Genomic DNA, 57248 nt, shown 5'->3' on the forward strand with positions numbered 1-57248 from the left:
CGACAGCGGCATTCCCTACTGCGCCTTCCACGCGCGGGTCGCCTATCAGCCGTCGAACGAGCGCAAGCGCGAGCGGCGCGCGGTCGCGGCGGGCTGAAGGACGGGCGATGTCGACGGCGGACCGGCCCGATCCTCAGGCGGGTCCGCGCCCGGTGCGCCTTCGCGGCCACCATCTCCTCTGCATCCTGACCTATGTGGGCAAGGGCTATTCGGCCGGGTTCGTCGCCGCCATGGACGCCGTGGTGGACCGGATCAGGGCCGGCGCGCCGGTCGAACTTGTCGACGGTCCGGACGACATCTGCGCCGCCCTAATGGACGAGGCCGCCGAGCCCCATTGCGTGCTGGCGTCCGCGGCGGACCGCGATGTAAAGGCGATTGCCGCGATGGCGGCGGTCCTCCACGTCCGCCCGGCGCCGGGGGGACGGCTCGGCCCCTTCCCCCTGGAGGCGGCGCGCGTCGCGTTTCGCACCGGCGCCACGCGGGAGGCTTGTCGGGGCTGTCCCTGGTCGGACCTCTGCACGGCGGTGGCCGAGACCGGCTTCGCCGGAACCCGGCTGGCTGCCACGACCGGTGCTCTGAGACCGCGCTGAGCGGTTCGGGCCCCTCGGCCGTTCGAAACGGTCATGCCCCGGTCAACACCACGTCGATCAGGTACCGCCCGTAGGTGCTCTTGCCCAAGGCCTTGCCGAGCGCCTCCAACTGGGCCTGGTCGATGAAGCCCTTCTTGTAGGCGATTTCCTCGGGGCAGGCGATCTTGAATCCCTGGCGCTTTTCCAGGGTTCGGACGAACTCGGCGGCCTCGATCAGGCTGTCGGGGGTGCCGGTGTCGAGCCAGGCGAAGCCGCGGCCCATGATCTCCACGGTGAGGCTGCCGCGCTCCAGATAGGCGCGGTTGACGTCGGTGATCTCCAACTCCCCGCGCGGCGAGGGCTTCAGGTCGGCGGCGATGTCGACCACGTCGGCGTCGTAGAGATAGAGGCCGGTGACGGCCCAGTTGGACTTCGGCTTGGCCGGCTTCTCCTCGATAGAGACGGCCCGCATGGCGGCGTCGAACTCCACCACGCCGTACCGTTCCGGGTCGGTCACGTGGTAGGCGAACACGGAGGCGCCGGAGACTCGGGCGCGGGCGCCGGCCAGAAGGTCCGGCAGGCCGTGGCCGTAGAAGATGTTGTCGCCGAGGATGAGGCAGGACGGTCCGCCCTCCACGAAGCGGGCGCCGATGCGGTAGGCCTCCGCAAGGCCGTTCGGCTGCGGCTGCTCGGCATAGGTGAAGGCCATGCCCCACTGGGTGCCGTCGCCGAGGAGCGCCTGGAAGGACGGCAGGTCGCGCGGGGTGGAGATGATCAGCACCTCGCGGATGCCCATCAGCATCAGCGCCGACAGCGGGTAGTAGATCATCGGCTTGTCGTAGACCGGCATGAGCTGCTTGGAGGTCACCAGCGTCATGGGGTGCAGCCGCGTGCCGCTGCCGCCGGCCAGGATGATGCCCTTCATCGGGTGTGCTCTCTCAGCGTTGGCGAAGGCCGGGGCCGGGGAGGAGGAGCGGCCAGGTCTTCGGGGTTCCGGATCCGGGGCCGGAGCCGGCCCTCGGGTGAGGTCTCTCGTCCCGCGGGCCGGCGGGCCGGCGCGCGCGGAGATCGGCTGGCCCGCCCGCCTCAGGCGAGGAGGCGGTCGAGCACGGTGTCGAGCGAGGCGCGCCAGTCCGGCAGCGTCACGCCGTGGCGGGCGGCGAGCCGGCTGCCGTCGAGGCGCGAGTTGGCGGGCCGGCGCGCCGGGGTCGGGTAGTCGGCGGTGGTGATGCGCTCCACGGCCGGCACGGTTCGGCCGCGGGCCTTGGCGCCGGCGAAGACGGCCTCGGCGAAGTCCGCCCAACTGGCCTCGCCGGCGGCGGCAAGGTGGAAGACGCCGCGGAGCGCCGGCTCGTCCGGCCGCGCCGCCAGCGTGCGGCCGACCGCGATCACCGCGTCGGCGATGTCGAGGGCGCTGGTCGGCCGGCCGACCTGGTCGGCGACCACGCGCACCACCGGCCGGCCTTCGCCGATCCGCAGCATAGTCTTGACGAAGTTGGCGCCGAACGGGCTGTAGACCCAGGCGGTTCTGAGGATGACGTGGTCCGCCGCATGGGCGGCGACGGCCGCCTCGCCGGCAAGCTTGGAGGCGCCGTAGACGCTGAGCGGGCCGGTGGGGTCGTCCTCGCCGTAAGGGGTCGGCTTGGCGCCGTCGAACACATAGTCGGTGGACAGGTGCACCACCGGCACCTTGAAGGCGGCGGCGGCCGCCGCCACGGCGCCCGCGCCGGCCCCGTTCACCGCATGGGCGAGGACCGGCTCGCTCTCGGCCTTGTCGACGGCCGTGTAGGCGGCGGCGGAGACGACGAGATCGGGCGCGGCGGCCTTGAGGGCGGCGAAAACGCTGTCCGGATCGGCGAGGTCGAGGTCGGGCCGGCCGACCGCCACCACGGTGACGCCCGCGACGGGCCCGCGCTCCAGGAGCGATTGGACGACCTGGCCTTCGCGGCCGGTGACGGCGATGCGCATGGGTTCAGCCTCCCGTCGTGGCCGAAGCGGCGGCGTTGACGGCCGGGTCCGCCGGCAGCACGCCGAGGCGCTCGCCGCCGTAGACGCCCTGGCGCAGCGGCCCCCACCACCAGTCGTTCTCCAGGTACCAGCGCACGGTGCGCTCGATGCCGGTCTCGAAGGTCTCCTCGGCGCGCCAGCCGAGTTCGGCCTCCAGCTTGCTGGCGTCGATGGCGTAGCGGTGGTCATGGCCGGGCCGGTCGGTGACGAAGCGGATCAGGCTCTCGCGCGGAGCGGCGGCCGGGCGGAGCGCGTCGAGGGTGCGGCAGATGCGGCGCACCACGTCGATGTTGGCCCGCTCGTTGCGCCCGCCCACATTGTACTTCTCGCCGAGCCGGCCTTGGCTGGCGATCAGGTGCAGGGCCTTGGCGTGGTCCTCTACATAGAGCCAGTCGCGCACGTTGGAGCCGTCGCCGTAGACCGGCAGCGGCTTGCCGTCGAGGGCGTTGAGGATGATGAGCGGGATGAGCTTTTCCGGGAAGTGGTAGGGCCCGTAGTTGTTGGAGCAGTTGGAGACGACCACCGGCAGCCCGTAGGTGCGGTGCCAGGCGATGGCGAGGTGATCCGACGCCGCCTTGGAGGCCGAGTAGGGCGAGGACGGGTCGTAGGGCGTCTCCTCGGTGAAGAGCCCGTCCGGCCCGAGCGAGCCGTAGACCTCGTCGGTGGAGACGTGGAGGAAGCGGAAGGCCTCCTTCTCCGGCTGGGGAAGGCCCGACCAGTAGGCCCGGGCGGCCTCCAGGAGGGTGAAGGTGCCGTTGATGTTGGTGGTGATGAAGTCGCCGGCGCCGGTGATGGAGCGGTCCACGTGGCTTTCCGCGGCCAGATGCATGATCCGGGTCGGCCGGAAGCTCTCGATCGCCTCCGCCATGGCGGCCCGGTCGCAGATGTCGAGGCGGGCGAAGCGGTGGTTGGGGGCGTTCTCGATCGTCTTCAGCGAGGCGAGGTTGCCCGCATAGGTGAGCTTGTCGACGGTGAGCACCTCCGCGCCCACGCTGCCGACCAGATGGCGGACGAGCGCCGATCCGATGAAGCCGGCGCCGCCGGTGACCAGAATGCGCATGGGGTGACCTCTAGAGCTTCAGTAGAAAAGGACAAATCGGCAGAAGACGGACCGGCGGGGCCAGGCGGAACCGCCGCTCACGCCGGCGCATAGGTGAACACCGGGGCAAGGTCGGCGAGGCGCGGCTGGCGGCGGTCCTTGTCGGACAGGAGGGCCGTCTCGCCCGTCACCGGCCAGGCGATGCCAAGCGCGGGATCGTCCCACAGGATGCCGCCGTCGTCGGCGGCGCTATAAGGGGCGGTCACCTTGTAGACGACCTCCGTGTCGGGAACGAGGGTGCAGAAGCCGTGGGCGAAACCCACCGGCACCCACAGCTGGCGCCCGGTTTCGGCCGAAAGCTCCACCGCCACGTGCCGGCCGAAGGTGGGCGAGCCGACCCGGATGTCCACCGCCACGTCGAGGACGGCGCCCGCCACGCAGCGGATCAGCTTGCCCTGGGCGGTCGGGTGCCGCTGGAAGTGCAGGCCGCGCACGGTGCCGACCGGCCGCGACAGCGAGTGATTGTCCTGCACGAACCCCACATCCCCGGCCGCCGCCCGGAACAGGTCGTCCCGGAACACCTCCGAAAACCACCCCCGCTCATCCCCGAACCGCTTCGGCGTGAACACAAGAACGCCAGGGAGGGAGGTCTCTTCGATTTGCATGGGCCCTTGTCCTTGTAGCGTGCGGTCCGCGTTTGTAGCCCTTGGTAGCGCCGAATGTAGCCCGTTTGTAGCCTTCAGTCGGACAACGAAGCGCCCGGTGTAGCGTCTTGTCGCGCAAAGGTCAGGTAGGCCGGCTTGCGCCCCTCGCGCAAGGCCTTTGCCTCGTAGCGGGTGCCGGGCCATCCGGCCCAGGGAAGGCTCCAGTCCGCCGGCCGTTCGGCCGTCCAGCGGAAGGCCGGGTGGCGGCGGGTCTCGAACAGGGTCCAGTCCACGTAGCTCTCGATGTCGGAGGCGAAGTGGAAGGCGCCGCCGGGTTTGAGGACGCGGGCGAAGCGGTCGAGGGTGTCGGGGCCGACGAAGCGCCGCTTCCAGTGCCGCTTCTTCGGCCAGGGGTCCGGGTAGAGAAGCACCACCCGGTCGAGCGATCCGGCGGGCAGCCAGTCGAGCACCTCGATGGCGTCCCGGTCGCTGAAACGGATGTTGGAGAGCGCATGCGCCTCCACGGCGACGAGGGCCTTGGCCATGCCGTTGACGAAGGGCTCCACGCCGATGAAGCCGACGTCCGGACGCTCCAGCGCCCGGTGGACCAGATGCTCGCCGCCGCCGAAGCCGATCTCCAGGCGGATCTCGGACGGGGCGTGCGCAAAGAGGGCGGAAAGGGGGTCGGTGTGGGGCCGGTGCAGCGGCAGGGCGAGCCGGGGCAGGAGGGCGGACAGTCGTTCGGCCTGCAGCGCGCGGAGGGGCTTGCCCTTGCGGCGGCCGAAGAAGGCGGCCTCGCGCGCGTCGTCGGAAGGCGTCATGGGTCTCTCGATGCGCTTGGTTCCCAGGTGCCGGAGCCTGTCCGGCTCCGGTGGGGGTCCCAGGTGCCGGCGCCGATCCGGCTCCGGCGGGGGTCCAAGGTGCCGGAGCCTGTCCGGCTCCGGTGGGGGTCCCAGGTGCCGGCGCCGATCCGGCTCCGGCAGGGTTCCCGGGCGCCGGAGCCTGTCCGGCCCCGGCGGGGAGGCGCGGGCGGCGCGCTGCCGCCCGCGCAGGGGCGGTCAGAGGAGAGCGGACCGCAGGGTGTCGACGAGGTCGAGCTTCTCCCAGGAGAAGCCGCCGTCGGCGTCCGGCTCGCGGCCGAAGTGGCCGTAGGCGGACGTGCGGGCGTAGATCGGCCGGTTGAGGCCGAGGCGCTCGCGGATGCCGCGCGGGCTCAGGCGGACGATGTCCGTGTCGGCGAGAACCGCCTCCAGCCTGGCCGGATCCACGACGCCGGTGTCGTGCAGGTCGACGTAGATGGAGAGGGGCTCGGAGACGCCGATGGCGTAGGACACCTGGATGGTGGCCCGCTCGGCGAGACCGGCGGCCACCACGTTCTTGGCGAGCCAGCGCGCCGCGTAGGCGGCCGACCGGTCCACCTTGGTGGGATCCTTGCCGGAGAAGGCCCCGCCGCCGTGCGGGGCCGCGCCGCCGTAGGTGTCCACGATGATCTTGCGGCCGGTGAGGCCGGCGTCGCCGTCCGGCCCGCCGATCACGAACTTGCCGGTCGGGTTCACGTGCCAGACCGTGCCGTCGGTGATCCAGCCCTCCGGCAGGGTCTCGCGGATGTAGGGGGTGACGATGGCCTTCACGTCGTCGGAGGTGAGGCTCTCGTCCAGGTGCTGGGTGGACAGGACGATGGAGGCGGCCTCCACGGGCTTGCCGTCCACGTAGCGCAGGGTCACCTGGCTCTTGGCGTCGGGGCCGAGCCGCGGCTCCTCTCCGGATTTGCGGGCGTCCGCCAGCCGCTTCAGGATGCGGTGGGCGTAGAAGATCGGCGCCGGCATGAGCGCCGGGGTCTCCCGGCAGGCGTAGCCGAACATGATGCCCTGGTCGCCGGCGCCCTCGTCCTTGTTGGCGGCCGCGTCGACGCCCTGGGCGATGTCGGACGACTGGGCATGGAGGAGAACGTCGATCTTGGCGGTCTCCCAGTGGAAGCCGTCCTGCTCGTAGCCGATGTCGCGAATGGCCGCGCGGGCCATGTGCTCGATCATGTCCGGCGTGATGCTCGCCGGGCCGCGGACCTCGCCCGCGATGACCACCCGGTTGGTGGTGGCGAGGGTCTCGGCGGCGACGCGGGCATCGGGCTGCGCCGACAAGTAAGCATCCACGATGGTGTCGGAGATCCGATCGCACACCTTGTCGGGATGGCCTTCGGATACGGATTCGCTGGTGAAGAGATAGTCTTGACGAGCCATTAGGGAGATACCCCTCAAAGTAAAGATTGATCGCCGCGCACGGCGCTCGGCGCGCGCGGCGAACCGTTTTCGCAAGGCGACTCTGAAATAGCAAGCGAAGGCGCGCGGCGAGATTAATGCCGCACGGGGCCGCGACCGGTTCGAAGGCCCCGTGGCCCGACCCGGATCCGGCCGGCTTCTCCCCTGCTGGCTGCGCCCCGCCGCCTGTCTTCGACCGCCTAGAGTGCCTTCCGACCGGACGGACTCGTCAGGTCGACAAGCAATCGCTCCAGATTCAATGACCTGGAGCATTCTCTCTTCGATCAAGTCGTGCAACTTGATCGGAGACTGCTCTCGCCCATGGACGGCCATGCCTGACGCCGCCTGTCCTGGGCGGCCTCGTTCCGGCAAACGCACGCTCAGGCGCCGGCTTCCTCCTCGCCGGCGAGCGACTGGACGAGATCGACCAGGCGGCGGCGAACGCGCGCGTCCTTGATCCGCACGAAGGCCTTGTTCAGCGACAGGCCCTCGGAGCTGGACAGGAAATCCACCACGTAGGAATGGGACTGCTCGCCGAAGCCCACCGCCTCATCGGGAGAGCCCGGCGCGTCCTCGAAGAAGAACGAGACCGGCACCTTGAGGACGGTGGCGATGTGCTGCAGGCGGCTGGCGCCGACCCGGTTCGTGCCCTTTTCGTACTTCTGAATCTGCTGGAACGTGATCCCGAGCGCTTCGCCAAGCTTCTCCTGGCTCATACCCAACATCATACGCCGAAGACGGACGCGGCTTCCAACATGTATGTCGATTGGATTCGGTGACTTTTTGCTGGCCATGTGTTTCTCGTTAGCGGTTAGACTTCTGAAGAAGTCTTTTTTGTTATCGCGGTTATCGAGGCGGTTGTTCTATTTTGGTCCCGCCCATATCGCCGCTGCGGTATCTAACACTTACTCGTAGCGACAGTAGTGATTGTCCGCCTAGGTTTAGAGCGTGTCAACGCTTCCCCGCATACTTGCGCGCGCCGAGCCCGATCAAAATGACCGAAATTACGTAGAACGTTAATAAAAAATGTGCGCCGGAGTTGGAAAAAAACGATGGGGGCAGCGCCCGCGGGAGGTCGGAGTCGAGCACTCCGCGCTCACCGAGGCCGAGCAGCGCCCAGGGGCGGCCATAGGGGTCGAACACCGCTGAAATGCCCGTGTTGGCGGCCCTGACGACCGGCAGGCCCTCCTCGATGGCGCGCAGCCGGGCCATGTCCAGGTGCTGGTAGGGACCGAAGGTCTGGCCGAACCAGGCGTCGTTCGTCACGTTGAGAAGAAGGTCCGGCCGCTCGGCGGCCACCACGTCGGCGGAGAAGATGATCTCGTAGCAGACGAGGATGCCGGCGCGGAGCGATCCGAGCGGCAAGGTCCTGAGGCCGGGACCGGCCGAGAAGCCGCCGATCACCTTGGTGATCTGGCGAAGGCCGATGGCTTCCAGGAGCGGCTGCAGCGGCAGGTATTCGCCGAACGGGACGAGGTGCACCTTGTCGTAGGCGCCGACGATGCGGCCCGCGTCGTCGAGGGCGTAGACGCTGTTGTAGAAGCGGCGCCGGTCGGCCCCGACCTCCAGCCGCGGCGCCCCGGTGACCAGCATGGTGCCGGTCGGCAGCACCTCGGCGATCCTTGAAAGGGCGTCCGGCTCCTCGGTGAGGAAGAAGGGGAGGGCTGTCTCCGGCCAGATGATGTGGCTGAAGCTGATGGCGCCGAGCGTTTCCGGCCCCGCGCGGGCGTCCGAGAGGGCGAGATAGTCGTCGAGGGTGCGCCGGCGGAGGTCCGGGTCCCATTTCTGCGCCTGGTTCACCGCCGGCTGCACGATCCGGATCCGGACGTCCGGCACCGGATCCGCGCCGACCGCGGGCGCCTCCGCCAGCCGGTGGAGGCCGAAGCCGACCGTGCCGGCGGCGATCAGCACCGCGGCGCCGCCGACGAGGCGGCCGGCAAGCGGATGGCGGCGATCGTCGAGAAGGAGGACGGGCGCGGCGAAGACCAGGATGCCGAGCGCCGTCAGGCCGTAGACCCCGACGAGGCTCGCCGCCTGGGACGTCTGGTCCGTGAAGGCCACCGCCTGGCCGAGGAGGTTCCAGGGAAAGCCCGTGAGCACATGGCCGCGCAGCCATTCGGTGGCCGAGAGGCCGACCGCAAGGGAGAGCACCCGGACGGGACTGTCGACCCACAGAAGCCGCGCCAGCATGGCGCCGGCCGCGAAGAAGAGCGCCAGCCCCGCCGGCAGCGCCAGGACGGCGAAGGGCATCAGCCAGCCGAACGTCTCCGCCTCCACCAGGAAGGCGGCGCCGATCCACCAGAGGCCGCCGAGGAAATAGCCGAAGCCGAACCACCAGCCGACGGCCGCGGCCGGCCGGAGCCGCCGGATGCCGTGCCGGCCGGGCGCCACCGCGCCGTCGAGGAGAAGGACGAGAAGCGGGAGGGTGACGAAGAGCAGCGGCGCGGCATGCACCGGCGCCTGCGCCAGGGAGGACAGCGCCCCCGCGCCGAATGCCAAGGCGACGCGGCTCCAGCCCCACGACAGGACCGCCGCCCGTGCGATCGACCTCATAGACGCTCCTTCGGTCCTGGGGCGCTGTCCGACCGGACGCAATCGTCCGGTCGACAAGACATCGCTCCAGATACAAAAGCCTGGAGCATTCTCTCGTCGATCCAGTCGAGCGACGCGATCGGAGAACGCTCTGGCGAATCACCCGCCGACGACCGGAGGGTGTTCGCGCCGCCGGACGCAGGTCAAGCGTCCGGCGAGCCGAAGGGCTCTCTCAGCACGGCCGATCAGGCCGAAGCCGGTGTCGGGGCCTGACCCGGATCAGGCCGGAGCGGCGCCGTCGTCGGTGCCGTCGCGGCCGTCCGCCGGCGGCACGGGGACGATGCGCAGCTTGCCGATGCGCCGGCCGTCCGCCTCCAGCACCTCGATGCGGAACCCGGGCAGATCGTCGGCCGCCACGATCTCGCCGCGGGCCGGAATGCGGCCGAGGAGCGCGTAGACGAGGCCGCCGAGGGTGTCGGCCTCGTCGTCGTAGGCCTCCGGCACGAAGTCCGGGATGGCCTCCTCCACGGTCTCCAGGTCGGCCCGGGCGTCGGCGAGGAAGCTGCCGTCGTCGCTGCGGACGATCAGCGGCCCGTCGCTCTCGTCGTGCTCGTCGTCGATCTCGCCGACGATGGTCTCCACCAGGTCCTCGATGGAGACGAGGCCGTCGGTGCCGCCGTATTCGTCGATGACGAGGGCCATCTGGGTGCGGGTCGCCTGCATCTTGGCGAGGAGATCGGTCGCCGGCATGGACGGCGGCACGAAGAGCACCGGGCGCAGCAGCTCCGTGGTGCTGAGGGCGCGGGCGAGGTCGATGGCGCCGATCGCCAGCGGGCCGGTGCCGTCCGTGGTGGCGGCGCGGGCGGCGGTGACCATGTAGGCCATCAGGTCCTTGATGTGGACCATGCCGAGGGCGTCGTCGAGCGTCTCCCGAAAGACCGGCATCCGCGAATGGCCGGACGTCTCGAAGGTCGAGAGAAGGTCGTTGAGGCTGACGTCGTGCGGCACGGCCAGGATGTCGGCCCGCGGCACCATGACGTCGTCGACGCGCGTTTCGCGCAGGCGGAGGATGTTGCGGATCATCGCCCGCTCTTCGGGCGAGAAGGCCGCGCCCAGCGCGTTGTCGCGGCTGAGGGCCTCTTCCAGGTTCTGCCTCAGGGAGACCGCCCGGAAGCCGAAGGCCTCGCGGAGCCGGTCGAGCCAACCGGAATGCTGGAGCGGCGTTCCGTTCTGGTCTGCCGGGGGCGCGAAGCTCTGGGCAGGGTGCAGCACGGTCGCCGCGGACGTACTCTGGGTATCGGGGTCGCTCATGGGTCCTTCGCTCTTGGGGCCGTGTCCGTCTCGCCGGATCCCTGGCGGCCCTGCCCGCCTGCCCCGTCCACCGGCGGCTCGGCATAGGGATCCGGTATTCCAAGGTCCGCCAGGATCGCTGTCTCCAGCGCCTCCATTTCGGCGGCCTCGTGGTCCTGCACATGGTCGTAGCCCACCAGATGGAGGAGACCATGCACAATCATGTGGGTCAGATGATGACTGAAAGGAAGCCCTTCGTCCAACGCCTCGCGTTCCAGCGTCTCGCGTGCGACCACGATGTCGCCGAGTAGCGGGCCGTAGGCGTCCGCGTCCGGGTCGTCCTGGGGGAAGGAGAGGACGTTGGTGGGCTTGTCGAAACCCCGGTGGTCGCGGTTGAGCACGCGGATGTGGGCGTCGTCGGTGAGGAGGATCGAAACCTCCGACCCGTCGAGGATTTCCGCATCCGCCAGGGCCGCCGCCGCCGAAAGGGCGCGGTCCACCAGACGCTGCAGGATGGCCGCGTCGCCCCAGGCGCCCGCCTCGACGCGGATGTCGGCGACGAGCGCCGGGACGGCCGGCGGAGGGCGGCTCACGAGGCCCCCTTGCGCTGGGCGATCTTCTCGCGTCCGTCGTCGTCGTAGGCCTTGACGATGCGGGCGACCAGCTCGTGGCGCACCACGTCCTCATGGCTGAAGGTGACCTGCACCACGCCCGGCACGTCGCGGAGGATCCGGGTGGATTCGGCAAGGCCGGAGACCTGGCCGGGCGGCAGGTCCACCTGGGTCGGGTCGCCGGTGACGATCATCTTGGAACCGTCGCCGAGGCGGGTGAGGAACATCTTCATCTGCATGGACGTGGTGTTCTGCGCCTCGTCGAGGATCACCGCCGCGTTGGCGAGGGTGCGGCCGCGCATGAAGGCCAGCGGCGCCACTTCGATGGCGCCGGAGGTGAGGGCGCGCTCCACCTTCTCCGGCGCCATCATGTCGTAGAGGGCGTCGTAGAGGGGCCTGAGATAGGGGTCGATCTTCTCGCGCATGTCGCCGGGCAGGAAGCCGAGGCGCTCGCCGGCCTCCACGGCCGGGCGGGAGAGGATCAGGCGGGCGACGTCGCCGCGCTCCAGGAGGGCGGCCGCGTAGGCGACCGCCAGATAGGTCTTGCCGGTGCCGGCCGGGCCGAGGCCGAACACAAGCGAGGCCCGGTCCATCGCCCGGATGTAGGCGTCCTGGGCCGGGTTGCGGGCGACCACGGTCTTCCGCCTGGTGGCGATCTGGGCGAGCTTCAGCCGCGTCTTCGGCTCCAGCGTCGGCAGGGCGAGCTGGCCGTCGAGGGTGATGGCCATGCGGATGGCGCCCTCCACGTCGCCGCCGGTGACCTCCTGGCCGCTCTGCAGGCGGGCGTAGAGCGCCTCCAGCACGTCGCGGGCGCGGGCGCAGGCTTCGTGCGGGCCGCGGATGGTCACCTGGTTGCCGCGCGCGGTGGTGTCGACGCCGAGCCGCTGCTCGATGAGGGCCAGATGCTGGTCGAACTGCCCATAGAGATCGCCGATCAGACGGTTGTCGTCGAAGACGAGAACCACATGGGTCATGTCCGAGGCGTGGGTCATGCACTCTCCGGGATGGAGGAGGAAACGGCCGGCCGGGGCCGGGGGGAACGGGCGGGCGCGGGTCTCATGCCGACAGCCGAACCGCCGACGCCCCCGCCGGTTCCCGCGCCTCGGCGAGCGTGCCGTTGAGGCTGTGGCGGCCGAGGCTCTCCACGGTGACGGGCACGATGGCGCCGATCCGCTCCGGCGGGGCCATCACGTGGACCGGCTGCAGGTAGGGCGAGCGGCCGACGAGCTGGCCCTGTTGGCGGCCGGCCTTTTCCAGGAGCACCGGCAGGGTGCGGCCGACGAGGCTTTCGGCGAAGGCGCGCTCGCCGGCATCGATCAACGCCTGGAGCCGGTGGAGCCGCTCCGTCGCCACCGCCTCCGGCACCGCGTCGGCGAGGTCGGCGGCGGGCGTGCCGGGGCGGGGCGAATACTTGAAGGTGTAGGCGCCGACGTAGTCTATCGCGCGGACGAGATCGAGGGTCGCCTCGAAGTCCGCGTCGGTCTCGCCGGGAAAGCCCACGATGAAGTCGCCGGAGAGCGCGATGTCCGGCCGGGCAGCGCGGATCCGGTCCACGAGGCGGCGGTAGTCGTCGGCCGTGTGGCGCCGGTTCATGGCGGCGAGGATGCGGTCGGAGCCGGACTGCACGGGCAGATGCAGGTAGGGCATCAGGGCGCCGAGGTCCCGGTGGGCGGCGATCAGGTCGTCGTCCATGTCGCGCGGGTGGCTGGTGGTGTAGCGCAGCCGGGCAAGGCCCGGGATAGCGGCGAGCGCGCGCAGGAGCCGGGCGAGCGTCCAGGCGCCGCCGTCCGGTCCGTCGCCGTGGTAGGCGTTGACGTTCTGGCCGAGGAGGGTGATCTCGCGCACGCCGGCGGCGGCAAGGGCCCGCGCCTCGGCGAGGATCTTTTCGGCGGGCCGGGAGACTTCCGCGCCGCGGGTGTAGGGCACCACGCAGAAGGTGCAGAACTTGTCGCAGCCCTCCTGGACGGTGAGGAAGGCGGTGACGCCGCGCCCGCGCGCCCGGGCGCCGTCCACCGGCGGCAGGTGGTCGAACTTGTCCTCGGCCGGGAACTCGGTCTCCACCACGCGGGTCCGCCGGGCCGGGGCGGCGGGCGCGTCCGGCTCGGTCGCGCTCGGCCGCTCGCCGCGCGTCACCCGGTCGATGAGATCCGGCAGGCGGTGATAGGTCTGCGGCCCGAACACCATGTCGACCACCGGCGCGCGGCGGATGATCTCCTCGCCCTCGGCCTGGGCGACGCAGCCGGCGACCGCCACCATCAGGCCGCGGCCCTCCCGGTCGCGCTCGGCCTTGAGGACGCGGATGCGGCCAAGCTCGGAATAGACCTTCTCGGCCGCCTTCTCGCGGATGTGGCAGGTGTTCAGGATGACGAGGTCGGCCGCTTCGAGGGTATCGGTCTGGGCGTACCCGAGCGGCACCAGGGTGTCCGACATGCGCTCGCTGTCGTACACGTTCATCTGGCAGCCATAGGTCTTGATGAAGACGGTCTTGTCGGCGGTCACGGGTCTCGATCTGCTCTTCGGCGGCGGAGGAAGCGGCCGGGGCCGGTCGGTCCGGACGGCCGCCTCGCCTCCCTGAAGGAAGACCTCTACCGCTTTTCGGCGGGGATGAGAATAGGAGCGGCGGAGCGCCGGCGCCGGACCGCTCAACCGCCGCGCCGGAGCGCCTCCACGAGGAGGGTGCGCACGCTCGCCTCCGCGCCGGCCGTCACCCGCTTGCGGTCGCCGTCCCGGTCGTAGGCGATCGGCGTGCCGAACGACACGGTGACGTCGATGCCGCCCTCCCGGGCGATGGCGAGGAGGTGCGGCGGCAGTTCGAGGTCGCCGATCCAGGCCACGTGCGGGCGCCACAGCCGGCCCATGGGCAGCCCGTGCAGGCGGGTGTAGGCGATGGCGACCGGCTGCACCAGCACGTGGGAATGGCCGCCGGCGTCGAGCGCCGCCCGGGCGGCGCCGACGAGGGCGGAGCGGAACGGCAGGATCTGGTTGCCGTCGCCGGTGGTGCCCTCGGCAAAGAGCACCATGGCGTCGCCGTTCGACAGCCGCGCCGCGATGGCGGCCGCCTGGTCGCCCGTGCGGGCGCGCCGTTCGCGCTCCACGAACACGGTCCGCTGCAGCCGCGCCAGCATGCCGAACAGCGGCCAGGCCGCGATTTCGCTCTTGGCGATGAAGGAGAGCGGCAGAATTCCGCCGAGCACCACGATGTCGAGCCAGGAGACGTGGTTGGCGGCAAAGAGCAGCGGGCGCGCCGTCTCGGGCCGGCCGTGGACCGTGACGCGCACGCCGAGCGCCCGGCAGGCCGCCCGGTGGAAGATCAGCGGGATCCGGTGGGCGATCCGCCAGTCGAGGCGCACCGCCAGCATCTGCACCGGCAAGAGCGCGAGCGTCAGGAGCACGAGCGGCGCGAGGGCGAGGAACGGACGAAGACGCGCCATCGACCGGTCAGCGTCGCTTCGGGTCGTCGATCGGCACCGCGTAGAGCTCCAGGCGATGGTCGACGAGGCGGTAGCCGAGCCGCTCGGCGATCACCTCCTGCAAAGCCTCGATGTCCTCGCTGCGGAATTCGATCACCCGGCCGGAGCGCAGGTCGATCAGGTGGTCGTGATGCTCGTCCGGCACCGTCTCGTAGCGCGAGCGGCCGTCGCGGAAGTCGTGCCGGGCGATGATGCCGGCGTCCTCGAACAGCTTCACCGTGCGGTAGACCGTGGAGATGGAGATGTTGTCGTCGATCGCCACGGCGCGCCGGTAGACCTCCTCCACGTCCGGATGGTCGGACGAGGCCTCCAGCACGCGGGCGATCACCCGGCGCTGTTCGGTCATGCGCATGCCCTTGGCGACGCAGATGTCCTCCAGGGGCGTGGCTTTCGGGTCGTCGGTCACCGCTGGTCCGTCCTCGGATGTCGGCCCGCCGTCCGCCAGGGAAAACCGGCCGGGTCTTCTGCGCTTAAGAGAGATCCGCACGCATGACAAGGGCCGTCGCCGGCCGGGCGTCCGGTCCGGCGTAGTAGTTCGGCCGCGAGGCCACGGTCTTGAAGCCGAGCCGCTTGTAGAGCCGGCGCGCCGCCTCGTTGGTCTCGTCCACCTCCAGGAAGAGATGCCGGACCCGGTCGCGGTAGAGGCGGCGGATCGCCTCGTCCAGGAGGCGCCGGCCGAGGCCCTTGCCCCGGTGCCGCGGGCTGACCGCGATGGTCAGCACTTCCGCCTCGTCGGCGGCCGCGCGCACCATCACGAAGCCGACCGGCCGGCGCGTGCCGAACGGGGTGCCGCGCCGTGCCACCAGGGTGATGACGCCGTCCTGGACGAGGAGCGCCTCCACCTCCGCCGCGTGCCAGCCCCGGTGGAAGCCGGCGGCGTGGATCTCGGCGAGATCGTCCACGTCGGTGAGGCGGGCCTCGTCGAGGAAGGCCGGAAAGGGATCGTACCAGAGGATCACGGCCGCACCTCCGCGGACCCGGCCGCCCCGACGAGAAGGCCGGCGATGCGGGCCTGCGGCTTGGCGTCCGGCGGACGCAGGTAGGCCGGCACCGGCGTGTCTTCGGCCGGATCGAGCGCCGCGCCGATCGCCGCCACCCGGCGCGGGTCCGGCCCGGCGAGGGTTACGCTCTGCGGCCTCTGCCGGCCGTCGATTGCCGCCTGATGGGCAAGGAGGGGGGCGCCGGAGCCGACCATCACCGTGGCGGCATCGCCCAGGCGGGCGAGCACCGTGGCGGCGTCGGCCGCGAAGGGGGCGTGGAGTTCCGTGCCGTCCGGGGCGAAGAGGGCGGCGTAGAGCTCGCCCCGCCGGGCGTCGATGGCGGCGAGCACCGGGCCGGTCGGCCGCTCGGGCAGGGAGGCGGCGAGCGCCCTGAGGCTGCCGACGCCGACCACCGGCCGGTCGAGCGCGAGGCCGAGGCCGCGGGCGGCCGCGATGGCGATCCGGATGCCGGTGAAGCTGCCCGGCCCGACGGTGACGGCGATCCGGTCGATCGCCGCGAGCGGCACGCCGGCCTCGGCGATCACCGCGTCGACAAGAGGGAAGAGGCGCTCCGCGTGGCCCCGGTCCATGCTCTCCACCCGCGCCACAAAGAGGCGGCGGCCATCGGCGAGGGCGACGGCGGTCTGGTCGAGAGCGGTGTCGAGGGCAAGGACGAGCATGACGACGCTTTAGTGAGAGGGATCCCTTCTGTCGAGCCCGGCTTCATTCCGGCGCCCCCCAGTGTATAACGGCCGTTCGTATAACGACCGTTTGCGCGGTTCACCGCAACCCGTGCCTTTGGAGTGATCCCCCTTGCCGAAGCCTCGTCCCCCCGGCCGTCCGGCGCCCGCCGGAGCGAAGCGGGATGACCGGTCCGGCCGGCCGAAGCCGCGGCCGGAGGCCGACGGTGCCAAGCGGCAGGCCGGCGCCGCCAAGCGGCACGACGGCGCCGCCAAGCGGCCGGATGGGGCGCGCGCGGATCCGCCGCGCGGCGAGGCCCGGTCCGGCGGGGCTCGCACGAAGGCCGCCGCGCCCGACCGACGGTCGGGGTCCGCGGCGATGCTGCCGGAGACCGCGAAGGCCGGACCGTCGCGGCCGGCTGGCGATCGGGCGGCGGCACGGCCCATGGTCGACAAGGGGGTGGCGAAGCCGGCTTTTGAAAGAGGACCGGCGAAGCCGTCTGTCGAGCGCGGACCGGCGAAGCCGGCGGGGGTGGCGCGCGAGAGCCGTCCGACGCCCGGGCCGCTCGGACCGCGAATCGTTCAGGAACGGATCGGCGTTCTCCTGGAGACGCCCGGCTGGGACGATTACCAGCTGCTCGACAGCGGCGAGGGCGCCAAGCTGGAGCGCTATGGCGCGCTGACGGTGGTGCGGCCGGAGCCGCAGGCCATGGTGCCGCGCCGCCTGTCCGCCGACCGCTGGACCGAGGCCGGCGCCGCCTTCACGGGCGACGTGGAGGAGGAGGGGCCGGGGCGCTGGCGCACGGCGGCGGGCATCGGCGAGACCTGGGAGATGGCCGTGCTCGGCGTGCCCTTCGTCTGCCGCCTGACCGCCTTCCGGCACGTGGGCGTCTTCCCCGAGCAGATCGCCCACTGGTCCTTCATGGCGGAGCGCTTGCGCGCCATGGCGGCCGGCGGCGAGAGGCCGCGGCTTCTGAACCTCTTCGGCTACACGGGGATCGCCTCGCTGGTGGCCGCCGCGGCGGGCGCCGAGGTGACGCACGTGGACGCCTCCAAGAAGGCGATCGCCTGGGGCCGCGAGAACCAGGCCCTCGCCGGGCTCGAGGCAGCGCCGATCCGCTGGATCGTCGACGACGCGGTGGCCTTCGCCGAGCGCGAGGTGCGCCGCGGCCGGCTCTACGACGGCATCCTGCTCGACCCGCCGCGCTTCGGCCGCGGCCCGGACGGCGAAGTGTGGAGCCTGGAGGCGGACCTGCCGCACCTGGTCGACCTGATGCGCCAGGTGCTGGCGCCGGGGCCGTCCTTCCTGATCCTGACGGCCTACGCGATCCGGGCCTCCTTCCTCTCCATCCATGAGCTTGCCGCCGATCTCCTCGGCCACCGGTCGGGCGTGCTCACCTCCGGCGAGCTGGTGCTCCTGGAGACCGGCGCGACCGGCCGGCCGGGACGGCGCCTCTCCACCTCGCTCTACACCCGCTTTGAAGGCGCGCAAGAATGACCGACCGCCCAGCCATCGCGGCGCCCGGCGCGGTGAAGCAGATCACCTCGCTCACCAACCCGATCGTCAAGGACATCCGCGGCCTTGCCATGAAGAAGCACCGGGACGAGACCGGGCTCTTTCTCGGCGAGGGGTTGAAGCTTGTCACCGACGCCCTGGAGGAATCCTGGCCGGTGCACACCATCTGCTTTGCCGCCGCCGTGCGGACGAACGAGGCGGTGACCCGCGCCGCCGCCACGGTGCACGCCCGCGGCGGCATGGTGCTGGACGTCTCCGAGCAGGTGCTCGGCAAGATCACCCGGCGCGACAACCCGCAGATGGTCGTGGGCGTGTTCCGCCAGCGCTTGACCCCGCTGGCCGAGGTGCGGCCGAAGGCCGGCGACATCTTCGTGGCGCTCGAACAGGTGCGCGACCCGGGCAACCTCGGCACCATCGCGCGCACCGCCGATTCGGTGGGCGCCAAGGGCGTGATCCTGGTGGGCGAGACCTGCGACCCCTTCTCCATGGAGGCGGTGCGCGCCACCATGGGCTCGCTCTTCCACGTGCCGCTGGTGCGCACGCCCCGCGACGCCTTCCTGGCGTGGGCGCGCACCTCCGGCGCCCGGCTGGTCGGCACCCACCTGAAGGCGACCGCCGACTACCGCGCCGTGGCAAGCCCCGCGCCGACCGTGCTCGTGATGGGCAACGAGCAGCAGGGCCTCACCGACGCGCTCGCCGAGGCGTGCCAGGTGCGGGTGAAGATTCCCATGTGGGGCAAGGCGGACAGCCTCAATCTGGCGGTGGCGACGGGCGTGATGCTCTACGAACTGCGGCGGGGGGAGAGGTGAGGGCGGACGGGGGTGGGCGGGCGGCCGACGGGCCTGACGCGCAGGCGGCCGGTTCGGCGTCCTTCTCCGCCGAAGCGCTCGCGGGCCGGCTGGTGCGGGCGACCTTGCGCGGCGGACAGGCTGGCCTCCTGCCCATGCTGGACCCCGGTCCGGACCGGGGCCGCGACCCGGTGCCGATGCGCCCCGTCAAGGACGGCTGGGCGCACCGCCTCTTCCTGCCGGCGGACACGCGGTCGGTCGCGGTGGTCGATGCCCGCGACGGCCGATCGGTGCCGGCGGCCGGTCCGGCGCTGCGGCCGGTCGGGTGGCCGGGCATGATGCTCGCGGCCCTGGTGCAGGATCCGGCGATGGCGCTGACGGCGGTCGCCGACGGGCTTCGCGGGCGCCGGCGGGCGGCCCGGGCCAAGGCGCTCGCAGCCCTTCTCGATCCGCCGACGTCGCCGGCCGTGCATGCCCGGTGGGCGGACGCGGGCGGACGCTCCGGGTCCGGGTCGCCGGAGGCGGCGGACGTCGCCGACCTGGTGCTCGACAAAGGCGTCGGGCACGACGACCTCATGGCGGCGCTGCGGGCCGGCGAGACGACCGCGGTTCTCCTCAGGACGGCCGACGCGCGCGTGGCGGCCGGGGCGGTGGAGCATCTTCGTCGGCGGCTCGCGGCAGATGATCGGCTCTCCGGCGCATATGGCGACGTGGTGGTGCTCGACGGTGCCGGCCGGGTGGCGGCGGTGCGGGCGCTGCCGGCCTGGTCACCGACGCTCGCCCGGGCGGGCGGTCTGCCGGTGTCGATCGCGCTCGTGCGCCGCGACCGGCTGCTTGTGGCGCTTGACCATCGGCGCCTCGATCCCGGCGGGGCGGATCCGGTGACGCGGTGCCTGCTCGCGCTCTCCGACGGGGTCGACGGCCGCATCGCGCATGATCCGGTGCTGACCGGGCAGGCGTCCGCCTGCCCACCGCCGGTGCGGTCCGGCGGCGCGGTGCAGGCCGGCTCGCGCACGGTCGCGGCGCTGATCCCGACGCGGGACCAGCCGGGGCTCCTCGACCGGTGTCTGAAGAGCCTCCTCCGCGAGACGGACCATCCGCCGGCGGAGGTGGTCGTCGGCGACAACGACAGTTGCGAGCCTGCGACCTTCCGGGTGTTCGCGCGCTGGCTCGACGGGGCGACGGCCCGGCGGATCGCCGCGCCCGGGCCGTTCAACTACGCGGCGCTCTGCAACCGGCTCGCCGGCGAGAGCCGGTCGGAGCTTCTCCTCTTCCTCAACGACGACGTGGAGGCCCTCCACCCGGACTGGCTGGACCGGATGGTGGCCGTGCTGGACGATCCGGCGGTCGGCGCCGTCGGCGCGCGGCTTCTCTATCCGGACGGGTCGCTGCAGCATCTCGGCATCGTGCTCGGCCTCGGACCGGTGGCCGGCCACGCCTTCCAGTTCCTGCGGCCGGCGGCCGTCGCTCGCTCGGCCGCGCCGCACGCCGATCTGCCGCGCGAGGTGAGCGCCGTCACCGGCGCCTGCCTCCTGGTGCGCCGCTCCGTGTTCGAGGCGGTCGGCGGCTTCGACGCGGCGCGGCTGCCGGTCGCCTACAACGACGTGGACCTCTGCCTGCGGATCTGGGAGGCGGGCCATCGGGTGGTGTGCACGCCGGATGCGACGCTGGTCCACCACGAGTCCGTCTCCCGCCGCCGCCTGCCGTCGCCGGAGCGGGCCGCCGCCCATCGGGCCGAGGTGGCGCACATGCAGGCGCGGTGGGGACATCTGATCGGGGCGGATCCCTTCTACAGCCCGCGCCTCTCGCGCCTGTCGCGGGCGGTGCGGCTGGCGCCCTTCTGCACCGACCCGCGGCTCCGCCGGCCGCCGGTGCGGTTGGAGCCGCCATGCTAGACGCGCTGCTGCGGGCGGTCCTGCCCTATCCGCGCCGGCGCGCCGGCCCGCCGCACGACGGGTCGGCGACACGGGTGCCGGTGACACGGGTCCTGGTGACGGGCAGTTTTCCGAACCCGACCTTCGACTATTTCCTGAAAGCCCGCCTCGCGGGCCTCGGCCTGCCGGTGATCCTCGCCGACCGGCGGGCGCCCTGGCCGGCGGCGGCGGGCGACGGCGCGGGCACCGCTGTGATCGTCTGCCGCTATCCGCACCCGGCGCTCGCCGCCTACGTCCGGCAGAACCGGCCCCGCCTCGCCGGCTGCGCGCTCCTCATCGACGACGACGTGCACGCGATCGTCGCCGACGGCACCGCCCGGGCCAGGTACCGCGTCCGGATGCTCCGGCAGGCGCTCCTGCCGTGGCAGGCGCTCTCCGGCGAATTCGACCGCCTCTTTGCCGCGAACGCCGTGCTGAGGGCCCGGATCGGCGCCGACGCGGAGGTGCTCGGTCCCTTGCCGGATCCGGCGGATGCGACGCCGCGACCTCGCGCGCCGGGCGGCGCGGTGCGGATGGTGTTCCATGCCACCGACATCCACGCGGGGGAGCACGCCTTCCTGATCCCGGTGGTGGACCGGGTCCTCAGGGCCTTGCCGGCGCTTTCCATGGAGGTGGTCGCAGGGGACGCGGTGGCGAAGGCCTGGGCGGGGCTGCCGCGGACGACCGTGGTGCCGCCCCTGTCCTGGCCGGCCTTCCGGGACCACACCTACGAGACGGGCGCCGACATCGCCTTGGTGCCGCTGCTGCCGACGGCGGTCAACCGGGCCCGGACGGCGACGAAGAAGATCGACGTGGCCCGTCTCGGCGCCGCCGGCCTGTTCGCCCGGTCGGACGCCTACGGCGACGGCACGGACACCGGCGAATGGATGCTCGGCCCGTCCGCCGACGCCTGGCACGACGCCATCCTCGCCCTTGCGTCGGATCCGGCGCGGCGCACGGCGCTCGCGGCGGCGACACGGCGCGCCGTGGCGCGGTTCGGCGAGGGCGGCCCGTCCCTGCTGCTGTCCGGCTGATCAGGCGCGGAGCGCGCGCGTCATCCGGGCGACGGCGGTCTCCGCGTCGATCCGGCCGCCGGTCGTCGGATCGCGGTAGCGCGCATAAAGAAGAAGGGCGCCGGCGACGAGGTCCGGGAGCGTGAGGCTGCGGACGGCGGACCGCCGGGCCCGCGCCGCGTCGGCGACCGGGGTTGTCGCCCGGTCGTCGGTCAGGCCCCATCCGGCGTAGAAGGGCGTTCCGTAGCACACCACCTGGACCCCGCGCAGGAGCGCGTCGAAGCCGAACTGGCTCGACACGGTCCAGACCTCGTCGACCGCGTCCAGGATGGCGTGCGGCGACGTGACCGCGTCGAGCACCTGGACGTGGCCGTCGGCGGTGCGGCGCTCCAGGCCGAGGAAGCCCTTGCGATAGCCGGCCGCCACGTCCGGATGGACGCGGACGACGACGGTCGCCCCGCCGACCGCGCAGGCCTCCCGGAACATGCGCTCGAACACCGCCGCGTCGGCGCCGGCGGCCGGAACCGACCAGTCGCCCCAGACCTGGTCGACGAGCAGGATGCGCCGGCCGCGCCCGGCGATGGAGACGGGGGTGTCGGGCGCATGATTGTACTTGGAGAGCCGGCCCGCCACGATCGCCTGGCCGAGCGCCTCCGCACGGCCCCGCAGCGGTTCAAGATCCGCGCCGGCGAGGATCCGCTCCAGCCGGGAGGGCCGGCGCGCGTCGATGAAGAGGCCGAGATCGTCGACGACGATGGACCAGGCGGCCGCGCCGGCCTTGCCGAGGCCGAGCGAGCGCAGGAAGCCGTCCTCCAGGCACCAGTAGGGCAGGCCGCGGGCGGCGGCCACCAGACGGCCGAGGCGGCCGCCGATCTTCAGGCCCCAGCCGATCACGCCGTCGATGTCGGCGCGCCCGGACCAGAGCGACACGAAGGCGGCCTCGTCGAGGAACGGCGCGACGCGGTCGAAGTCCACTTGCTTCCAGGTGGCGGCGCCGAGGCGCGCGCCAGGGGACGGGATCCACGACGCGGCGGCGCGGGCGACCGGATCGAGGTCATCGGCCAAAGGGCCGCTGCGGGCGATCATCGCGCCCTCTCGCCGGGCGGCCTCGCCGGGAGGCACGTCGCCGCGGGCGCCGTCACGCCGGTCTGCCGCCTGTCGCACCCGTGTTCCTCCGGCCGAAGCCGGGGCCGCTGCGCCCGGCGCGGCGCCCGACCCTTTCGCGGTGCACACGCAAACGACATAAATCCTGCCACAGTGATAGGAGACGATGGGTCGTCGAGAGCGACGCCGGCGGGCGGCGTCGATCCGGCATGATCGGTCGTCCCCTGGATGTCAACCATGAGCGAAGCGTGATGGGTCTCCCCCCGATGACAGCGACCGGTCGGTTGCGCGAGGCGTTCGCCGTGCAGATCCGCGTGATCGGCGCGATCCTCCTTCGCGACATGCGCACCCGGTTCGGCCGTACCCACTTCGGCTATCTGATCGCCGTCGCCTGGCCGCTGGCGCATCTGACCATCCTGACGGCCGCCAACGTGCTGATGCAGCGGGTCACCCCGATGGGGACCAACATGACGATCTTCGTCGGCACCGGCTTGCTTCCCTACATCCTCTGCCTCTATCCCTCGCGCATGACCACCTCGGCCGTCACGGAGAACAGGGCGCTCCTCCTGTTCCCGATCGTGAAATCCATCGACCTCATCCTCGCCCGGACCGTGCTGTCGCTGACCATCGCGGCGAACGTGACCGTCGCCTTCATCATCATCGTGACCCTGGCGGGGGTGGACTTCTGGCCCAACTCGCCCGTACGCGCCATCGAAGGCGTGCTGGCGACGGTCTATCTCGGGGCGGCGTTCGGCATGCTGAACGCCGTGATGGTGACCTTCGTCCCGGGCTGGACGGTGATCTCCATCGTCGTCATGATCCTGATGTACCTGACGTCCGGCGCCATCATGCCGATCACCCGGCTGCCGCAATCCGTGCAGGACGTGCTCGCCTACAATCCGATGCTGCACTGCGTGGACTGGCTGAGATCGGCCTACTACGAGGGCTACGGCTCCGATCATCTGGACGAGATCTATCTCCTGCAGGTCTCCACCTGCATTCTCCTGGTGGCGCTCGCCAGCGAGCGCTTCCTGCGCGGGAGGATCATCCAGGGATGATCACGCTGGACAACGTCTTCAAGTTCTACCGGACGCACGCGACGCTGAAGATCGTGCTCGACCACGTGTCGATCAACTTCGAAGCCGGCTACAACTACGCCATCCTGGGGATCAACGGCGCCGGCAAGTCCACCACCATGCGGGTGATCGCCGGAACCGAACTGCCGAACGGCGGCAAGATCCGGCGGAACTGCCGGGTGTCCTGGCCGCTCGGCTTCGCCGGATCGCTGCACAGCAAGATGACCGGGCGCGAGAACGTGCAGTTCGTGGCGCGCATCTACGGCCAGAACGCCCGCCAGGTGGTGGACTTCGTGGAGGACTTCGCCGAACTGGGCTCCTATCTGGACGCGCCGGTCGGGACCTATTCGTCCGGCATGCTGCAGCGCCTCGCCTTCGGCCTCAGCATGGCGGTCGATTTCGACTGCTATCTGATCGACGAGGTGATCGCGGTCGGCGACGCGCGCTTCCGCTCGCGCTGCGACGCGGAGTTCGCCAAGCGGCGCGAGCGGGCCAGCATCATCATGGCGTCCCATGACATGGCGTCGATCCGGAGCTATTGTCATCGGGCTGTGGTTCTCGCCGACGGCCAGATGATGCAGTTCCATAACCTGGACGAGGCGATCGAAACCTACCGACGCCTGAACATGTGACCGATGAAGAAACTGTCTCTCGAAGTCGCGGACGATGCCTTCGATCTCGATCTGGTCGAGGATCGCAGCCGGAACCGCAAGAACAACGCACGCGCCATCTCCGAGGCGTTGAGCCGGGCGGCCCGCACGGCCCGCGCCAAGTCGATGCGGATGGGCGGCGGCGGTTTCTCCGCGCGCCAGGGCAACAAGATCTTCCGGATCTTCGTCGCCGTCACCTTCGCGGCGATCGTGTTGACGCCGCTGGCCTTCGCCATCCCCTACTTCCTGTTCTTCGCCTCGTCCCAGTATGTGGTGGAATCGCAGCTCTCGATCCGCTCGCCCGAGAAGGGCGGCTTCGACATCCTGGAGAACCTGACCGGGATCAGCGGGTCTGCCAGCCAGGAGATCGAGATCGTCGAGGAATTCATCGTCAGCCGGGCGATGGTGCAGATCATCGACCGGGAGATCGGCATGGAGACGCTGTTCTCCGGCGAGGAGATCGATGCCCTCTCCCGGCTGGAGCCCGGCGTGCCGATCGAGGACGTGGTCCGCTACTGGCGGCATCAGGTCTCGGTGGACCGGGATTCCATGTCCAAGATCCTGACCGTGAAGGTGTGGGCGTTCGATCCGCAGCAGGCGGTCGCGGTGTCGAAGATCATCCTCGCCGAGGCCGAGCGCGTCATCAACGAACTCTCCGACCGCAGCAAGCACGACGCCATCGCCTATGCAGAGGCCGACCTGAAGGCGAGCCAGGACCGCCTGCGGGCGGTGCTCGACGAGGTGCGCACCCTGCGCAACGATCGCGGCGTTCTCGACCCGACCGCGACGGCGGGCGCGATCTCGTCGGTGGTCGGGCAGCTGAAGTCGGAACTGACGACACTCCGGCGCGACTTCGACACGCGAAAGGAGTATCTCTCCTCCGATTCGCCGACGATGCGTTATCTCAGCGTCAGCATCGAGAGCCTGGAAGCGCAGATCGGGCAGCTGGAAACGCAACTCACGTCTTCGGGCGGGCAAGCCGGCTCCTCGGTGATTTCGGAGGCCATGCGGTCCTTCGACGAACTCGCCCTCAACCAGAAGATCGCCCAGACGGACTACCAGCGGTCCGTGGTCACCTACGAGCGGGCACGCATCGACGCCGAGCAGAAGAAATTCTATCTGATGTCCTTCATCGAGCCGATGCTTCCCGACATGGCGCTCTATCCCAACCGCGCCCTCGCCATCTTCTACGCCGTGCTCGCCTGCCTCGGGGCGTGGGGCGCCGTGGTCGGCATCGGTGTCCTCGTGCGCAACCACGTAGCAGTCTGAGGCGCCGCAGCATGTCGACCGCAACCAAGACCCCCGAGCGGGGCGCGACGGCAAGGCTGGAGGCCGACGAGCGGGCCGGAACGTCGGTCGCCAAGGCGCCGTCCGGGCGCGCCGTTCCCGGACCGGGCAAGACGGATCCGGGCAAGACGGATCCGGGCAGGACGGATCCGGGCAGGACGGATCCGGCCGAGACCGATCCGGCCCCCCGCACGCCCGGCCCGGCCGGCCGGCTGAAGGGCCGGATGCGGGTGCCGCGGCCGCAGTCCTTCGGCGACTTCCTGAAGATCAGCTTCGGGCTGTTCGTCATCCTGCCGACCTTCATGTCCGTGCTCTACCTGGCGTTCGTGGCAAGCCCGCTCTACGAGGCGGAATCCCGCTTCACGGTGCGGTCCGCGACCGAGTCCTCGGCCGCCTCCCGCGTCTTCGGCGAGGCGCTCTCCACGCTGGCGGGCGGCAATCGCGGCGGCTCGCAGTCCGCGCAGGACGTGTTCATCGCCCTCAACTACATCCGCAGCCGCAACATCATCGCCGACCTCGGCGGCGTGCCCATGCTGGTGCGCGCCTTCGACCCGGCGACGGCGGACTATTTCTCGCGCCTGGACGTGAACGGTCCGTCGGAGAAGGTCTGGGACTATTGGAAGAGCCGCATCCGGACCGAGTACAACACGACCTCGGGCATCGCCACGCTGCGCGTGCAATCGAGCGACCCGGCGGCCGCCCTCTGGCTGTCCGAGGAGATCCTGCGGGCGACGGAGGGCATGATCAACCGCATCTCCGAAGAGGCCCGACGCGACGCCCTCCTCAGGGCCGAGGCGGAACTGCAGCTTCACCGCGACCGCCTGACCGCCGCCATGCTGGCGGTGAACGCGTTCCGGGACCGGATGAAGATCATCGACCCGGTGATCGAGGCCAAGTCGGTGGGCACGGTGGTGGCGGAGCTGATGCTGCAGAAGGTGTCCGCCGAGACCCAGCTCGCCACCTCCTCGCGCGACCTGGCCGAGGACGCGCCGTCGCGCCGCATGCTGGAGGGGCAGATCGCCGAACTCGACAAGCAGATTGACGAGTTGCGCGGCCAGATCGCCGGTGAGCAGGGCGGGAACGTGCTCTCCGAGCAGATCCGCACCTACGAGGCCCTGCAGATCGAAAGCGTGTTCGCCTCCCAGCTCTACACCGCCGCCCAGGCGGCGTACTCGGAGGCGAAGGCGCGCAGCGACCGCAAGAGCCTCTACGTGATCCGGGTGATCGAGCCGGAACAGCCGGAACGGGCGTCCTACCCGGACATCCCGTCGGGCGCCTTCCTGGTGTTCGCGACCGCCGGGGTGCTGTGGAGCATCGCCGCCCTGATGGTGGCGGCCGTGCGCGACCACAGCAACTGATTCCAACCCTCTCGAAGCGCGGACGGGGTCCGCGCTTCCCGCGCAGAGGATGCGTGCCGACGCGCGGACATCATGCTATGCGACCACGGTCATGCGCCCTGCCGTTCGGACCGGCGCAGGGCGCGCATCTCGTCAGGCGAAAGGCGACAGTGGCACGATGACGGACACCGGGGCTTTGCTGGAACGCCTGCCGGCGGAATACGACACGGACGCCATCCGGCGCCGCTATCCGGGGCTCTGGCCGCTCGCCGACAAGGAGATCGCCGGCTATCTGGAGAGCGAGAAGGATCCGGCGCTGCGGCGCGCCATGGTCCGGGAGGACGTGCTGGCGCTGATCCCCGAGGGCGCGTCCTGCCTGGAGATCGGGCCGTTCGGCAAGCCGGTGCTCCGCGGGCCGCACGTGAAATACTTCGACGTGCTGTCGACCGAGGCCCTGGTCGCCCGGGCGGCGAAGGTCGGCGACAGCCACACGGACGTGCCGCACGTCCACTATGTGGAGCCGACCGGGCGGCTGGACGTGGTGGACGCGGTGTTCGACATCGCCATCAGCAGCCACTGCCTGGAACACCAGCCGAACCTGGTGGGGCACCTGCGCGGCGTCTCCGGCGTTCTCGCCCCCGGCGGGCTCTACGTGGCGCTCATCCCGGACAAGCGCTACTGCTTCGACCACTTCATCCCGGAGAGCTCGATCGCCGCCATCCTGGACGCCCACTACACGAACCGGCGGGTGCATTCCCTGGCGAGCATCATCGAGCACCGCGCCCTGACGTGCCACAACGACACGCCGCGCCACTGGGCGGGGGATTCCGGTCCCCACGAGATCACGGCGGCGCGGGTCAAGCACGCCATCAAGGAATGGAAGGCCGCACAGGGCGGCTATGTGGACGTGCACGCCTGGCAGTTCACGCCGGAATCCTTCCGCCAGAACCTCAACCTGTTGCGTGCGCTGAATCTCATAGATCTGACGATCGAACGGGTTTACCAGACGGCATCGGGCCGCAACGAGTTCTGCGCCGTGCTGCGCAAGCCGACCTGACGCGGTTTCAGGGTTCGAGACGGGGTGCTCCATGGCTTCAGCGAAGACCGGGCTGGATCGGCTGCTCGGGCGTGCGGTCCGCGTCTGGTCGTCGGTGGGCGGTGGTCGCCGCAAGGGGCGCGCGGCCGACCGCACGCGGGTGCTCGCGTCCGGTCTGTTCGACGCGGACGTCTACCGCGCCGCCTATCCGGACGTGGCGCGCGCGGGGCTCGACCCGCTCGACCACTATCTCGGCCACGGCGGCCTGGAGGGGCGCGCCGCCGGCCCCGCCTTCCACGGCGCCGCCTACCTTGTGCTCAACCCGGACGTGGCGCGCGCGGGCTTGAATCCGCTGCTGCATTATCTCGACCACGGACGGGCCGAGGGGCGGCCCGTGCCGACCGGCGAAGCGCTCGACCGGCTGGGCTTCTCCTCCCTTGACGGCGAGGAGATCGGTCTCGTGGTGCGCGTCGCGGCGAGCCCGCTGTTCGACGCGGCCTGGTATGCGGACCGCCATCCGGACGTCGCGGCCTCCGGCGTCGCCCCGGCCGTGCACTATGTGCGCAGGCGGGGGAACGGGGTCCGGCATCCCGGCCCGCTGTTCGACGCGAGGCGCTACGCGGCCGACAACCCGGACGTGGCGGCGGGGGGGGGCGATCCCTTTCTCCACTACCTGACCCACGGGGCCGCGGAGGGGCGCGCCCACCACCCGGTCGACCCCTTGGAGGCGGAGACCACGCCGGAGGACGACCTGACCGCGCTGGTGGCCGCGAGCGGCCTCTTCGACGCGGCCTGGTACACCAACGCCTATCCGGACGTCGGCCGGTCGGGGCTGCCGCCGATCGCGCACTTCGTCCGGCACGGACTGCCGCGCGGCTACGACCCCGGCCCGGGCTTCGACGTCGCCCACTATGGCGCCCTCTACCCGGACGTGGAGGCGGCCGGCCTCCATCCGCTCGTCCACTATGTGCAGCACGGCAGGGCCGAGGGCCGCGCGCCGCTGCCGACGCCGACGCCGCCGCCCGCCGTGGAGGCGACGCCCCGGACGTGGCTCGGCCGGGTCGGCCTTTCGGAGGACCAGGCCGCCGCCCTCGTCCGCTCCAGCCCGCTCTTCAACGCGGACTGGTACATGACCCGGCACCTGGACGTGGCGCGGAGCGACCTTCAGCCGGACCTCCACTATGTGCGCCACGGCGGGCCGGAAGGCCGGCCGCCGAGCCTCCAGTTCGACCCGGCCTTCTATCGCGCGCAGGTGCCGGAGGCCGCCGAAGCGGATGTGGATCCGCTCATCCATTTCCTGCTGTTCGGCCGGGCGACCGGCGCACGGCCCCATCCGCTCCTCGACGCGCCGCCGCGGCTTTCGCCGCTGCACCGGGACGCCTATCCGATCGTCGCCCCCGCGGACCCGGTCGAGGACGCGGACGCCGTCCCGCCTGCCGCGCCGCCGGCGGACGGGGATCTCTGGCTGACGCTTTCCGGCGCGCCGCTGGTGCCGGCCGGCGATGCCGCGGCCCTTCGCGGGAACGCCGCCGCCGCGCTGGCCTTCTGGCGCCTGTCCGGCGGCACGGGAACCGCCCCGCTCGCCGTCGGCGGCGGGGACGACCCGACGCCGCCCGACGGCGCCCTCGCGCGCGCCGTGACGGATCTTGCCCGGCTGGCCGTCAGCGACCTCTGGTTCGCGGACGCCGGCACGCTGCGGATCCGGCGGGACGGGCCAGCGGGGGGCGGCGGTCAGGCCCTCGCCGTCCACCAGTGGGACGCGGAGGGCGGTCGGCCGGTCGCGGCGCACGTCACGGTCCGCCGCGACGGCGGCTTCCAGATCGTCGACGCGAAGCTGCCGGCGCCGCTTCATCCGGTGCTCCTCGTCGGGACGGACATGGCGGGGCAGCCCGTCGCGGTGCTCCTGCCCTTCCCGTCGCTCTGCCGCGGCGGCCTGCACCATGTGGAACTGGTCGCCGGCGCGCTCGCCGCCTCGCCCATCGACGAGATCGCCCGGCGGTCGCTGCGGCTGGCGACCGCGCGGCTTGGCGCAAAGCCCGGCGACCGCTGGATCGGCCGGCTGGCGGTGGACCGACGCGCCGCCCTTCTGTCGGAACCGCTCCTCTCCGCCGAGATGGGCCGGTGGCTGCGCCAGGTGTTCGATCTCGTGTCGGACGCGGCAGAAGCCGGGGCGGACACGTCCGCCGGCACGCTGCTGCTGCCGCCGGACTGCGTGCCCACCCTGGACGCCCTCACGGCAAGAGAAGGGCCGATGCTCCGGTCCGACACGGCGCCGCTCGGCTCCTTCCTGGTCGCGGAGGCGATCACCAACACGCCCGTCGCCAGCGTGGCGGTTCCGCCGCTCGATGCGATCTGGAGCGCCCTGCAGCCGCGGCGGCAGACGGCGGGTTTCCCGCAGAGACTGCCGGCCGGCCAGTGCGCCTCCGGCGCCCGGCCGTTTCCGTGGGCGATCCGTCTGCGGCCCGCGGGTCGGCCGATGGACGCAAGCCTCCTCATGCCCCACGCGCCGGACAACCCGGACCCGATCCTGGTCGCGACACCGTCGGAACCGGTCCCGTTCCGGATCGCCGTGGTGATCAAGGCGACGGACCCGGCCCGCCTGCCGGCGCTCCTCGACAGCCTCGGCGACCAGGCGAACACGGAGATCGCCCAGGTCCTCGTCCTCGTCGAGACGCCGGAGACGGCGGACTGGGCCGCCCTCGTCGGCGGGCGGATCGATGCCCCGCTGCGGATCGTCGGGGGCACCGGCGAGGACTGGCCCGACCTTGCCGGTCTCGCGGCTCTCGTCACCGCGCCCCTGACGCTCTTCCTCGACGACACCATGGTCCTCCACGATCGGCGGACCGTGTCGGTGCTCGGCACCATCGCCCGGGCGGAGGGCGTCGCCAGCGCCGCGGCGGCGACGGTCCACGAGCGCTTCTCCAAGCACGGCAGTGCGCTTTCCGTGGAGACGGGCGGCTATTTTCCAAGCCACGTGGGACTGGGCGGCAGCCCCGGCCTGATCCTGTCGCTGCCGGAGACGGCCGGCGCCCTGCCGGACGCCACCTATCCGGTGGTGGCGAACCGGTTCGCCTGCTGCATGGTGCGGACCGCCGTCCTCGGCGACCTCGACCTTGCGGCCGTCGGGTCGCCGGGCTCGATCCCGGAGCCCGTCCGCTTCGCGCTGGCGGCCCTTGCGGCCGGTCACCGCCACGCCTGCACCACGGTCGTCCGGGTGGGGGACCGTCACCCGGACGGCCTTTCCGAGGTGGTGGACCCGATCGGCCTCGCCGCCCTCGGGCCGCGCGGTCTCGACGGGCTCCTCGGCGCGGTGACCCTCCTCAAGGAGGTGCGATGATGCGCCTGACGGTGGTGGTGCCGGACGACGCCCACCGGCGAAGCGCCGGGGTGCGGATCCGCTACGGACGCCTTGCGGCGCCGCTGGCCGCAAAAGGCGTCTCCCTTGCGGTGGAGACGATCGATCAGGTGGTCTTCGGCGCGGCCGAGGGCGCGCACGCCTTCCTCTTCTCCAAATGCCTGGACGCGCGCGCACTTGCGGCCGCGCACGGCCTTCGGCGCGCCGGGGTGCCCGTCGGCCTCGACGTCTTCGACGACTACATCAGCCAGGACGACGACAGCCGCCTCGTTCCGAGCCGGACGTGGACCCGGGCCATGCTGCCGCTCGCCACCTTCGCGGTCTGCTCCACGGCGGCGATCCGAACGGCGCTCCATGCCCATCGCCCGGATCTTCCGGCGGTGCTGGTCGCCGATCCGGCTCCGGAACGGACCGACCCGGCTCCGGAACCGACCGATCCGGCGCCGGCCGCGTCCGGTCGGCCGGCGTCGGCCATCGGCGATGGCGCCATCGACCTCTGCTGGTTCGGGATCGGCGACAATCCCTTCTTTCCCGTGGGGGTGCACGATCTGGCGGCCTTCGGCCCGGTCCTCGCCGGCTTTCGCGCCCGCGGCCTGGAGCCCGCCCTCACCGTCCTCACCAACCGGCGGGCGCTCACCGGCCCCGCGCTCGCCGCGCTCGTGCGGCTGCCGTTCGCCATCCGGCTGGAAGACTGGAGCGAGGACCGGCAGGCCCGGGTGCTGTCGCGCGTCGATGCCGTCTTCCTGCCGGTGAACGGCCAGCCGTTCAGCCGCGCCAAGTCGCTCAACCGCGCCCTCACCGCCCTTGCGGCCGGCGCCCAGGTGCTGACGACAGGCCATCCGCTCTACGCGGACCTGTCGGACCTTCTCTACACCGACGTGGGTCGACTGGCGGCGGATCTCCGCGCCGGGACCCCCCGCAACACGGCGGAGCGGCGCGCGCGTGTGCTCGGATCCCTGGCGCATCTGGCCGACCCGGACACCATCGCGGCGGACCTCGCCCGTTTCCTCGCCTCCCTCCCGCCGGCGGACGCGGCGGGCGACCTGCCGGATCTCGTGGGCGTGGTGCACGGTCACGGCTCCACGGGACAGGTCCACAAGTTCGTCCGCAAGCTCGGCTACCTGTCGATCGGCGGTCCGTTCGCCCACCTGCCGCTGGCCTTCGACGTCACCTGGCCCGCACCGGGCGCCGACCCCGATCTTCGGCTCTCCGAACGGGCCCGCGCGGCCGCCCGGGCGGATTTCAGGGCGAGGCTGATGCCGGTGGAGGGCGACGGCGGGAAGCGCCTCTATCGGATCGCGCTGGCGGACGTCCTCGGCGACGCGGCGGCGGACCTGCCGTCGGCGGTCGGTCCGGAGCAGAGCGTGCGGCTTGCCGCCTACGGGCGCGGGCAGGGCGCGGTGGCGGACGCGGTGCGGCGTCTGTTCGGGCCGATCGCCCTCTACGCGGCCGAGACCACCGCGCCGGCGTGGATCGGACCCGGCGGGCTCGACGGGCCGGGAGCCGCCCCATGATGCGACCGGCCATCGTCTTCCTGTTCAACCTCCTGCAGGACGTCAACATCCTCAGGCCGCTGGTCTTTCTCGCCGCGCGGGACTGCGACGCGGACATCGTCCTCCTCGTCAGCCACACCTTCACGAGCCGCGACCGCACCGCCCTGTGGCAGCGCGAACTGGCGCGTCTGGCCGTGGACGTGGACGCCGCCACCCACGTGTTCGAGACGAGCCTCGACGTCTACGCGGTGCTGGAAGGCCGCCGGGGCCTCCTGCTCGCGGGGAGCGAATCCGATCTCTTCGGCCACCACGAGACGCACAGCGCCATGCAGGTGGCGCCGTCCGGCTTCCTCAAGGTCACGCTGCAGCACGGCTACGAATGCGTCGGTTTCCTGCAGAACCAGGAGCACGTGCTGTCGCACGGCCGCACCGTGACGTTCGCCGCCGACGTGATCTGCGGCTGGTCCGCGCCGCACCGGCTGACGGCCCTGGTGGCGTCGCAGCGGCCGAAGCTCTACGTGACCGGGCCGACCGCCGTTCTCAACCGGCCGCGTCCGGGAGCGGTGCCGCCGCCGGTGGTCGGCGGCATCGTCTGCGAAAACCTCCATTCCGTGCGGTTCCGGGCGGCCGGCGCGTTCGGGCCGCCGTTCATGGACACGTTCAATGCCTTCTGCGCCACCCTGGCGTCGGCGGGCCAGGGCGTGACGCTGCGCCCGCACCCCGGCGGCCAGTATGTGATCAAGAACAAGATCGCCCTGCCGCCGAACGTGACCCTCAACAACCTGCCGATCTACGACGTCGATCTCAGAGCCTATGCCTACGGCATCTCGGCGCCCTCGACCGTCGTCCTCGACATGGTGTTCGCCGGCATCCCGACCGCCGTCTGGCGGGACGAGGCCGGGGTGATGGACACCACCAACTACGAGGGATTGACCCCGATCAGCCGGCTCGCCGACTGGCTCGCCTTCGTGCGGGACGCGGTGATCCGGCCCGACGCTCTCCTGGAGCGGCAACGGGCGTTCGTGGCGTCGTGCGGCATCGTGGCCGATCCCGCCGAGGTCCACCGGCGGTTCGCGCGCCTCATTGCCTGCGGCGTCGACGGGCCGTCCGTCGGTGCGGTGCGCGCCGGTCCGCGGGACGACGCGCCCGCCTCGTTCCGCCCGCCGTCGCTTCAGGCGGCCGCCCGTGATGCCGACGGACGGGGAGCACCGCCGCCATGACGCAGGCCGCCCCCCCCGAACGCCTCCTGGTCGTGACCGACCAGGTGAGCGCGACCCAGGTCATCAGCTTCCTCAACCCGCTCGCCCGCCGCCCGGGCACCCCCGTCGCCTTCCTGGCGCTCGCCGGCCGGCCGGATCTTCTGCGCGACCTCCGGGACTTCCGCCCGACGGCGGCGGTCCTCTCGCGGGTGACGCGGCCGGAGGGGCGCGACGTCGCCCTCCGCCTGCGGGACGCGGGACTTCCGGTGGTCTTCCACATCGACGACGACCTGCTGGCCGTCCCACTGTCGCTCGGCCGGTCCAAGTACGACTTCTACAACGCGCCGGAACGGCTGGCGGCGCTGAGGGCGACGATGGAGGAATGCGACCTCGTCTACGCCTCCACGGGGCCGCTCGCGGAGGCTCTCGTCGCCCACGGCATCGGCCGGCCGGTGGTCGCCGGTTCGGTCTATTGCACGGTCGACCCGGACAGGCTGCCGCAGCCTCTGCCGGCCACCCGGCCGGTGATCGGCTACATGGGGACCGGCGGCCACTCGGCGGACCTGGAGATGATCGTGCCGGTGCTCGACCGTCTGCTGAGGGACTATCCGAGCCTCCGGTTCGAGACCTTCGGCACCATCGCCTCCCCGCGCGGGCTCGCCGCCCATGGCGCGCGCGTGGCGCACCACGGGCCGGTGGACAATTACGCCGGGTTTCTCGACCGGCTTTCGGCCCTCGGCTGGTGGATCGGCCTCGCGCCCCTGGAGGACAACCCCTTCAACCGCTGCAAGGCGGACACGAAGTGGGTGGAGTACAGCGTCGCGGGCGCCGCGGTGGTCGCCTCGGACCTGCCGGTCTATCATCGCGCCTGCGCGGGCGATGCCGGGCGTCTTGCCCGCGGTCCGGAGGATTGGTACCCCATCCTCCGCCACCTGATCGACCATGCGCCGGAACGGCAGCGCCTCGTCGCCGCCGCCCGCGCCAAACTTGCCGCCACCTATCCGCACGCCGCGCTCCGGGCCCAGATCGCCGACGTCCTGGCGGCGGCCCGGCGGCTGGCAGAGGGTGCCCACCGCCCCCACGAGGAGGTCCGGTCATGAGCTCCGCCCCCGATTTCAGCGCCCACCGCGTCTTCATCACCGGCGGTGCCGGCTTCATCGGCCGGCGCCTCGCGAAGGCGCTCGCCGATCGCGGCGCCGCGGTGACGCTCTACGACAACCTTCTGGCGCAGGTGCACGGGCCGACCCCGCCGACCGACCTGCCGGGACGGCTGATCGTCGGCGACGTGCGCGACGGCGCCCAACTCGCCGACGCCGTCCGCCAGTGCGAACCGACCGTGGTGGTCCACCTCGCCGCCGAGACCGGCACCGGCCAGTCGGCGGACGAGCCCACGCGCTATGTGGACGTCAACGCCGGCGGCACGGCCCGCCTGATCGAGGCGCTGCGGGGCTTGAAGACCGGCCCGGAGCGGGTGGTGCTGGCCGGGACGCGCGCGGTCTACGGCGAAGGCGCCTACCGGGATCCGGCGGGCCAGCTGGTGGTTCCGCCGCCGCGGCTCCACGCGGACCTTGCGGCCGGCCGGTTCGACATCCACGACGCGTCCGGCGCCCGGCTGGAGCCGGTGGCGACGCCGGAAACCCTGCCGCCCAACCCGGGGTCGGTCTACGGCTCCACCAAGCTGATGCAGGAGTATCTCCTGAAGCAGGTCTCCGCGTCCTGGCAGCCCGTCATCCTCAGGCTGCAGAACGTCTACGGGCCGGGCCAGTCCCTGCGCAACCCCTACACCGGCGTGCTGTCGATCTTCTGCCAGCAGGCGCTCGCCGGACAGCGGCTGAACATCTTCGAGGACGGCGACATCTTCCGGGATTTCGTGTTCGTGGACGACGTGGTCCGGGCCTTCGTGGCCGCCTGCCACGTGCCCGCCGCGCTGGACCGCACCATCAACATCGGAACCGGCCGGCGCATCTCCATCCATGCGGCCGCCGCCGAGATCCTGCGGGCGCTCGGCCGGCCGGACGACGGGCTCGCCGTGACGGGCGCGTTCCGGCTGGGGGATGTCCGCCACGCGCTCGCCGACACCGGACGGGCGCGCGACCTCCTCGGCTTTACCGCCGAGACCTCGTTCCAGACCGGCGCGGCGCGGCTGGCGGAATGGTCGCGGGAGAGTGCCGGCGCCTGATCGAGGCCGCCGCCGTCTGCACGGACGCCCTGCCCGCCTAAAGGGGGGCAGGGGCCGGGTGACATCCGCCGTCCCTCCGGCCGAGCGCTGTCGCGGGCCGCGAGAGACCCCTGCCGACGCCCCCGGCGTTCAGCCCTGTCGCGGCGAATCGATCCGGCCGGCGGCGTCGCCGGACCCTCACCGCCGTTGATCCGCCCCTCCTCCGCTCATGACGACGCACGGCTTTGCGCGCCGGCGTCCCCCGCCGCGATCGCGCCAACGATCGGCGGAGCCGCCTCACCATCCGACCTTTCACCGTGCGGGCTGCCGTCCGCGGCACTTGCCCGCCTGTTGCGGTCGCAGCCCGCGTGAGACGGGTTGTTGAAATATTGCATATCCGTTATCTGTTCCTGGCGATAAATCGACGGATCGATATCCGTGTCGGCGGAGATCGAAGTGCCGAATCGAGGGCCGGGGTGCCTCGGTTCGGACCAGTGCCCGTTCGGGCTCTGTGGTCGCGGGCGGACCAACCGGCATCAGGAGCGGAGATGACCATGACGGATGCGGCGAAGGTATTCGTGGGCTACGACACGCGGGAGGACATCGCCTGGCAGGTGTGCCGCTTCTCGCTCGATCGGCACAAGAGCCGCCCCCTTGCGATCCATCCCCTGAAGCAGGCGACCTTGCGTGAACTCGGCCTCTACACCCGGCCGCTCGACGCCAACGCGACGACCGAATTCTCGCTGACGCGCTTCCTGACGCCCTATCTGGCGCACTTCGACGGCTGGTCCATCTTCGTGGACTGCGACTTCCTGTTCAGCCGCGACATCTACAGCCTGCTCGACACGCTGGATCCGGCCAAGGCCGTCTACGTGGTGCAGCACGACTACAGCCCGTCGAAGACGATCAAGATGGACGGCAAGCAGCAGACCGTCTATCCGCGCAAGAACTGGTCGTCCTTCATCGTCTTCAACGGCCGCAACGAGCACGTCAAGGCGCTCACCCCCGACGTGGTGAACAGCGCGACGCCGGCCTACCTGCATCGGTTCTCGTGGATCCCGGACGACGACCTGATCGGCGCGCTGGACCTGGAGTGGAACTTCCTGGAGGGCGAGTACCACAAGCCCGACACGGTGCCGGCGGCGATCCACTACACCAACGGCGGGCCGTGGTTCGAGAACTGGCAGAACGTCGACTTCGGCGACCTGTGGCTCGCCGAGCGCGACCGGTATCTGAAGATCGCCGAAGCCGCCGAGTGACGCCGGCACCGCGGCCGGGCGTCCCACAGTCGGACGCAGGGTCGCGCGGGCCATCGTCCCGTGCGCCGGGGGTCAACGCCCCGGTGCCGGCCGCGACGAAGGGGCATTTTGCCGAGACGGTGCGCCCGCCGGGCGCCGCGCGGCGCAAGCCCTCCGAGCGCGCCCCCTGCCCGTCATTCAGGATCGCCAACAGCGGATGGACGCGCCCGACATGCCCGATCTGGCCGACAAGACGTCTGGTCTGAACAGCCGCTTTCCATCCGGCGAGCACACGGGGCCGGCCGCGCCGATCCTGACCCGCGGGGCCGGGGAGGGCAGCGTCGTGATGACCGTGATCGACCGGGCCGAGGCCGGACCCGGCGCCTGTGACGACCGGGTCGCCACCCTGGAAGCCGAACTGGCCGAGGCCCTCAACCAACTGACCTGGCGCAAGGCCGAGCTGGCGGCCCAGAAGATCCGGGCAGAGCGGGCGGAGGCGGAGATCGCCGCGCGCTTCGAGGCGCGCGAGGCCGCCACGCGGGCGTCGGCGGACCTCTTCCGGGGCGGGTTCTCCAAGGCGCGTCAGGAACTCGAGCGTCTGCGCAAGGACGCCGCCGACACCGCCCGGCGCCTGGACCGGGCGTCGGCCCGGCTGGAGGGCTACCGCGGATCGGCCCTCGGCCGGATGGCCGCCCTCGTGTCCACCCTGTCGGCGTTCGCCCAAGGAACCGCGCTTCTCTTCGCCCCCAAGCGCACGCGCCAGGCCCAGGCGGCGGCCGCCACGGTGGCGGCCGACGACCTGTTCGACGCCGCCTGGTATGCCGACGCCTATCCGGACGTGCGGACCTCCGGGATGGACGCGGCGCTCCACTACGTCCGGTTCGGCGCCGCCGAAGGACGCGATCCCGGACCGCGCTTCAGCACCCGGCAGTATCTGGACGCCTATCCGGACGTGCGGTCGTCGGGGCTCAATCCACTGGTCCACTTCATCCGCCACGGGCGGGCGGAGGGGCGGACCGCCGCGGACTCCGACGTGCCCCGCACGCACGCCCTCGTCGATCCGCGCACCGGCAAGGCGCTGGCCGACGACGTGGATCTGCTGCGCTCCAGCCCCCTCTTCGACGTGGATTGGTATCTGGCGACCTATCACGACGTTCTCGTCGGCGGCGCGGACCCGGTTCTCCACTACCTCACCCACGGCGCGGCCGAACGGCGCGACCCGTCGCCGGCCTTCAGCACGTCCGGCTACCTCAGGGCCAATCCCGACGTGGCGGAGGCCGGGGCCAACCCCCTCGTCCACTATCTCGTCTTCGGGGTGAAGGAAGGACGGCCGCGTCCGTCGGTTCGTGAGGCCGCCAAGACTTTCAAGTAACGCCGGGACATCGCCCTCACCGGCGCCGACGGATCCCGACCTTCAGGAAACGCCCGTATGAAACCGATGCTGCCGCCGACCGAATTCTCGGAAAACCCGTACCAGGCCGAGTGGTACGATCGCAATTACATCTTCACGCCGGACGGCGCCGCCGAGCATCCGAAGCATCACTGCAAGCTGACCTTCGACATCTCGCTGCCCTTCGTGCGCAACTTCCGCACCGCGGTGGACGTGGGCTGCCGGCTCGGCGAGTACAGCCGGTTCCTGCAGCACCACTTCGCCATGACCTATTGCTTCGATCCGAATCTCTGGAAGGGCTTCGCCAGCAATGTGGACCTGAAGAAGGTGGTCCATTTCAACTGCGCGCTCGGCGACGAGCCGGGCGTCATCCAGATGCACGGCGGCACCCACCGCTTCGTCGAAGGCAAGATGAAGACCGTGCCGGTGTTCCGCCTGGACGACTTCGAGCTGGAGACGGTCGACTACATCAAGGTCGACGTCGAGGGGTTCGAGACCAAGGTGCTGGGCGGCGGCATCAAGACGGTGGAGCGGGACAAGCCCGTGATCGTCATCGAGCAGAACGACGTCTTCCTGCCGGACGAGGGTCCGCTCTTCGCCAAGAAGTGGCTGGAGGACCGGGGCTATCGCCATGCGGCGACCTGTCCGCGCGGCTGGGACTACATCATGGTCCCGGTCTGATCACCGTCCCGCCGGCATTGGAATGACGAACCATGACGGGCTTTCTGAAGATCGATCTGTCGCCGGCGGTGGTGACGGTCGAGCCGGCTCTTAACGGGTTCGCCGACCAGTGGGACCTCCGCGATCCGATCCGGGTCGGCTGGTTCCTGCCGAGCAAGGACACCAACTCCGCCTCGAACCGGTACCGCTGCTTCCACATGGCTCGCGCCCTCGCGGGCCAGGGGGTGGAGAGCGTCTATCTGACGACGGCGGAGGAATTGTCCGTCCTGGCGCCGCGGATCGACATCCTCGTCATCGTCAAGCGACTGGACAAGGAGGTGATCGCGGTGGCCGCAAGGGCCCGCGAACGTTCCATGCCGGTGTTCCTGGACCTTTGCGACGATCTGATGGGCGCGCGCTATCCGAACAACATGGGCGGCGCGCACCAGATGGTGTTCTCCGCCATCGCCCGGCAGCTCGCCGGGATCGTGGTGCCGAGCGCCCAGATGGCCGGCCGGATCGGCGGCTATTGCGCCGACCTTTCGGTCGACCTGCCGATCCACGTCGTTCCCGACCCGGCGGAAACGGAAGCCGACTTCCTGGCGACGGAGACCTTCGTCACCGGCCAGCCGGCAAGCTGGCCCGACGACGACGCGCCGCCCGCCCGGCCGACGCGCAAGACGATCATCTGGTTCGGCAACTACGGCGCCCCCCACGGCGCGTTCGGCATTCCGAGCCTGCTGCCGGCGTTGCCGGTGCTGCAGTCCCTCAACCGCCGCATCCCGCTCGAACTGGTCGTGGTCAGCAACAGCGATCGCGCCCACGACGCCATCGTGGGCGCGTTCGACGTGCCGACCCGCTACGTGCCCTGGACGCCGCGGGCCGTCTACCGGGAGCTGCGCCGGGCCGATGTCGCCCTCCTGACCAACGGGGAGGACGAGTACTGCACCGTCAAGTCCTCCAACAGGGTGCTCCAGGCGCTCGCGATGGGCGTTCCGGTGGTGGCCACCGCGACCCAGGCGGTGGCCGAGTTCATCAACAGCGTGATCGTCGACCAGCCGAAGGCAGGCGTTCTCGCCTTCATCGGTCCGGACGGCGAGCGGCGGCGGGCGGAAGCCCTGGAGGCCGCACGGCCGATCCTGGAGCGCTACACGCCGGAGCGGATCGGCCGGCTGTGGTACGGGATCCTGGCCCGCCAGCGGGTGACAATGCGGGAGGCCCCGCGCGCCGAGGCGGGCGGCACCACTCTGGTCTTCCTCGAGGAGGGCCGGACCTTCGCGGCCCTGGAGGCGCTCTTTGGCGCCAACCTGAAACCGCAGCCCCGGTTCGACGTGCTGGCCGACGTCGGCGCCCTGATCGCCGACCGGCGCTTCGTCCACCTGTTCGCCGCCCAGGGCATCACGCCCATGCTCATCGGCGGCCGGCGCGACGTCTACCGGCACCGGCTGAAGGGGGTCGGCAAGCTGGTGGTGGAATCCGACGCGACGCCCTACTCGGCCACCTTCGTGCGATGGGCGCGCGAAGCCGGCATCGAGGTCCAGTCGGTGCAGTCCTATTGCCGGGCCATCCTGGCGAACCCGCCGCCCCTGCCGCCGCCCCTCGCGGCGTCGCCCCGGCAGCCGGGGCCCTATCCGGAACGCGCCGAGGCGGACGGATCGTCCACCTGGGCCTTCTGCGTCCACCAGAAGGCGCGCGGCTGGATCCTCGACGCCATCTGCCGCGAGATCGGCTCGCGCCAGCCGGACAGCTGGCAGGTGGTCTACCTGCCGGCGGTGATGCCCGAGGCGAAGAACTACTTCTTCTCGCACCACTCGCTCTTCCTGCGCTACCTGAAGAAGGTTCCCGAGATGCTCGGGAAGAGCAAGGTCTTCATCTGGTACACCCATCCAAGGTCCGAGACGCCGGAGGCGGTGGCGGAACTCCTGGAGGGCTTCCAGAGCGCGACGCGCGTCATCTTCACCTGCGCGGCCAACCGGGATCTCTGGCTGCAGCGCGGCCTGCCGGAGGAGAAGACCTGCGTGGTGCTCGGCGGCGCGGACGCGGAGATGTTCCGCGCCCACGAGCGGGGCTCCGGCGTCGTCGGGCTGTCGTCGTCCTTCTACGAGCGCAAGAACCCGGACGGCCTGATGGAGATCGTCCGGCTCCTGCCGCACCGGCGCTTCCACCTGATCGGCCGCCACTGGGAGCAGTACGCCCTGTTCGAGGAGCTGCGGTCGGCGCCCAATTTCCGCTACATCACCGTTCCGTACGAACGCTATCCCGAGCACTACGGGCGGTTCGACGTCTTCCTGTCCATGTCCACCCTGGAGGGCGGACCGATCCCGCTTCTGGAAGCCATGATGAGCAACGCGGTGCCGGTGGCGAGCCGGACCGGGTTCGGGCCGGATCTGATCCGCCACGGCGAGAACGGCTTCCTGTTCGACATCGGCGCCTCGGCCGCCGAGATCGCCGGGCTGATCGACGCGGCCTTCGACATCCGCACGGACGTGCGCGCCACGGTGGTCGACCACACCTGGGAGACGTTCGCGCGGATCATCACGGAGTTCGGCCAATGACGGCGGTGCAGGCGGCGGATCACCTCAGGCGGCGGCGGACCGTGGAGACAGCCATGCCGGCCGTGCGGGACCGGCTGCGGGCGGCATGGCGCGGCTTCCTGGCGGCGCGGCCGGCGCACCACGGGGCGGCCCGGCGCGTGCTCATCGTGATCCCGCTCAGTGTGGTGGAGGACATCGAATCCGTGCCGGCGGTCGGCCAGATCCTCTCGGTCGGCTGGATCGATCCGCTGTTCGCCTTCGCCCTGCCGACGGAGGCCGCAGCCCGGCTGTTCCGGGTCCGCGCCCGCGATCTCGGTTTCGACCAGCGGGTCGTCGTCGGGACCGAGATCGCCGTCCAGGCGGCCGCGAGCGCCTTGCCGGGCGGCATCCCGGTCTGCCGCCTGCCCGTCGGGGCCGTGCTCGACGTGGACTTCCTCGACCGGCTCGGCGCCGTCCTCGCCGGCACGGAAACCGTGTACGCGGAGCCGTCCGGGCTCGTCATCGCGGCCGACGCCGCCAGCGCCTGGACCCGGTCGGCCGGTGACCGACGCAACGACGGCGTCGTCTTCCAACTCGGTCCGCTGCTGCGCACCGAACCGCCGGACGCGGTGGACCTGTCGATCGACACCATCATGGAGGCGTTCCGGAGCACGGCCGCGGCGTGTGCGCCGCCCCGGGCCGGCGGCCTGCCGCGGCGGCGGGCGTTGGCGGCCGGCGGGGAGGGCGGGCTGCGGCTTTCGCTCGGCGCGGGCGGCCCGATCGACCTGATGGTCGTGCGCACCGGCGGCGGATCCGGGGCCGGCGAACGGATCCTCCAGCGACGCCTCCTACCGGCGGGGGACCGCCAGGCGATCCGGATCGACCCGCCGCTCGACGCGGTGAGCGAGACCGGGTGCGCCGTCGATCTCCTGCTGCGGACCGACAGCGAGGTGAAGCGGGTGCCGCTGCATCTGCGCGTGCCGCCGTCGCGGATCGAGCCCTTCATGGTGACCTGCTATCTCAACCGGGGCGGCGGCGGCAACGCCATGATGCGGGCTTTCGCCGAGGGAATCGGCTGCGCGCTCCGCTACGCCGAGGACGAGGCGGAGGATCGTCCGGGCGTTCCGATCGTCTGGGGCGTTCTTCGCGGCAGCGACGCGATCGTCGCGCGGGCGCGGGCAGCCGGCCGCTATTTCTTCTACGTGGACCACGCGTACTTCGGCCGGGGCCACGGCCGGAACTACCGGGTCGCCCGCAACGCCTACGAGGCCGGGCCGGTGCGCCGGTGCCCCGCCGACCGCATCGCGGCGCACGGCATCGCGCTTCAGCCCTGGCAAAGGGGCGGAGAGACCATCCTCGTCTGCCCGCCGACGGACTATTTCATGGCCGCGCACGGCTGCGCCGACTGGCTGGAGACCACGCTGGCGGACCTCGCGCGGCACACCGACCGTCCGGTGGTGGTGCGCCGGAAGCCGCAGCCGGGCGAGACGGTGGAGCCTCTGGAAGCGGCGCTGCGGAAGGCTCACGCCCTCGTCACCCACTCGTCGAACGTCGCCGTCGAGGCGGTGATCGCCGGCACGCCGGTCTTCGTCTCGCCCACCAGCGCCGCGGCCCCCATGGGCCGGACCGATCTCGCCGGCATCGAGAGCCCCGTCTTCCCCGACCGGGACGCCTGGCTCGCCTATCTGGCCTACTGCCAGTACAGCCTCGAGGAAATGCGCTCCGGGAAGGCCTGGCGCCTGCTCCTGGAGATGGAAGAGCGGGAGTTGATTCCATGACGGCGCCCGCGGACCGGACGGTGACCGTGCTGCGGATCGGCCGGGGCGAGGATGCCGTCCCGGCGTTCGAGGCCCTGCGGGCGCTCGGGCTGCCGCGGCCGGACGGGGTGCTCGGCACCGATCACAAGGTCGACGGCCAGGGCGTCGTCACGGTGCTGAACGTGGAAGGCGACTATCCGGCCGCCCTCACGGACCTGAGGACCACCGCGCTGCTCGGGGCCGGCGCCGACCGCGGCGCGGCCTATCTCGCCGCCGGGTTCGAGGCCTACGGCCTCGATCGCCTGCTCCATCGCCTGCCGGGGCGGACGGTCCTTCTGTGGCGGAGCGGCGCCGGCGACATCCTGGCCCGGCTGGACGCGGCCCGCCTCGAGCCGGGCGGCGTCGGCTTCGTGGGCGAGGGGCCGGACGCCGACATCCTGGTCGACGGGTCCGATCCCGGCGCCGGCGCCCTGGTGGACGTCGTGGCGACCCTCTACCGGTCGGGCGGCGCCCTCTCGTCGACGGATTACGCCCTGCCGTCCATCGTCCGCGCGGCGCTGAGATCCGGCTCGTGACGGTCGGATGTCTCCGACCGCCACGAGCCGCGACGGCCTGACCGGCCGGCGCCCTTTCGGGCTTGGGATCGCGGCCGGACCCGTGCGCCGACCGGCCGATCGGCCCCGGACGACCGGGTTCAGATCAGCGCCGCCCGTTGGAGGCCCTGCGCCACCGCTGCCGGTTCGTCGGTCGCCCACGGGGCGGCGACGCGCGGCGGATAGGCAAGGCGGATGCCGCGGCCGAACGTGTCCAGGTTGGGGTTGGTGAAGGGATCGTCGAGGAGGGTCGCGCCCCACTTGGCGTGCATGGCGGCGGCGTCCCGGTCGAGGCGTGCCCGCTTCTCCGCCGACATGTCGGACCCGCGTGTCTTGGATTCCTTGTGGATCAGCACGAGATCGGCGTCGCAGATAATCTTTCGGCCGGCCGCGCGGACCTTCAGGCAGAGATCCACGTCGTTGTAGGCGACGGGAAAGGCCTCGTCGAAGCCGCCGATGGCGGTGTAGAGCGCCTTGTCCACGAACAGGCAGGCCGCCGTCACCGCCGCGAACTGCTGGGTCAGCCAGGACCGGCTCATGTTGCCGGCCTCCGCCTCCCGGAGGCCGTGGTGGGCATGCACCGCGACCTTGTGCTCGCCCGCGCCCACGTGGATGCCGAAATGCTGGAGCGTGTGGTCCGGATAGAGGAGCCGCGCGCCGACGGCGCCGATCGACGGCACGCTGAAATGGGCCCGCACGCGATCGGCCCAGTCGGTGGAGACCATCTCGGTGTCGTTGTTGAGAAAGCCCAGGATGGTCCCCGTCGCCACAGCCGCGGCGCGGTTGTTCATGCGCGAGAAGTTGAACGGCTCGTCGAAGCGGACGACGCGGAAGGCCGGATGCCGCGCGCGCATTTCGTCGAGGAGCCGAAGGGTCTCGGGCTCGGTGGACTGATGGTCCACCACGATGATCTCGTGGATGGTGCCGCGGTCGAGGTCGGCCTCAAGCGAGCCGAGGCAGGCGGCGAGGAGGTCGTGGCCGTCGCGGGTCGGGATCACGAGCGAGATCGACTGGCCGGGCTTGATGCGCGCCGGGTCGACGCCGATCCGCGAGATGCCGGGCGCGCGGCCCGGCAGCGAGCGATAGGGGGCGCCGGTGCGCTGGAAGTGGTCGTCGATCGCCCGCCGGGCGGCGTCGATGGCATAGCTCTTCTGGCCGGCGCCGAGGGCCGTCGAGCCGATCGTCATGCGCCAGTGATAGAGGACGTGCGGGATGTGGATCACCTCGTCGTCCCGGCAGAGCTCCAGGATCCGCAGCGCCAGATCATAGTCCTGGCTGCCTTCGTAGCCGGGCCGGAAGCCGCCGACGGCCCCCACCAGATCCCGGCGGTAGACGCCGAGATGGCTGACCATGTTGTGGCCGTAGAAGAGGTAAGGGTCGAACGACCCCTTGAAGTAGGGATCGAGCCGCTGGCCCGCCTCGGTGATCTTGTCCTCGTCGCTGAAGATCACCTTGGCGCCCGGATGCCGGTTGATGGCCGCCGCCACCGTGTGGAGGGCGTGCGGCGGCAGTTCGTCGTCGTGGTCGAGGAGGACGATCCAGTCGCCGGTGGCGATCTCGATCGCCGCGTTGGTCGCCCGCGAGATGTGGCCGTTCTCCGGCCGCACCACCAGCCGGATCCGGTCGTCCGCCGCCTGATAGGCGCGGATGGTGCGCACCACCGCCGGATCGGGCGAGGCGTCGTCGGCGATGCAGAGCTCGAAGCGCGCGTAGGTCTGCGCCTGGACGCTTTCGATCATCGCCTTCAGGAGCTTGATCGGGGTGTTGTAGGTGGGCACCACCACCGACAGGAGCGGGCGTTCGGGCAGGCGAAGACCGGCCGCGCGGAGGCGGGCGAGGTCCGCCGGCCCGGGCGTGTCGTGCACCCGGGCCCAGTGGCCGTAGTCGGACGCCCGGTCGTCCTGGTCCTGGGTGAGCGCGCTGACGATGATGCGGCCGAGCCTGACCCAGCCGCGGGCCCGCGCCGTGTCGCGGGCGAGCTTCAGGTAGCCGAGAAGGGCGCGCGGCGTCATCGGGTGCCGGCGGCGCAGCCGGTCGAGCGCCCGGGCGACGGTCTCCGCCCCGGTGATCCGGCGCATGCGGACCGTCACGATGCCCATGGCTCCCGGCCGGGTGCTCGGGTCGAAGCGGATCCTGGAGGCGGCGGCCGGCAGCCGCAGGCGGATGCGGTGAACGTCGGCGGCGGTGCGCAGGGCGGCGAGATCGACGGTGTCCTGTTCGGTGAAGCCGCGACCCCGGTTGTAGTAGAGCTTCGGCTCGGCAAGATCGGCGGTGGACCGGATCCCCGTGAACGTCACCTCGTAGAGCCCCGGCGGATAGGCGACCAGGAGCGGCGGCCTGAAGTGGATCCACGGGTCCTCGTCGGTCCAGCGCCAGAGCCCGGAGTTCGGATCGACCACGACGCCGGGCCTCGGCTTCAGACGGATGCGCATGGGCAGGAGGGACACGACCCAGCCAAGGAGGAGCCGAATGAACGCATCGATCTGAGACAGGATTCGCATCGTCTTCCGTTTGTCGGAGAGGAGAGGGCGCGACCGCGTCAACCGGTCAGGGCTTCGTCGATGGCCTTGGCCGCGTAGTCGTAGACCAGCATGTCTAGGTCGACCATCTCGCGCACGACCGCGTGCTTGCGGAGCGCGTCGCGGACCTCGGGGGTCTCGGTGAACTCGTGGAACGTGATGCTGTCGAGCGCGCTCACGTCCAGCATCTGCTCCAGGAGGTCCTGGAACACCGGCAGGTGGGACCGGATGCCGACGAGGTCGAAGCTCGCCAGGTTGTCGAGCGCCGTCGCCGTGTGGCTGCGGATCGCGGATTCGTCCGGATTGCAGGCGAGCATCTTGGTGAGCGGGTTGACGAGGGTGGCGCGGTCGCGCGGGGCGAGCGCCTTGATCCGAGCCACGACCGCGTCCGGGTCGAGATCCGGCAGCCCCTGGACCAGTTCGAACAGCACCTCCAGGCCGCTGAAGCAGCGTCGGAGCGGCGCGAACTTCGGCACGCGCGACACCAGGCTGGCGAACAGCAGGCGCTCAGCGAACTCCTCCAGCGGATCGCGCAGGAGGCAGGTGGTCTTGTACTGCCGCTCGCGCAGGAGCGAGGAATAGCGCGGGAAACTCGGCCGGCCGTGGATGAAGATGGACCGGGCTTGGATGTTGAAGGTGATGTTGACGATGGTGTCGTAGGCGAACCGCTCCACGTTCGCGTAGGTGTGGCCGAAGCGACCGCGGATCGCGTTGATGAGGCGCAGCTGGGGCATGGCCGAGCAGTCGAAGAAGAAGAGCTTGCTGTCGACCTGCCGGGTGCCGTCGAAGCGGCGGTAGATGGTGATGCCGCTCGTGACCTCGCGGATCTCCAGCGAGGCGTAGCCGGCGAGCCCCGGCACGAGCTTCTCGTCGAGCTTCAGGCCGCACTGCCCGGTGGTGTGCCAGCCGAGCACCCGGAGGTCCTCGCGCTGCGAGTTCGCCTCCACCACCAGTTCGGTGTCCTCGTCCAGCATGACCTGGAACTGCGGAACGATCGCCGGATTGTCGAGGACGGTCCAGCCGGTGATCAGGTGTCCGAGGTCTTGGTCGATGGTGAACTGCATGGGGTCAGGCGTCCTGAAGGCGGAACTGCCCGTTCTATAGTCGAACGAAGGTGGCCATACCAAGGGTGTCGCGCGGGGCGCACGCGATCGGTCTCTCGAACCCGCCGCGGCACGCGCGGCCGTTTCCCGCAACGAGCCCGGACCGGCCGGAGTCCGGCCTTGCCCCGGCCTGCGACGGCCCGAACGGCCGAGCCGTCGCGGGCCGGACCTCATACTCGGCTCATAAAGGTCGGACTCGTCCGACCATGATGAGCGTGACGGCCTGACCGGCCGACGCCCGTTCGGGCTTGCCTGCGCTCGTTCAGCGCCGAGAGGTCGGGACTGAACGAGCTTGGTATTAGTTGTCCAGCTGGTTCGCCACGGAGAGGCCCGTGAAGGCCGGCTGGGTCACGGAGTTGACCAGGAGCAGGAACTTCTGCAGCTCGTTCAGCGGCGCGTTGGAGATGTAGACCAGATCCTTGTTGTAGATCCGCATCGCCTTGGCGAGGAAGAGGCCGGCGGGGTCGCGCAGATTGACCCGGTAGACGACGGGCACCGGCGCGCCGGTGGCGAGCAGCGGGCTTTCCGGCGCGAGGCCGCGGACGATTTCGGGCGGTTCCAGGCGGAACACGAACACGCCGGCCGGATCCGCCCGCATGTCCTGCAGGCCGCCCACCTTGGCGATGGCCTCGCTCAGCGTGACGCCGAGGGCGTCGAACGGCACCTGGGCGTTGCCGCCGGTGGCGCCGAAGGCCGTGAAGGTCTGCGGCTCGCGGGTGACGGTGATGACGTCGCCCGACCGCAGGAAGATGTTCTCCGACGGCACCGTCGTGATGCGCTGCAGCGGCACCCGGATGGTGTCGCGCCCGCGGGTCAACTGCACGAAGAGCTCGTGGGTCGGCGCGCCGAGGGTCGCGGCGGAGAGGACGTCGAGCAGCCGGTCGCCCCGGTTGGAGAGCGGCAGGCGGCCGCCGCCGGCGATCTCGCCGGTGAGGGTCACGGTGTTGGCGATGTTGCGGGTGACGCTGACGAGCACCTGCGGCTCGATCGCCTTGCCGGCAAGAGCCTCCTCGATGGCGAGCTTCACCTCGTCGGGGGACTTGCCCGCCACGTTGACGCTGCCCGCGTAGGGGATGGAGATCGTGCCCTGCTGGGAGACCGGCTGTTCCGGGATCAGGGCCGACTTGGTGCCGCCGCCGAGGGTTCCGGCGGGCGAGGAGAACAGGCCGCCGGCGCCCGCCTCCCAGATCGTCACGGCCACATAGTCGCCGACGCCGATGATGTCGCTGCCGCGACCGCCCTCGCCCTTGAAGCGGCCGGCGAAGGTCTCGTCCTCACGGTAGCGCAGCACGTCGAGCGTCGCCGGGGTGACCTCGACCAGTTCGTACTTCAGGCTGGAGGTCTGGGACGCAATGGAGACGAATTCGTCCCCGGCCGGTCCACCGGCGGGGAGCTGGGAGCACGATGCGAGCAGCCCGGCAACGACGACAACGGTAAGCCTCGACATAGAGATCGCAACCTCACTCCAACCGCATTTCTCTTAAGGTATCGGTCCGGCGAAAACGAGCCTTCGCCAAGCCGCACCCCCTTTCCGGCTTTGCCTGTTGCCCTTGAAGCACAGGACACCGGCGCCGAACGAGGCTTACCAAGCTATTGACCGAATTTGTTGAATGAAACCGAAACGCCGGTCAGGCCTCGTCGCTTTTCGGATCCTGATCGGAACGGGCCGGTCTTTGCGGATCGTGATCCGAAAGGGCCTTAGGGTCGTCGAGGTCCAGGTGGGCGGCGGGCCCGGCCTCCACCTCCGCCACCGCCTCGGCATAGCGTGTGAGGAGCGTCCGGCCGCCCTGGTCGCCCTCGATCGCGGCAAGCTCCTGGAAGAAACGGCGGGACCAGAGCACCGGATTGCCACGCCGGCCCTCGTGCACGGGCATCACGATCAGGCTGCCGCTCAGCGGCCGGTAGGCGGCGATCAGCCGGTCGACGAGGGCGGCGTCCACCGCCGGCATGTCGCCGAGGAGCACGATGGCGGCCTCGCAGGCCGGCGAGACGGCCTGAAGCCCGGCGCGGAGCGAAGTGGACTGGCCCTCCCGGTAGGCGGGATTGCGCACCAGGCGGACGCGGGGAAGATCGGCGAGGGCGGCCTCCACCGCCTCGGCCTCGTGGCCGGTCACCACGATCACCTCGGCGGCCGAGGAGGCGAGCGCGGCCTTTGCCGCATGGCGCACCATGGGCGCGCCGCGCACCGGGGCGAGCAGCTTGTTGGCGGGCCCGAATCGGGTGGACCGTCCGGCCGCGAGCACGATGGCGGCCACCGCCGGCCGGTCCGGGTCCTCCTTCAGGGCGTCGCCGGTCCGGGGCGCCGGCCGGCTGACGATGTCCATGAGGAGGCCGCCGACGCCCATGCGGACGATGTCGTCCGCCCCGACCGGATGGTCGGCCAGCAGGCGCTCCAGCACGAAGTCGAAGCCGTTCTCGCGCGGGCTGCGGGCGCAGCCCGGCGCGCCGAGCACCGGCCGGCCGTCGAGCGCGCCGAGGATGAGGAGGTTGCCGGGGTCGACCGGCATGCCGAGGTGGACCACCGTGCCGCCGGCGGCCCGGATCGCCGCCGGGATCACGTCGTCGGCGTCGACCACCGCCGAGGCGCCGAACACCACGGTGAGGTCCGCTTTCCCCCGCACGGAGGCGAGCGCCTCCGCCACGGCCCGGTCGTCGTGCGGCACGCGAAGGTCCGCCGTGATGGTGGCGCCGGCCGGACGCAGCCGGTCGGCGAGGACCGAAAGGGTCTTCTCCACCACCTTGGACTTGAGGCTCGGCAACAGCGTCGAGACCACCGCGACGCGGAGCGGCCGGTAGGCCTCCACGGCGAGCGCGGGCGCGCCGCCGGCCATCCGGATGGCCGCGTCGAGCACGGCCCGGCCGACCGCGAAGGGGATGATCTTCACGGTCGCCACCATGCGGCCCGCCTCCACGCCGCGAAGCGGCGGCCGGGTCGCCACGGTGACGGCCGGGTCGATGCGGTTGATGGCGTGGATCCGGTCCGGATCGAGCACGAAGAGGCCGGCGGCCGCGGCGAAAAGATTGCTGCGCCCGGTCGCCGGCGCCTCGGCCCGGACGTTCGGGCCGGCGAGCGCGTGGGCGAGCGCCGCCGCGGCCTCGTCCTCGTGCACGTCGTCCGGCTCCAGGCGGGCGACCGTCACGGTCTTGATCGCGGCGTCGATGAGGGCGGCGGCGAGGGCCGCATCGACGCGCGTGCCCTTGCGCACCGTGCCGGCGGGCGTCGACACCGCGTGCGCCAGATAGGCGCCGATCGCCGCCTCGGGGGTGGCGGGTCCGAACCTCACGACGGCGCGCCGGGCGGTCTTGACCCGATGGAGCCCGGCGCTCCGGGGGAGCGCGGTGCTCCGGGGGAGCGCGGTGCCCCGATCGGGCGCCTGCGGAAGGCCTCGATCACCTCGGCCATGACGGCGACGGCGATCTCGCCGGGCGAGGCGGCACCGATGTCGATGCCGATCGGCGCGTGGATGCCCTCCACGTCCGCCTCCGTGAGCCCGGCCGACAGCAGCCGCTCGCGCCGCTTGGCGTGGGTCTTCCGGCTGCCGAGGGCGCCCACGTAGAAGGCATCGCGGCGGATGGCGTGGACGATGGCCCAGTCGTCGATCTTCGGGTCGTGGGTGACGGCGGCGAGCGCCGTGTAGCGGTCGATGCCGAGGCCCGGCAGCACCGCTTCGGGCCAGTCGGCCAGAAGCGTCGTCGCGGCGAACCGCTCGGGCGTGGCGAAGGCGGTGCGCGGGTCGACCACGATGAGGTCGTAGCCGGCGGCGGCGGCCACCGGGATCAGCGCCTGGGAGATGTGCACCGCCCCGATCGCCACGATGCGCGGCGCCGGCACGTGCACGTTGATGAACGTTTCCGCGCCGTCCTTGGCCACGATGCCGGACCGGCCGGCCCGGAGCGCTGCGGCGATCTCCACGGCGAGCGGGTCGCCGGCAAGGTCGTCGCCGTCGCCGACGAGGCGGGTCTCGCCGCCCGGCAGCGGCGTCACCACCGCGACGGCCTGACGCGCGTGGCGGCGGGCGTTGAGGTCGGCGAGCAGACGCGCGTCCATGTCAGCCGACCCGTTCCACGAGAACGCGGATGCGGCCGCCGCAGGAAAGGCCGACGCGCCAGGCGGTCTCGTCGGCGACGCCGAACTCCAGGAGGCGGGGGGCGCCGTCGGCGATGACCTCGACGGCCTCGGCAATCACGGCGCCCTCCACGCAGCCGCCCGACACGGAGCCCTCGAAGGCGCCCTCGCCGTCGATCACCAGATGGCTGCCGACCGGGCGGGGCGCCGAGCCCCAGGTCTCAACCACGGTGGCAAGGGCGACGGGCCGGCCGGCGGCGATCCAACGCTCCGCCACGCCCAGTACATCGGTTCCGGGCACATCGGTTCCGGGCACGTCGGTACCGGTTGCGTCGATTTGCATGTCGCTTCCTCGATCCATCGTGGTCGTCATTCTATCTGCCTGTCAGCGGCGCGCCGCCATCGGACTTTGGTGCCCCCGATGCTCGGTCAGGCCGCCGCCTAGAGCAATGTCCGACCAAGTTGAAAGACTGGTCGATGAGACAATGCTCCAGGATATTGAATCTGGAGCGATTTCTTATCGACCTGATGATCCCATCAGGTCGGAAAGCGCTCTAGCGCCCGGTCCGGCGGCGCCTGGCGCGAAGGTCCTTGTAGATGTGGACCATGAAGGCGGTGGCGAAGAGGGGGGTGAGGAGGTTCAAAATGGGAATGGCGAGGACGCCGGCGATCACGAGGCCGGCGAGGAAGATGCGCGTGCCGGCCTCCTCGCGGAGCACCCGCACGCTGTCCGGGTCGTGGAAGCGGTGGGCGATCATCTCGAAATACTCCCGCCCGAGCAGGTAGGCGTTGGCGATGAAGAAGGCCATCACGTTGATGCCGGGCAGGAGGATGAGAACGAGCACCAGGAGGTTGACCGCCACCACGAGGAGCGTGAAGCGCATCGCCGACAGGAGGCTCGGCACCAGCGGCATGGCCTGGCCGGGCGGATCGCCCGGATAGTGGACCCGCTCGACTTCCTCGGCGATTTCGTCCAGGAAAAGCCCGGCGAACAGGGACGTGACCGGCGCCACCAGGAAGCCGAGGCCGATGACGAGGCCGAGGCCGGTGAGAATCTCGATCGAGGTCTGGAGCCAGGCGTTCTCCACCACCACGAAATGGGTGAAGGTGCCGTAGAGCGCCGCCCAGACGGCGGCGAGCATGAGAAGCGTCAGGCCCACCGACCGGATGAGCACCTGCCGGAAGGGGGGCGAGACGATCTGGGAGAAGGCGCGGGAGGCGGCGGCCAGCATGAAAGGCTCCGTTTGACGTGAGCGACACATAGTGTGTCCGGCCGGCCGGCGCGAGAGCCCGGAACGGGCGGCATGGATCTTGAAAGGCGAAAGTGTCGGTCCGCCGGATGGCGACCGGCGCGATAAGGTTCGAGGGCGAGGCGTCGCCGACCCGGCGCCGACACGCGCGCGGTGATGGTCGAGTGCCGGTAGACAGACGGATGGACGTGGAGAGAGCGACCTGATGACCGAGACCCGTTTCGATGTGCTGACGATCGGCAACGCCATCGTGGACATCCTGGCCCGCGCCGAGGACGACCTCATCGTCCGCCTCGGCCTTTCCAAGGGCATGATGCGCCTGATCGACGCCGCCGAGGCGGACCGGCTCTACACCCTGATCGGGCCGGCCATCGAGGCGTCCGGCGGGTCCGCCGGCAACACGGCGGCGGGACTTGCGTCCTTCGGCGCCAGGGCGGCCTATATCGGCAAGATCGCCGTCGACCAGCTCGGCACCATCTTCCGGCACGACATCACGGCCCTTGGCGTCCACTTCCCCACCGCCCCGCTGGAAGGCGGGGCTCCGACGGCCCGCTCCACCATCCTGATCACGCCGGATGGCGAGCGGACCATGAACACCTATCTCGGCGCCTGCCAGGCGCTGACCGAGGCGGACATCGACGAGCCGACGGTCGCCGGCGCGGCGATCACCTACCTGGAAGGCTATCTCTGGGATCCGCCGGAGGCCAAGAAGGCCTTCCGCAAGGCGGCCGCCATCGCCCACGCCAACGGCCGGCAGGTGGCCATCACCCTTTCGGACAGCTTCTGCGTGGACCGCTGGCGGGCGGAGTTCCTGGACCTGATGCGCAGCCGCACGGTGGACATCGTGTTCGCCAACGAGAGCGAGGTGAAGGCGCTCTATCAGACCGCCGACGTGCCGACCGCCGTGGAGGCGCTCCGGCGCGACGTGGCGCTCGCCGCCGTCACCCTCGGCGAGGAGGGCGCGCTCGTGGTGCAGGGCGAGGCGACCTACCGGGTACCGGCCTATCCGGTGGCCGAGGTGGTGGACCTCACCGGCGCCGGCGACCAGTTCGCCGCCGGCTTCCTCGTCGGCCTCACGCGCGGCCGTGGCTTGACCGAGGCCGCAAGCCTCGGCTGCCTCGCCGCCACCGAGGTGATCGGCCACATCGGGCCGCGGCCGGCGGTGTCGCTGAAGGGGCTCGCGGCCGAGTACGGCCTGCCGGTCTGAGCATCCGGCTCCCGGTCGTGACGGCCGCAGCCGTCACACAACAGCCGTGACGGCGAGGGCGGCAAGCGCCAGGGCGGCGATCCAGGCCGGCCAGACCAGCCGGTCGAGGCTCCAGCGCTGGCGTTCCAGGTAGAGGTTGCGGTCGCGTTCGGCCGCCGCCGCGGCCTCCAGGTCGCGGGCGAGCACCGGCAGCTGGCCGGCGAGCCGGACGAGGGAGCCGAGGGTGCCGGCCACCTCCTCGACGCGGCCGACCGGGCCGAGGTTGCGGGCGATCCACTCGGCCACAACCGGTTCGGCAGTCCGCCACATGTCGAGGCGCGGGTCGAGGGTGCGGGCGACGCCCTCCACCACCACCATGGTCTTCTGCAGCATTATGAGCTCGGGCCGGGTCTGCATGTCGAAGAGCTCGGTCACCTCGAAGAGCTGGGTGAGGAGCCGCGCCATGGAGATGTCGGCGGCGGTATGGCCCTGCAGCGGCTCGCCGATGGCCCGGAGCGCCTGGGCGAAGGTGTCCACGTCGTGGTGGCCGGGCACGTAGCCCGCCTCGAAATGCACCTCCGCCACCCGGCGGTAGTCGCGCCGGATGAAGCCGAACAGGATCTCGGCGAGGAAGCGCCGCTCCTTGCGGCCGAGCCGGCCCATGATGCCGAAGTCGACGGCGACGAGCGTGCCCGACGGGTCGACGAAGAGATTGCCCTGGTGCATGTCCGCGTGGAAGAAGCCGTCCCGCATGGCGTGGCGCAGGAAGCTCTGGATCAGCGTGGCGGCGAGCGTCACCGGGTCGTGCCCGGCCTCCACGATGCGCGGCACGTTGGAAAGCTTGGTGCCGTCGATCCACTCCATGGTGAGGACGCTCTTGGCCGTCCGCTCCCAGACCACCGTCGGCACCCGGAAGCCGGTGTCGGCTGAAATGTTCTCGGCCATCTCCGAAAGGGCGGCCGCCTCCAGGCGGAAGTCCATCTCCAGGGCGACGGAGCGGGCGAGGGTGTCCACCACCGCCCGCGGCTTCAGGCGCCGGGACGGCGGATGGAAGCGCTCGATCAGCCTTGCGGCGATGTAGAAGCTGTTGACGTCGCTCGCGAACCGGCGGGCGACGCCCGGCCGCAGCACCTTCACGGCGACGGTGCGGGGCTCGCCGGTCGAGGGGTCGCGGACCACCGCCTGGTGCACCTGGGCGATGGAGGCGGCGGCGATCGGCGGGCCGAAGCTCTCGAACACGGCCTCCACCGGCGCCCCGAAGGCGGCCGCCACTTCGGCGCGGGCGACCGCCTCGCCGAACGGCGGCACGTTGTCCTGGAGGGCGCTCAAGTCCGCCGCCATCAGCCGGCCGACCACGTCGGGGCGGGTGGCGAGGAACTGGCCGAGCTTCACGTAGGAGGGCCCGAGCCGGTTCACCGCCCGGGTGATGCGCTCCGCCCCGGCCCGGTCGCCGGCCGCGGGCCGCTGGATCAGCCGGGCCACCCCGAGCAGCAGCCGGATCGGCAGCGGGATCGGCTCCGGCAGCGGAAAGGCCGTCGCCACGCCCTCGCGGGCGAGCACGAAGGCGCCGCGCGCCAGCCGGAAGAGATCACCCAATGCCATGGAATGCCCTGCTCAGATCTTCACGCCGACATGGAGGGCGGCGACGCCGAGGGTGAGGTTGGTGTAGCCGACCCGGGAGAAGCCGGCGGTCTCGATCATCGCCTTGAACCGCTCCTGGTTCGGAAAGCGACGGATGGATTCCACCAGATAGCGATAGCTGTCCTCGTCGCGCGCCACCACCCGGCCCATGGCCGGGATCACCCGCATGGAATAGGCCTCGTAGACCTTGTCGGCGATGGGAGCGTCGACGGCGGAGAACTCCAGGCAGAGGAAGCGCCCACCCGGCTTCAGCACCCGGTAGGCCTCGCTCAACGCGACGTCGATGCGCGGCACGTTGCGGATGCCGAAGGCGATGGTGTAGGCGTCGAACCGGCCGCTCTCGAACGGCAGGTCCTCCGCGTTCGCCTCCACGAAGGTGACGCCGTCGATCCGCCGCGCCTCGGCGCGCTCGCGGCCGACCTGCAGCATGGAGCCGTTGATGTCGGCGACCGTCACCCGGGCGTGGCCGTTGGAGCGATCGACGATGCGGAAGGCCACGTCGCCGGTGCCGCCGGCCACGTCCACCACCTGATAGGGCCGCCGGCCGCTCCGCGGCGGGGCGAGGCGCGACACCAGGGCGTCCTTCCAGAGACGGTGCAGGCCGGCGGACATCAGGTCGTTCATGAGGTCGTAGCGGCGCGCCACCTTGTGGAAGACCTCGTCCACCATCCCCTGTTTCTCGTCGAGCGCGACGTCGCGAAACCCGAAGGATGCGGAAGGTCTCTCGGCCATGGATGTCTCCTCGTCGTCTCGGCCCCGGGGGCGGCGGGCGGACCATAGCGGAAGCGGATCGGCCGCGCTATGTTGCGCCGCCAAGGGGATGGCCGGTCCGTCGCGACCTGCCGGCGCGGGCGAGGCGCCGGATCGGGGCGTCGTCGGTCCGGCCTGGAGGCGATGCCGCGCGCCGGCCGGCGCACCTCCGTTCAAGGCCCGACAGGATCCATGCCCGAGCTGCCTGAAGTCGAAACCGTCCGCCGTGGCCTCCAGCCGGTCCTGGAAGGGGCGCGGATCAGCGCCGTCACGGTGCGCCGGCCGGACCTGCGCTTTCCGTTTCCGGAGCGCTTCGCCGAACGGCTGACCGGGCGCACGGTGACGGGGCTCGGCCGACGGGCGAAGTATCTCGTCGGCGACCTCGACGACGGCTCGGTTCTTCTCATGCATCTCGGCATGTCCGGGTCGTTCCGGATCGAGCGGCCCGGCGAGGCCGAGACGCCGGGGGTCTTCCACCGGGCGCGCGGCAAGGACGCCGCCCACGATCACGTGGTGTTCCACACGGGCGACGGCGCCGCGGTGACCTACAACGACCCGCGCCGGTTCGGCTTCATGGCGC

The 57248-nt window shown here is 71.3% G+C and carries 50 protein-coding genes (2 of these 50 only partly in view); 24 read left to right on the top strand and 26 right to left on the bottom strand.

Going from position 1 to position 57248, the window contains the following annotated elements:
- On the top strand, window positions 1-97 hold the end of the coding sequence (locus BUQ68_RS13070; RefSeq protein WP_075216429.1) for a GcrA family cell cycle regulator. 461 nt of this gene lie to the left of the window's left edge; 97 of the gene's 558 nt are visible here — the last part of the coding sequence; its start codon lies off the left edge, out of view; its stop codon occupies window positions 95-97.
- A 10-nt stretch (window positions 98-107) separates the two neighbouring features.
- Entirely contained in the window at window positions 108-590 is a 483-nt protein-coding gene (locus BUQ68_RS13075) for a DUF1284 domain-containing protein (RefSeq protein ID WP_075216430.1), read from the top strand.
- A gap of 31 nt (window positions 591-621) precedes the next feature.
- Here BUQ68_RS13075 and rfbA read toward each other — a convergent pair whose 3' ends face one another.
- From rfbA to tsaB, 16 genes are all read right to left on the bottom strand, one after another.
- Complete coding sequence (gene rfbA / locus BUQ68_RS13080) at window positions 622-1494, bottom strand: glucose-1-phosphate thymidylyltransferase RfbA (RefSeq protein WP_075216431.1); 873 nt, start codon at window positions 1492-1494, stop codon at window positions 622-624.
- Between the two features lie 161 nt (window positions 1495-1655).
- Window positions 1656-2537: a dTDP-4-dehydrorhamnose reductase gene (rfbD, locus tag BUQ68_RS13085; RefSeq protein ID WP_075216432.1), complete on the bottom strand. Its 882-nt coding sequence runs from the start codon at window positions 2535-2537 to the stop codon at window positions 1656-1658.
- A gap of 4 nt (window positions 2538-2541) precedes the next feature.
- Window positions 2542-3636: a dTDP-glucose 4,6-dehydratase gene (gene rfbB, locus BUQ68_RS13090; protein WP_075216433.1), complete on the bottom strand. Its 1095-nt coding sequence runs from the start codon at window positions 3634-3636 to the stop codon at window positions 2542-2544.
- Between the two features lie 77 nt (window positions 3637-3713).
- The gene (rfbC, locus tag BUQ68_RS13095; protein ID WP_075216434.1) at window positions 3714-4280 is read right to left on the bottom strand and encodes a dTDP-4-dehydrorhamnose 3,5-epimerase; all 567 of its coding nucleotides are present in this window, start codon (window positions 4278-4280) and stop codon (window positions 3714-3716) included.
- A 74-nt stretch (window positions 4281-4354) separates the two neighbouring features.
- The gene (gene trmB, locus BUQ68_RS13100) at window positions 4355-5080 is read right to left on the bottom strand and encodes a tRNA (guanosine(46)-N7)-methyltransferase TrmB (RefSeq protein WP_075216435.1); all 726 of its coding nucleotides are present in this window, start codon (window positions 5078-5080) and stop codon (window positions 4355-4357) included.
- A gap of 237 nt (window positions 5081-5317) precedes the next feature.
- The gene (gene metK, locus BUQ68_RS13105) at window positions 5318-6496 is read right to left on the bottom strand and encodes a methionine adenosyltransferase (RefSeq protein WP_075216436.1); all 1179 of its coding nucleotides are present in this window, start codon (window positions 6494-6496) and stop codon (window positions 5318-5320) included.
- A 398-nt stretch (window positions 6497-6894) separates the two neighbouring features.
- Window positions 6895-7308 (bottom strand): helix-turn-helix domain-containing protein, encoded by a 414-nt coding sequence (locus BUQ68_RS13110; protein ID WP_075216437.1) that lies wholly within the window; start codon window positions 7306-7308, stop codon window positions 6895-6897.
- Between the two features lie 157 nt (window positions 7309-7465).
- The gene (gene lnt / locus BUQ68_RS13115; protein WP_075216438.1) at window positions 7466-9067 is read right to left on the bottom strand and encodes an apolipoprotein N-acyltransferase; all 1602 of its coding nucleotides are present in this window, start codon (window positions 9065-9067) and stop codon (window positions 7466-7468) included.
- Between the two features lie 258 nt (window positions 9068-9325).
- Window positions 9326-10357, bottom strand: a complete 1032-nt coding sequence (locus BUQ68_RS13120) for a hemolysin family protein (RefSeq protein ID WP_083656553.1) — start codon at window positions 10355-10357, stop codon at window positions 9326-9328.
- On the bottom strand, window positions 10354-10929 hold the full coding sequence (ybeY, locus tag BUQ68_RS13125; protein WP_075216439.1) for an rRNA maturation RNase YbeY: 576 nt from the start codon (window positions 10927-10929) through the stop codon (window positions 10354-10356). The genes BUQ68_RS13120 and ybeY overlap by 4 nt, the downstream gene beginning before the upstream one ends.
- Complete coding sequence (locus BUQ68_RS13130) at window positions 10926-11939, bottom strand: PhoH family protein (protein WP_210215640.1); 1014 nt, start codon at window positions 11937-11939, stop codon at window positions 10926-10928. Before BUQ68_RS13130 ends, ybeY begins: the two co-directional genes overlap by 4 nt.
- Window positions 11940-12003: 64 nt before the next feature.
- The gene (gene miaB / locus BUQ68_RS13135) at window positions 12004-13446 is read right to left on the bottom strand and encodes a tRNA (N6-isopentenyl adenosine(37)-C2)-methylthiotransferase MiaB (protein ID WP_075216440.1); all 1443 of its coding nucleotides are present in this window, start codon (window positions 13444-13446) and stop codon (window positions 12004-12006) included.
- Between the two features lie 143 nt (window positions 13447-13589).
- Complete coding sequence (gene olsA, locus BUQ68_RS13140; RefSeq protein WP_075216441.1) at window positions 13590-14378, bottom strand: lyso-ornithine lipid O-acyltransferase; 789 nt, start codon at window positions 14376-14378, stop codon at window positions 13590-13592.
- A 7-nt stretch (window positions 14379-14385) separates the two neighbouring features.
- A complete protein-coding gene (locus BUQ68_RS13145) occupies window positions 14386-14769 on the bottom strand; it encodes a Fur family transcriptional regulator (RefSeq protein WP_075216566.1) in 384 nt (127 codons plus the stop codon).
- A gap of 118 nt (window positions 14770-14887) precedes the next feature.
- Complete coding sequence (gene rimI / locus BUQ68_RS13150) at window positions 14888-15376, bottom strand: ribosomal protein S18-alanine N-acetyltransferase (protein WP_075216442.1); 489 nt, start codon at window positions 15374-15376, stop codon at window positions 14888-14890.
- Window positions 15373-16077 (bottom strand): tRNA (adenosine(37)-N6)-threonylcarbamoyltransferase complex dimerization subunit type 1 TsaB, encoded by a 705-nt coding sequence (gene tsaB / locus BUQ68_RS13155; protein ID WP_075216443.1) that lies wholly within the window; start codon window positions 16075-16077, stop codon window positions 15373-15375. Before tsaB ends, rimI begins: the two co-directional genes overlap by 4 nt.
- A gap of 133 nt (window positions 16078-16210) precedes the next feature.
- Between tsaB and BUQ68_RS13160 the strand changes: the two genes are divergently transcribed.
- From BUQ68_RS13160 to BUQ68_RS13175, 4 genes are read left to right on the top strand one after another with little or no spacing between them, the layout of a single operon-like run.
- Window positions 16211-17575, top strand: coding sequence for a class I SAM-dependent methyltransferase (locus tag BUQ68_RS13160; protein WP_245293244.1), 1365 nt, complete (start codon window positions 16211-16213; stop codon window positions 17573-17575).
- Window positions 17572-18402, top strand: coding sequence for a TrmH family RNA methyltransferase (locus tag BUQ68_RS13165; RefSeq protein ID WP_075216444.1), 831 nt, complete (start codon window positions 17572-17574; stop codon window positions 18400-18402). The genes BUQ68_RS13160 and BUQ68_RS13165 overlap by 4 nt, the downstream gene beginning before the upstream one ends.
- Entirely contained in the window at window positions 18399-20276 is a 1878-nt protein-coding gene (locus BUQ68_RS13170; protein ID WP_139315238.1) for a glycosyltransferase family 2 protein, read from the top strand. The genes BUQ68_RS13165 and BUQ68_RS13170 overlap by 4 nt, the downstream gene beginning before the upstream one ends.
- Window positions 20270-21328: a hypothetical protein gene (locus BUQ68_RS13175; protein WP_075216446.1), complete on the top strand. Its 1059-nt coding sequence runs from the start codon at window positions 20270-20272 to the stop codon at window positions 21326-21328. Before BUQ68_RS13170 ends, BUQ68_RS13175 begins: the two co-directional genes overlap by 7 nt.
- Here BUQ68_RS13175 and BUQ68_RS13180 read toward each other — a convergent pair whose 3' ends face one another.
- The gene (locus tag BUQ68_RS13180; protein ID WP_075216447.1) at window positions 21329-22393 is read right to left on the bottom strand and encodes a capsular polysaccharide export protein, LipB/KpsS family; all 1065 of its coding nucleotides are present in this window, start codon (window positions 22391-22393) and stop codon (window positions 21329-21331) included.
- A 284-nt stretch (window positions 22394-22677) separates the two neighbouring features.
- Between BUQ68_RS13180 and BUQ68_RS13185 the strand changes: the two genes are divergently transcribed.
- The 16 genes from BUQ68_RS13185 to BUQ68_RS13260 all read left to right on the top strand — a co-directional run bounded on the left by BUQ68_RS13185 (window position 22678) and on the right by BUQ68_RS13260 (window position 44135).
- Window positions 22678-23469 (top strand): ABC transporter permease, encoded by a 792-nt coding sequence (locus BUQ68_RS13185; RefSeq protein ID WP_175577812.1) that lies wholly within the window; start codon window positions 22678-22680, stop codon window positions 23467-23469.
- Window positions 23466-24119: an ABC transporter ATP-binding protein gene (locus BUQ68_RS13190; protein ID WP_075216449.1), complete on the top strand. Its 654-nt coding sequence runs from the start codon at window positions 23466-23468 to the stop codon at window positions 24117-24119. Before BUQ68_RS13185 ends, BUQ68_RS13190 begins: the two co-directional genes overlap by 4 nt.
- A 3-nt stretch (window positions 24120-24122) precedes the next feature.
- On the top strand, window positions 24123-25406 hold the full coding sequence (locus BUQ68_RS13195; RefSeq protein ID WP_075216450.1) for a KpsE/RkpR family capsule polysaccharide export protein: 1284 nt from the start codon (window positions 24123-24125) through the stop codon (window positions 25404-25406).
- A gap of 11 nt (window positions 25407-25417) precedes the next feature.
- Window positions 25418-26782, top strand: coding sequence for a KpsE/RkpR family capsule polysaccharide export protein (locus BUQ68_RS13200; RefSeq protein WP_075216451.1), 1365 nt, complete (start codon window positions 25418-25420; stop codon window positions 26780-26782).
- 157 nt (window positions 26783-26939) lie between these two features.
- Window positions 26940-27818, top strand: coding sequence for a class I SAM-dependent methyltransferase (locus BUQ68_RS13205; RefSeq protein WP_245293245.1), 879 nt, complete (start codon window positions 26940-26942; stop codon window positions 27816-27818).
- Window positions 27819-27849: 31 nt separating this feature from the next.
- Complete coding sequence (locus BUQ68_RS13210) at window positions 27850-31134, top strand: hypothetical protein (RefSeq protein WP_075216452.1); 3285 nt, start codon at window positions 27850-27852, stop codon at window positions 31132-31134.
- Complete coding sequence (locus BUQ68_RS23080; RefSeq protein ID WP_139315239.1) at window positions 31131-32666, top strand: hypothetical protein; 1536 nt, start codon at window positions 31131-31133, stop codon at window positions 32664-32666. The genes BUQ68_RS13210 and BUQ68_RS23080 overlap by 4 nt, the downstream gene beginning before the upstream one ends.
- Window positions 32663-33865, top strand: a complete 1203-nt coding sequence (locus BUQ68_RS13220) for a hypothetical protein (RefSeq protein ID WP_075216454.1) — start codon at window positions 32663-32665, stop codon at window positions 33863-33865. Before BUQ68_RS23080 ends, BUQ68_RS13220 begins: the two co-directional genes overlap by 4 nt.
- Window positions 33862-34944, top strand: a complete 1083-nt coding sequence (locus BUQ68_RS24435; protein ID WP_075216455.1) for a glycosyltransferase family protein — start codon at window positions 33862-33864, stop codon at window positions 34942-34944. Before BUQ68_RS13220 ends, BUQ68_RS24435 begins: the two co-directional genes overlap by 4 nt.
- A complete protein-coding gene (locus tag BUQ68_RS13230; protein WP_075216456.1) occupies window positions 34941-36023 on the top strand; it encodes an NAD-dependent epimerase/dehydratase family protein in 1083 nt (360 codons plus the stop codon). Before BUQ68_RS24435 ends, BUQ68_RS13230 begins: the two co-directional genes overlap by 4 nt.
- A 527-nt stretch (window positions 36024-36550) precedes the next feature.
- Window positions 36551-37261 (top strand): glycosyltransferase, encoded by a 711-nt coding sequence (locus tag BUQ68_RS13235; protein ID WP_342587015.1) that lies wholly within the window; start codon window positions 36551-36553, stop codon window positions 37259-37261.
- Window positions 37262-37472: 211 nt separating this feature from the next.
- Window positions 37473-38612 (top strand): hypothetical protein, encoded by a 1140-nt coding sequence (locus BUQ68_RS13240; protein ID WP_139315240.1) that lies wholly within the window; start codon window positions 37473-37475, stop codon window positions 38610-38612.
- A gap of 57 nt (window positions 38613-38669) precedes the next feature.
- Window positions 38670-39311 (top strand): FkbM family methyltransferase, encoded by a 642-nt coding sequence (locus BUQ68_RS13245; protein ID WP_075216458.1) that lies wholly within the window; start codon window positions 38670-38672, stop codon window positions 39309-39311.
- A 32-nt stretch (window positions 39312-39343) separates the two neighbouring features.
- Window positions 39344-41845, top strand: coding sequence for a glycosyltransferase (locus BUQ68_RS13250; protein ID WP_075216459.1), 2502 nt, complete (start codon window positions 39344-39346; stop codon window positions 41843-41845).
- Window positions 41846-41898: 53 nt separating this feature from the next.
- Entirely contained in the window at window positions 41899-43581 is a 1683-nt protein-coding gene (locus BUQ68_RS13255; RefSeq protein WP_139315241.1) for a hypothetical protein, read from the top strand.
- Entirely contained in the window at window positions 43578-44135 is a 558-nt protein-coding gene (locus tag BUQ68_RS13260; RefSeq protein WP_075216461.1) for a hypothetical protein, read from the top strand. The genes BUQ68_RS13255 and BUQ68_RS13260 overlap by 4 nt, the downstream gene beginning before the upstream one ends.
- A 119-nt stretch (window positions 44136-44254) precedes the next feature.
- Here the strand turns inward: BUQ68_RS13260 and BUQ68_RS13265 are convergent, their stop codons facing one another.
- The 7 genes from BUQ68_RS13265 to BUQ68_RS13295 form a co-directional block, all read right to left on the bottom strand.
- Window positions 44255-46654 carry a glycosyltransferase family 2 protein gene (locus BUQ68_RS13265; RefSeq protein WP_075216462.1) on the bottom strand — a complete coding sequence of 800 codons (2400 nt, stop codon included), beginning with the start codon at window positions 46652-46654 and terminating at the stop codon, window positions 44255-44257.
- Window positions 46655-46692: 38 nt separating this feature from the next.
- Complete coding sequence (locus BUQ68_RS13270) at window positions 46693-47736, bottom strand: hypothetical protein (RefSeq protein ID WP_075216463.1); 1044 nt, start codon at window positions 47734-47736, stop codon at window positions 46693-46695.
- Window positions 47737-48073: 337 nt separating this feature from the next.
- Window positions 48074-49222: a polysaccharide biosynthesis/export family protein gene (locus BUQ68_RS13275; RefSeq protein WP_075216464.1), complete on the bottom strand. Its 1149-nt coding sequence runs from the start codon at window positions 49220-49222 to the stop codon at window positions 48074-48076.
- A gap of 181 nt (window positions 49223-49403) precedes the next feature.
- Window positions 49404-51059 carry an NTP transferase domain-containing protein gene (locus BUQ68_RS13280; RefSeq protein WP_075216465.1) on the bottom strand — a complete coding sequence of 552 codons (1656 nt, stop codon included), beginning with the start codon at window positions 51057-51059 and terminating at the stop codon, window positions 49404-49406.
- The gene (locus tag BUQ68_RS13285) at window positions 51056-51823 is read right to left on the bottom strand and encodes an XdhC family protein (RefSeq protein ID WP_075216466.1); all 768 of its coding nucleotides are present in this window, start codon (window positions 51821-51823) and stop codon (window positions 51056-51058) included. Before BUQ68_RS13285 ends, BUQ68_RS13280 begins: the two co-directional genes overlap by 4 nt.
- Window position 51824: 1 nt before the next feature.
- Window positions 51825-52184 carry an XdhC family protein gene (locus tag BUQ68_RS13290; protein WP_075216467.1) on the bottom strand — a complete coding sequence of 120 codons (360 nt, stop codon included), beginning with the start codon at window positions 52182-52184 and terminating at the stop codon, window positions 51825-51827.
- Between the two features lie 211 nt (window positions 52185-52395).
- Window positions 52396-53073: a sulfate transporter family protein gene (locus BUQ68_RS13295; RefSeq protein WP_075216468.1), complete on the bottom strand. Its 678-nt coding sequence runs from the start codon at window positions 53071-53073 to the stop codon at window positions 52396-52398.
- A 223-nt stretch (window positions 53074-53296) separates the two neighbouring features.
- On the opposite strand from BUQ68_RS13295, the gene BUQ68_RS13300 reads away from it, so the two are divergent.
- Entirely contained in the window at window positions 53297-54298 is a 1002-nt protein-coding gene (locus BUQ68_RS13300) for an adenosine kinase (RefSeq protein WP_075216469.1), read from the top strand.
- A 33-nt stretch (window positions 54299-54331) separates the two neighbouring features.
- Here the strand turns inward: BUQ68_RS13300 and ubiB are convergent, their stop codons facing one another.
- Entirely contained in the window at window positions 54332-55879 is a 1548-nt protein-coding gene (gene ubiB / locus BUQ68_RS13305) for a 2-polyprenylphenol 6-hydroxylase (RefSeq protein WP_075216470.1), read from the bottom strand.
- A 12-nt stretch (window positions 55880-55891) separates the two neighbouring features.
- Window positions 55892-56650 carry a bifunctional demethylmenaquinone methyltransferase/2-methoxy-6-polyprenyl-1,4-benzoquinol methylase UbiE gene (gene ubiE, locus BUQ68_RS13310; protein WP_075216471.1) on the bottom strand — a complete coding sequence of 253 codons (759 nt, stop codon included), beginning with the start codon at window positions 56648-56650 and terminating at the stop codon, window positions 55892-55894.
- A 210-nt stretch (window positions 56651-56860) separates the two neighbouring features.
- Between ubiE and mutM the strand changes: the two genes are divergently transcribed.
- Window positions 56861-57248 carry the 5' end (the start) of a bifunctional DNA-formamidopyrimidine glycosylase/DNA-(apurinic or apyrimidinic site) lyase gene (mutM, locus tag BUQ68_RS13315; RefSeq protein ID WP_075216472.1) on the top strand. It continues 494 nt past the right edge of the window, so only the first 388 of its 882 coding nucleotides appear in the window; its start codon is at window positions 56861-56863; the stop codon falls past the right edge of the window.

Origin of the sequence: Mongoliimonas terrestris, assembly GCF_001927285.1 — a bacterium.
Taxonomy (GTDB): domain Bacteria; phylum Pseudomonadota; class Alphaproteobacteria; order Rhizobiales; family Pleomorphomonadaceae; genus Chthonobacter; species Chthonobacter terrestris.

Bases quoted from the DNA above. Each gene is read 5' to 3' on its own strand.
- BUQ68_RS13130 (WP_210215640.1), bottom strand. From the start codon at position 11,939: ATGACCCACGCCTCGGACATGACCCATGTGGTTCTCGTCTTCGACGAC.
- olsA (WP_075216441.1), bottom strand. From the start codon at position 14,378: ATGGCGCGTCTTCGTCCGTTCCTCGCCCTCGCGCCGCTCGTGCTCCTG.
- BUQ68_RS13205 (WP_245293245.1), top strand. From the start codon at position 26,940: ATGACGGACACCGGGGCTTTGCTGGAACGCCTGCCGGCGGAATACGAC.
- BUQ68_RS13120 (WP_083656553.1), bottom strand. From the start codon at position 10,357: ATGAGCGACCCCGATACCCAGAGTACGTCCGCGGCGACCGTGCTGCAC.
- BUQ68_RS24435 (WP_075216455.1), top strand. From the start codon at position 33,862: ATGACGCAGGCCGCCCCCCCCGAACGCCTCCTGGTCGTGACCGACCAG.
- BUQ68_RS23080 (WP_139315239.1), top strand. From the start codon at position 31,131: ATGATGCGCCTGACGGTGGTGGTGCCGGACGACGCCCACCGGCGAAGC.
- rfbD (WP_075216432.1), bottom strand. From the start codon at position 2,537: ATGCGCATCGCCGTCACCGGCCGCGAAGGCCAGGTCGTCCAATCGCTC.
- BUQ68_RS13210 (WP_075216452.1), top strand. From the start codon at position 27,850: ATGGCTTCAGCGAAGACCGGGCTGGATCGGCTGCTCGGGCGTGCGGTC.
- BUQ68_RS13200 (WP_075216451.1), top strand. From the start codon at position 25,418: ATGTCGACCGCAACCAAGACCCCCGAGCGGGGCGCGACGGCAAGGCTG.
- BUQ68_RS13255 (WP_139315241.1), top strand. From the start codon at position 41,899: ATGCCGGCCGTGCGGGACCGGCTGCGGGCGGCATGGCGCGGCTTCCTG.
- BUQ68_RS13195 (WP_075216450.1), top strand. From the start codon at position 24,123: ATGAAGAAACTGTCTCTCGAAGTCGCGGACGATGCCTTCGATCTCGAT.
- BUQ68_RS13145 (WP_075216566.1), bottom strand. From the start codon at position 14,769: ATGCGCATGACCGAACAGCGCCGGGTGATCGCCCGCGTGCTGGAGGCC.
- BUQ68_RS13110 (WP_075216437.1), bottom strand. From the start codon at position 7,308: ATGGCCAGCAAAAAGTCACCGAATCCAATCGACATACATGTTGGAAGC.
- BUQ68_RS13180 (WP_075216447.1), bottom strand. From the start codon at position 22,393: ATGATCGCCCGCAGCGGCCCTTTGGCCGATGACCTCGATCCGGTCGCC.
- BUQ68_RS13265 (WP_075216462.1), bottom strand. From the start codon at position 46,654: ATGCGAATCCTGTCTCAGATCGATGCGTTCATTCGGCTCCTCCTTGGC.
- BUQ68_RS13165 (WP_075216444.1), top strand. From the start codon at position 17,572: ATGACCGACCGCCCAGCCATCGCGGCGCCCGGCGCGGTGAAGCAGATC.
- trmB (WP_075216435.1), bottom strand. From the start codon at position 5,080: ATGACGCCTTCCGACGACGCGCGCGAGGCCGCCTTCTTCGGCCGCCGC.
- BUQ68_RS13285 (WP_075216466.1), bottom strand. From the start codon at position 51,823: ATGGACGCGCGTCTGCTCGCCGACCTCAACGCCCGCCGCCACGCGCGT.
- BUQ68_RS13185 (WP_175577812.1), top strand. From the start codon at position 22,678: ATGACAGCGACCGGTCGGTTGCGCGAGGCGTTCGCCGTGCAGATCCGC.
- tsaB (WP_075216443.1), bottom strand. From the start codon at position 16,077: ATGCTCGTCCTTGCCCTCGACACCGCTCTCGACCAGACCGCCGTCGCC.
- BUQ68_RS13260 (WP_075216461.1), top strand. From the start codon at position 43,578: ATGACGGCGCCCGCGGACCGGACGGTGACCGTGCTGCGGATCGGCCGG.
- BUQ68_RS13245 (WP_075216458.1), top strand. From the start codon at position 38,670: ATGAAACCGATGCTGCCGCCGACCGAATTCTCGGAAAACCCGTACCAG.
- rfbA (WP_075216431.1), bottom strand. From the start codon at position 1,494: ATGAAGGGCATCATCCTGGCCGGCGGCAGCGGCACGCGGCTGCACCCC.
- BUQ68_RS13220 (WP_075216454.1), top strand. From the start codon at position 32,663: ATGATGCGACCGGCCATCGTCTTCCTGTTCAACCTCCTGCAGGACGTC.
- ubiE (WP_075216471.1), bottom strand. From the start codon at position 56,650: ATGGCCGAGAGACCTTCCGCATCCTTCGGGTTTCGCGACGTCGCGCTC.
- BUQ68_RS13175 (WP_075216446.1), top strand. From the start codon at position 20,270: ATGCTAGACGCGCTGCTGCGGGCGGTCCTGCCCTATCCGCGCCGGCGC.
- lnt (WP_075216438.1), bottom strand. From the start codon at position 9,067: ATGAGGTCGATCGCACGGGCGGCGGTCCTGTCGTGGGGCTGGAGCCGC.
- BUQ68_RS13190 (WP_075216449.1), top strand. From the start codon at position 23,466: ATGATCACGCTGGACAACGTCTTCAAGTTCTACCGGACGCACGCGACG.
- BUQ68_RS13230 (WP_075216456.1), top strand. From the start codon at position 34,941: ATGAGCTCCGCCCCCGATTTCAGCGCCCACCGCGTCTTCATCACCGGC.
- BUQ68_RS13270 (WP_075216463.1), bottom strand. From the start codon at position 47,736: ATGCAGTTCACCATCGACCAAGACCTCGGACACCTGATCACCGGCTGG.
- metK (WP_075216436.1), bottom strand. From the start codon at position 6,496: ATGGCTCGTCAAGACTATCTCTTCACCAGCGAATCCGTATCCGAAGGC.
- BUQ68_RS13275 (WP_075216464.1), bottom strand. From the start codon at position 49,222: ATGTCGAGGCTTACCGTTGTCGTCGTTGCCGGGCTGCTCGCATCGTGC.
- BUQ68_RS13250 (WP_075216459.1), top strand. From the start codon at position 39,344: ATGACGGGCTTTCTGAAGATCGATCTGTCGCCGGCGGTGGTGACGGTC.
- rfbC (WP_075216434.1), bottom strand. From the start codon at position 4,280: ATGCAAATCGAAGAGACCTCCCTCCCTGGCGTTCTTGTGTTCACGCCG.
- BUQ68_RS13235 (WP_342587015.1), top strand. From the start codon at position 36,551: ATGACCATGACGGATGCGGCGAAGGTATTCGTGGGCTACGACACGCGG.
- BUQ68_RS13240 (WP_139315240.1), top strand. From the start codon at position 37,473: ATGCCCGATCTGGCCGACAAGACGTCTGGTCTGAACAGCCGCTTTCCA.
- BUQ68_RS13075 (WP_075216430.1), top strand. From the start codon at position 108: ATGTCGACGGCGGACCGGCCCGATCCTCAGGCGGGTCCGCGCCCGGTG.
- ubiB (WP_075216470.1), bottom strand. From the start codon at position 55,879: ATGGCATTGGGTGATCTCTTCCGGCTGGCGCGCGGCGCCTTCGTGCTC.
- BUQ68_RS13295 (WP_075216468.1), bottom strand. From the start codon at position 53,073: ATGCTGGCCGCCGCCTCCCGCGCCTTCTCCCAGATCGTCTCGCCCCCC.
- BUQ68_RS13300 (WP_075216469.1), top strand. From the start codon at position 53,297: ATGACCGAGACCCGTTTCGATGTGCTGACGATCGGCAACGCCATCGTG.
- rfbB (WP_075216433.1), bottom strand. From the start codon at position 3,636: ATGCGCATTCTGGTCACCGGCGGCGCCGGCTTCATCGGATCGGCGCTC.
- BUQ68_RS13290 (WP_075216467.1), bottom strand. From the start codon at position 52,184: ATGCAAATCGACGCAACCGGTACCGACGTGCCCGGAACCGATGTGCCC.